Below are 55,085 nucleotides of genomic sequence, written 5' to 3' on the forward strand. Positions count from 1 at the left end.
CATCCCGAACAGGACCGTGAAACGACTCCACGCCGATGATAGTGCGGATTGCCCGTGTGAAAGTAGGTAATCGTCAGGCTCCTCCAAAGCCAGAAACCCCACCCCCAGCGGTGGGGTTTTTGCGTTTGCGGAAGCCTGATAGTCAATCACCATATAAGTGAGAACGTTGGGTTCGGAACGGTCAAGCAGGCCTTGACATAAAGATGTTGTTCCCCCATAATCGTCAGTTCTCTGCGGAGGGGTGCCCGAGTGGCTAAAGGGGGCAGACTGTAAATCTGTTGGCTTACGCCTACGTTGGTTCGAATCCAACCTCCTCCACCAGAATGCAAGCTGTAGCAGTTGTTGGGAATCCATGATCCTTGCGGGTGTAGCTCAATGGTAGAGCAGAAGCCTTCCAAGCTTACGACGAGGGTTCGATTCCCTTCACCCGCTCCAGCAACATAGAAGTAGCGCCCATGTGGCTCAGTGGTAGAGCACTCCCTTGGTAAGGGAGAGGTCGGCAGTTCGATCCTGCCCATGGGCACCAGAAGTACTCGGTGATTGTTTGCGCCCGGCGCAACGTACGGAAAATCCTCTTAGGAGTCGAAAATGGCCAAGGGTAAGTTTGAGCGGACCAAGCCGCACGTGAACGTGGGCACGATCGGTCACGTTGACCACGGCAAGACCACGCTGACGGCAGCGATCACGACGGTTCTGACGCAGAAGTTCGGCGGCGAAGCGAAGGCATACGACCAGATCGACGCAGCGCCGGAAGAGAAGGCGCGCGGCATTACCATCAACACCGCGCACGTCGAGTACGAAACGGCTAACCGCCACTACGCACACGTCGACTGCCCGGGCCACGCTGACTACGTGAAGAACATGATCACGGGCGCGGCACAGATGGACGGCGCAATCCTGGTGTGCTCGGCAGCTGACGGCCCGATGCCGCAAACGCGTGAGCACATCCTGCTGGCGCGTCAGGTTGGCGTTCCGTACATCATCGTGTTCCTGAACAAGTGCGACATGGTGGACGACGCCGAGCTGCTGGAGCTCGTCGAGATGGAAGTTCGCGAACTTCTGTCGAAGTACGACTTCCCGGGCGACGACACGCCGATCATCAAGGGTTCGGCCAAGCTGGCGCTGGAAGGCGACAAGGGCGAACTGGGCGAAGTGGCGATCATGAACCTGGCCGACGCGCTGGACACGTACATCCCGACGCCGGAGCGCGCGGTTGACGGCGCGTTCCTGATGCCGGTGGAAGACGTGTTCTCGATCTCGGGTCGCGGCACGGTGGTGACGGGCCGCGTCGAGCGTGGCGTGATCAAGGTCGGTGAGGAAATCGAGATCGTCGGTATCCGCGCGACGGCCAAGACGACCTGCACGGGCGTGGAAATGTTCCGCAAGCTGCTCGACCAGGGTCAGGCAGGCGACAACGTTGGTATCCTGCTGCGCGGCACGAAGCGTGAAGACGTGGAGCGTGGTCAGGTGCTGGCCAAGCCGGGTTCGATCAACCCGCACACGCACTTCACGGCTGAAGTGTACGTGCTGAGCAAGGACGAAGGCGGCCGTCACACGCCGTTCTTCAACAACTACCGTCCGCAGTTCTACTTCCGTACGACGGACGTGACGGGCTCGATCGAGCTGCCGAAGGACAAGGAAATGGTGATGCCGGGCGACAACGTGTCGATCACGGTGAAGCTGATCAACCCGATCGCAATGGAAGAAGGCCTGCGTTTCGCAATTCGCGAAGGCGGCCGTACGGTCGGCGCTGGTGTCGTCGCCAAGATCATCGAGTAACGCCAGAAAGTTCTCGATAATCGGTTGTATCGGGGTTGGCGGTTGCGTCAACCCCAAATGGTTTAGGGGTATAGCTCAACTGGCAGAGCGTCGGTCTCCAAAACCGAAGGTTGGGGGTTCGATTCCCTCTGCCCCTGCCAACTATCGCGCCGTAGTGGCGCTTCGTTAAGGTGTTATGGCGAATCCTTCCGTCGAAACTGTAAATACATCCGGCGATAAGTTGATGTTGATCGCAGGTGTGTTGCTGGTCTTGGCCGGGTTCGTGGGGTTCTTCTGGCTCAACGGCCAGGAATGGTACATCCGCGGAGCCGCCTTGGCTGTTGGTGCGATCGCGGGTGTCGCAGTCGGTCTTCTCTCAGCGCCTGGCAAGGGTTTCATCGCTTTCGCCAAAGACTCGTACAAAGAAGTCCGTAAGGTTGTTTGGCCGACTCGCAAAGAGGCGACACAAACAACACTCGTGGTGTTCGGCTTCGTAGTCGTGATGGCCATCTTCCTCTGGGTTTGCGATAAATCCATCGAATGGGCGATTTTCTCGGCGATTCTGGGTTGGAAATGATATGAGTGATTCTCCGGCATCCCCGAGTGGCAAACGTTGGTACGTAGTGCACGCTTATTCCGGTATGGAGAAGAGCGTGCAGCGAGCGCTTCAAGAGCGCATCGAGCGGGCCGGCATGCAGGATCAGTTTGGCCAGATCCTCGTTCCGACAGAAGAAGTTGTCGAGGTGAAGGGCGGTCACAAATCAGTGACTGAACGTCGTTTCTTTCCCGGCTACGTGTTAGTCGAAATGGAAATGACAGACGAAACATGGCATCTCGTCAAGAACACGGCGAAGGTCACCGGTTTTGTCGGCGGGGCGCGTAATCGGCCGAGCCCGATTTCCCCGCGGGAAGTTGAAAAAATCATGTCGCAGATGCAGGAGGGCGTGGAGAAGCCGCGTCCAAAGACCCTGTTCGAGGTAGGCGAGATGGTGCGGGTGAAGGAAGGCCCGTTCACAGATTTCAACGGCAGCGTCGAAGAAGTGAACTACGAAAAGTCGCGAGTCCGTGTTTCCGTTACGATCTTCGGCCGCGCAACGCCGGTCGAGTTGGAATTCGGTCAGGTCGAAAAGTTGTAAACCAGAGTTTACGGAACGCACCGCTGGGTGCGTTCCGTATTTCGCGCTTACGGTCCGCATCAATGGCCGTTGAGGAGCGTAACTAGCCAGCTGTGCCGGCGAACACGCGCTACTACTCACTGAACGTCCGGAAGTAAGCCGGCGTTCCAAAGAGGTTCTCGAAATGGCAAAGAAAATCATCGGCTTTATCAAGCTGCAGATTCCTGCAGGTAAAGCCAACCCGTCGCCGCCGGTCGGTCCGGCACTGGGCCAACGCGGCCTGAACATCATGGAGTTCTGCAAGGCGTTCAACGCGCAGACTCAAGCAATGGAACCGGGTCTGCCGATTCCTGTTGTGATCACGGCATTCGCGGACAAAAGCTTTACGTTCGTTCTGAAGACGCCGCCGGCAACGGTTCTGATCAAGAAGGCAGCGAAGCTCGACAAGGGTTCGAGCAAGCCGCATACCGACAAGGTCGGCAAGATCACCCGCGCTCAAGCTGAAGATATCGCCAAGACCAAGATGCCCGATCTGACGGCTGCTGATCTGGATGCAGCGGTTCGTACGATCGCTGGTAGCGCCCGCTCGATGGGCATCACCGTGGAGGGCGTGTAAATGGCTAAGCTTTCGAAGCGTCTGCAAGCATTTGCAGCAAAAGTTGATCGTCAGAAACTGTATCCGATCGAAGACGCTCTGTCGCTCGTGAAGGAGTGCGCAAGCGCGAAGTTCGACGAATCGATCGACGTCGCCGTGCAACTCGGCATCGACGCAAAGAAATCGGATCAAGTGGTTCGCGGCTCTGTCGTGCTCCCGGCCGGTACCGGTAAATCGGTCCGCGTCGCTGTGTTCGCACAGGGCGAAAAGGCTGAGCAGGCTCGCGCGGCTGGCGCCGAAGTTGTCGGTATGGAAGACCTGGCCGAACAGGTCAAGGCAGGCAACCTGAACTTCGACATCGTGATCGCTTCGCCGGACACGATGCGTGTCGTCGGTACGCTCGGTCAGATCCTCGGCCCGCGCGGCTTGATGCCGAACCCGAAGGTTGGTACGGTCACGCCGGACGTCGCGACCGCGGTCAAGAATGCCAAGGCGGGCCAGGTGCAATTCCGTGTCGACAAGGCGGGTATCATCCACGCAACGATCGGCCGCGCTTCGTTCGAACCGGCAGCGCTACGCACCAACCTGAACGCGCTGATCGAAGCGCTGCAGAAGGCGAAGCCGGCAACGAGCAAGGGCGTGTATCTGCGCAAAGTGGCTCTGTCGAGCACGATGGGTGTTGGCGTTCGCGTCGACCAGACGTCGATCGCTGCACAGTAATGAATTTGGCCGCGCCGGCGCGAGTCGGAGCGGCTTTTAAGGGCTTTGGGCGGTTGCGAGGTGGCAGTCTGCATCGCGCGACCGGTTGTCAAAGACCGTTGGTGGGCACGCAGCAGGCAGGCGGGTCCTTAATGTAAAGCCAACGCAGATGGCGAACCCGAAAAGGTTTTGTAGTGATGAAGCCGTTGGAACTCCGTAGCGATATGGATTTTTGATGGTCGAAATACTCCTGACTGGTCGGACGCCGTTATTGAACGCGGTGCACAAGGCGCACGCTGCGTGTATCGAATCTGGAGGTTAACCGTGCCACTCAACAAAGAAAGCAAGCAGGCCGTCGTCGCTGAGGTTGCCGCGCAAGTCGCGAAAGCTCAGACCGTGGTTCTGGCTGAGTATCGTGGAATCGCGGTTGGCGATCTGACCAAGCTGCGCGCGAAAGCGCGTGAGCAACAGGTTTACCTTCGTGTGTTGAAGAACACCTTGGCGCGTCGCGCCGTCGAAGGTACCCCGTTTGCTCCGCTGGCAGAGCAGATGACTGGCCCCCTGATCTACGGCATCTCGGAAGATGCAATTGCTGCTGCTAAGGTCGTTAATGACTTCAGCAAGAGCAATGACAAGTTGGTCATCAAGGCTGGTTCCTACGAAGGCAAGGTGATGGACAAGGCTGGCGTGCAAGCGCTGGCGACCATCCCGAGCCGCGAAGAACTGCTCTCCAAGCTGTTGTACGTTATGCAGGCACCTGTTTCTGGCTTCGCGCGCGCTCTGGCCGCGCTGGCAGAAAAGAAACAAGGCGAAGAAACCGCTGCGTAATGCACTTCAGTCGAGCGTGATTGATCGCTGGCTGTATCCGAATTCAATTTAGGAGTATTTCAAATGGCAATCGCAAAAGAAGACATCCTCGAAGCCGTAGGCTCGATGTCGGTTCTGGAACTGAACGAGCTGGTTAAGGCGTTCGAAGAAAAGTTTGGTGTGTCGGCAGCTGCTGTTGCAGTGGCAGGCCCGGCAGGTGCAGGCGGCGGCGCTGCTGCTGCTGAAGAGCAGACCGAATTCACGGTCATCCTGGCTGAAGTCGGCGCAAACAAGGTTTCCGTCATTAAGGCTGTTCGCGAACTGACGGGTCTCGGCCTGAAGGAAGCGAAGGATCTGGTCGACGGTGCACCGAAGCCCGTTAAGGAAGCTGTGCCCAAGGCTGCTGCTGAAGAAGCCAAGAAGAAGCTGGAAGAAGCCGGCGCGAAGGCTGAAATCAAGTAAGCTTCAACGCGCTGTGCGAAGGCTGGCGGTTTTTCACCGCCGGCCTTTTTGTGCTTTGTGGAGTACGCATTTTTGCGGGTGTATGCCGGCAGGAATGTGATTCCGAGAAGCCAAAGAAAAATGCCTTCGGTAATATTGACCGGCGTTTCTCTTTGTCTTCTGAAGCGACTGCAGAAGGCAAGTTTGGTCGGGTAGCGGGCAACACAGGCATCCGCTGCCGTCAGCCAGCGGTTGGTAGCGGCCAACCACCAAGCTTCTAGGCTCGTTCAAGCCATCGGACGGCCATCGGGTCTCAGTCGGTGAACACTCGGGTTGTCTCATCAAGGTATCCTGCCTCGACAACTATGCCCGCCGTGATTCGGAGATCGTATGCAATATTCCTTCACCGAGAAGAAGCGTATTCGCAAGAGTTTTGCGAAGCGCCCCATCGTTCACCAAGTACCTTTCCTGCTGGCTACCCAGCTTGAATCATTCAGCACGTTTCTGCAAGCAGATACGTCGTCTACGCAACGCAAGCCGGAAGGCCTGCAGGCAGCGTTTACTTCTGTTTTCCCTATCGTTTCGCACAACGGATTCGCGCGTCTCGAGTTCGTCAGCTACATGCTGTCGCCGCCGGCATTCAACATCAAGGAATGCCAACAGCGCGGTCTGACGTACTGCTCGGCGCTGCGCGCCAAGGTCCGTCTGGTGTTGCTCGACAAGGAATCGCCGAGCAAGCCTGTCGTGAAGGAAGTGAAGGAGCAGGAAGTGTACATGGGCGAAATTCCGCTCATGACGCCGACCGGTTCGTTCGTTATCAACGGCACGGAACGTGTGATCGTTTCGCAGCTACACCGTTCGCCGGGTGTGTTCTTCGAACACGACAAGGGCAAGACGCACAGCTCGGGCAAGCTGCTGTTTTCGGCACGTATCATTCCTTACCGTGGCTCGTGGCTCGACTTCGAGTTCGACCCGAAGGACGTGCTGTACTTCCGCGTCGACCGTCGCCGTAAGATGCCGGTTACGATCCTGCTGAAGGCAATCGGCCTGACGCCGGAGCAGATCCTCGCAAACTTCTTTGTGTTCGACAATTTCACGCTGATGCCGGAAGGCGCGCAGATGGAATTCGTGCCGGAGCGTCTGCGTGGTGAAGTTGCGCGCTTCGATATCACGGACCGCGACGGCAACGTGATCGTCCAGAAGGACAAGCGGATCAACGCCAAGCACATTCGCGACCTCGATAACGCGAAGACCAAGTTCATCTCGGTGCCGGAAGACTATCTGCTCGGCCGTGTGCTCGCGAAGAACGTGATCGACGGCGATACGGGTGAAGTCATCGCGAACGCGAACGACGAAATCACCGAATCCGTGCTCGAGAAGCTGCGCGAAGCGAAGATCAAGGACATCCAGACGCTCTACACGAACGATCTGGACCAGGGGCCGTATATCTCGTCGACGCTGCGGATCGACGAAACGGCGGACAAGATGGCCGCGCGTATCGCGATCTACCGCATGATGCGTCCTGGCGAGCCGCCGACCGAAGAAGCGGTCGAGGCTCTGTTCAACCGCCTGTTCTACAGCGAAGAAGCGTACGACCTGTCGAAGGTGGGTCGTATGAAGTTCAACCGCCGCGTCGGTCGTGACGAAATCATCGGCCCGATGACGCTGCAGGACGACGACATCCTCGCGACGATCAAGATCCTGGTCGAGCTGCGCAACGGCAAGGGCGAAGTGGACGACATCGACCACCTCGGCAACCGTCGTGTGCGTTGCGTCGGCGAACTCGCGGAGAATCAGTTCCGCGCGGGCCTCGTGCGTGTTGAACGCGCTGTGAAGGAACGCCTCGGCCAGGCCGAAAGCGAAAACCTGATGCCGCACGACCTGATCAACTCGAAGCCGATCTCGTCGGCGATCCGCGAGTTCTTCGGTTCGTCGCAGCTGTCGCAGTTCATGGACCAGACCAACCCGCTGTCGGAAATCACGCACAAGCGTCGTGTTTCCGCACTGGGCCCGGGCGGTCTGACGCGCGAGCGTGCAGGCTTCGAAGTTCGCGACGTGCACCCGACCCACTACGGCCGTGTGTGCCCGATTGAAACGCCGGAAGGTCCGAACATCGGTCTGATCAACTCGCTCGCTCTGTACGCGCACCTGAACGAATACGGCTTCCTCGAAACGCCGTATCGCAAGGTGGCGGACGGCAAGGTGACCGACCAGATCGACTACCTGTCGGCGATCGAAGAAGGCCGTTACGTGATCGCTCAGGCGAACGCCGCGGTGGCCGACGACGGCACGCTGACCGACGAACTCGTGTCGTCGCGTGAAGCGGGCGAAACGCTGATGGTTACGCCGGACCGCATCCAGTACATGGACGTGGCGCCGTCGCAGATCGTGTCGGTCGCAGCTTCGCTGATTCCGTTCCTCGAGCACGACGACGCGAACCGCGCATTGATGGGCTCGAACATGCAGCGTCAGGCTGTGCCGTGTCTGCGTCCGGAAAAGCCGGTCGTCGGTACGGGCATCGAGCGCACCGTGGCGGTCGACTCGGGCACGACGGTTCAGGCACTGCGTGGCGGTGTGGTCGACTATGTCGATGCAGGCCGTATCGTGATTCGCGTGAACGACGACGAAGCGGTCGCGGGTGAAGTTGGTGTCGACATCTACAACCTGATCAAGTACACGCGTTCGAACCAGAACACGAACATCAACCAGCGTCCGATCGTGAAGATGGGCGACAAGGTTGCGCGCGGCGACGTGCTGGCTGACGGCGCATCGACCGATCTGGGTGAGCTCGCGCTCGGCCAGAACATGCTGATCGCGTTCATGCCGTGGAACGGCTACAACTTCGAAGACTCGATCCTGATCTCGGAGAAGGTGGTTGCGGACGACCGTTACACGTCGATCCACATCGAAGAACTGAACGTCGTTGCACGCGACACGAAGCTCGGACCGGAAGAAATCACGCGCGACATCTCGAACCTCGCGGAAGTGCAGCTTGGCCGTCTCGACGAGTCCGGCATCGTGTACATCGGCGCGGAAGTCGAAGCGGGCGACGTGTTGGTCGGCAAGGTCACGCCGAAGGGCGAAACCCAGCTGACGCCGGAAGAAAAGCTGCTGCGCGCGATCTTCGGCGAGAAGGCTTCTGACGTGAAGGACACGTCGCTGCGCGTGCCGTCGGGCATGAGCGGTACCGTGATCGACGTGCAGGTGTTCACGCGTGAAGGCATCCAGCGCGACAAGCGCGCGCAACAGATCATCGACGATGAACTGAAGCGCTATCGCCTCGACCTGAACGACCAGCTGCGCATCGTGGAAGGCGATGCGTTCCAGCGTCTCGCGCGTATGCTCGAAGGCAAGGTCGCGAACGGCGGTCCGAAGAAGCTCGCGAAGGGCACGAAGATCGAACAGGCGTACCTGAGCGATCTCGACCACTATCACTGGTTCGACATTCGCCTCGCGGATGAAGAAGCAGCGGCCCAGCTCGAAGCGATCAAGAACTCGATCGAAGAGAAGCGCCACCAGTTCGACCTCGCGTTCGAAGAGAAGCGCAAGAAGCTCACCCAAGGCGACGAACTGCCGCCGGGCGTGCTGAAGATGGTCAAGGTGTATCTGGCGGTGAAGCGCCGTCTGCAGCCTGGTGACAAGATGGCCGGCCGTCACGGTAACAAGGGTGTCGTGTCGAAGATCGTGCCGATCGAAGACATGCCGTACATGGCCGACGGCCGTCCGGCTGACGTCGTTCTGAACCCGCTCGGCGTGCCGTCGCGGATGAACGTGGGTCAGGTTCTCGAAGTGCATCTGGGTTGGGCCGCGAAGGGTCTCGGCTGGCGTATCGGCGAAATGCTGCAACGTCAGGCGAAGATCGCTGAACTGCGCGAATTCCTGATCAAGATCTACAACGAATCGGGCCGCGCCGAAGAGCTGGACACTTTCAGCGACGACGAAATCCTCGAGCTGGCGAAGAACCTGCGCGAAGGCGTGCCGTTCGCAACGCCGGTGTTCGATGGTGCGACGGAAGAAGAAATGTCGCGCGCGCTGGATCTGGCATTCCCGGACGACATCGCTGAAAACCTCGGCATGACGCCGTCGAAGAACCAGGTGCGTCTGTACGACGGCCGTACGGGCGAGATGTTCGAACGTACGGTGACGGTCGGCTACATGCACTACCTGAAGCTGCACCACCTGGTCGACGACAAGATGCACGCGCGTTCCACGGGCCCGTACTCGCTCGTAACGCAGCAGCCGTTGGGCGGTAAGGCGCAGTTCGGTGGCCAGCGTTTCGGTGAAATGGAAGTGTGGGCGCTCGAAGCGTACGGCGCATCGTACGTGCTGCAGGAAATGCTGACGGTGAAGTCGGACGACGTGACGGGCCGGACCAAGGTTTACGAGAACCTGGTCAAGGGCGATCACGTGATCGATGCCGGCATGCCTGAGTCGTTCAACGTGTTGGTGAAGGAAATCCGGTCGCTGGGTATCGACATCGACCTGGACCGGAACTAATCGGACTACTGGAGAGAAGCGATGAAAGCTTTGCTCGATCTATTCAAGCAAGTCCAACAACCTGAAGTTTTTGACGCGATCAAGATCGGTCTGGCCTCGCCGGACAAGATCCGTTCGTGGTCGTTCGGTGAAGTCAAGAAGCCGGAAACCATCAACTACCGCACGTTCAAGCCGGAGCGCGATGGTCTGTTCTGCGCGAAGATCTTCGGTCCGATCAAGGACTACGAATGCCTTTGCGGTAAGTACAAGCGCCTGAAGCACCGTGGCGTGATCTGCGAGAAGTGCGGTGTCGAAGTGACGCTCGCGAAGGTGCGTCGTGAGCGGATGGGCCACATTGAGCTGGCCTCGCCGGTCGCGCACATCTGGTTCCTGAAGTCGCTGCCGTCGCGCCTGGGCATGGTGCTCGACATGACGCTGCGCGACATCGAGCGCGTGCTGTACTTCGAAGCATACGTGGTGATCGATCCGGGCATGACGCCGCTCAAAGCGCGGCAGATCATGACCGAAGAGGATTACTACAACAAGGTCGAAGAATACGGCGACGAATTCCGTGCCGAAATGGGCGCGGAAGGCATTCGCGAACTGCTGCGCGCGATCAACATCGACGAACAGGTCGAACTGCTGCGCACGGAGCTCAAGAACACCGGCTCGGAAGCGAAGATCAAGAAGTACGCGAAGCGCCTGAAGGTGCTCGAGGCGTTCCAGCGTTCGGGCATCAAGCCGGACTGGATGGTCCTCGAAGTGCTGCCGGTGCTGCCGCCGGAATTGCGTCCGTTGGTGCCGCTCGACGGCGGCCGTTTCGCGACGTCGGACCTGAACGACCTGTATCGCCGCGTGATCAACCGTAACAACCGGTTGAAGCGTCTGCTCGAGCTGAAGGCGCCTGAAATCATCGTCCGCAACGAAAAGCGGATGCTGCAGGAAGCCGTCGACTCGCTGCTCGACAACGGCCGTCGCGGCAAGGCGATGACCGGCGCGAACAAGCGTCCGCTGAAGTCGCTCGCCGACATGATCAAGGGTAAGGGCGGTCGTTTCCGTCAGAACCTGCTCGGTAAGCGTGTCGACTATTCGGGCCGTTCGGTGATCGTGGTCGGCCCGACGCTGAAGCTGCATCAGTGCGGTCTGCCGAAGCTGATGGCGCTCGAACTGTTCAAGCCGTTCATCTTCAACAAGCTCGAAGTGATGGGTGTCGCTACCACCATCAAGGCTGCGAAGAAGGAAGTCGAGAACCAGACGCCGGTCGTATGGGACATCCTCGAAGAGGTGATCCGCGAACATCCGGTCATGCTGAACCGTGCGCCGACGCTGCACCGCCTCGGCATTCAGGCTTTCGAGCCGGTGCTGATCGAAGGTAAGGCAATCCAGCTGCATCCGCTCGTTTGCGCGGCGTTCAACGCTGACTTCGACGGTGACCAGATGGCCGTTCACGTGCCGCTGTCGCTCGAAGCGCAGATGGAAGCGCGCACGCTGATGCTTGCGTCGAACAACGTGCTGTTCCCGGCCAACGGCGATCCGTCGATCGTGCCGTCGCAGGATATCGTGCTCGGCCTGTACTACGCGACGCGCGAAGCGGTGAACGGCAAGGGCGAAGGCCTGACGTTCACGGGCGTCTCGGAAGTGCTGCGCGCGTACGAAAACAAGGAAGTCGAGCTGGCCTCGCGAGTCAACGTGCGGATCACCGAAATGGTCCACAACGAAGACAAGTCGGAAGGCGCGCCGGCGTTCGTGCCGAAGATCACGCTGTACGCAACCACGGTTGGCCGGTCGATCCTGTCGGAAATCCTGCCGCCGGGCCTGCCGTTCTCGGTGCTGAACAAGCCGCTGAAGAAGAAGGAAATCTCGCGTCTGATCAACACCGCGTTCCGCAAGTGCGGTCTGCGTGAGACGGTGATTTTCGCTGACCAGCTGATGCAGTCGGGCTTCCGTCTGGCAACGCGCGCCGGTATTTCGATCTGCGTCGACGACATGCTCGTACCGCCGCAGAAGGAAACCATCGTTGGCGATGCCGCGAAGAAGGTGAAGGAATACGACCGTCAGTACATGTCGGGTCTCGTCACCGCGCAGGAACGCTACAACAACGTGGTCGACATCTGGTCGGCGACGTCGGAAGCGGTCGGCAAGGCGATGATGGAACAGCTGTCGACGGAACCGGTCACGGACCGCGACGGCAAGGAAACGCGTCAGGAGTCGTTCAACTCCATCTACATGATGGCGGACTCGGGTGCTCGTGGTTCCGCGGTTCAGATCCGTCAGCTGGCCGGTATGCGCGGCCTGATGGCGAAGCCGGACGGCTCGATCATCGAGACGCCGATTACGGCGAACTTCCGCGAAGGCCTGAACGTGTTGCAGTACTTCATCTCGACCCACGGCGCACGTAAGGGTCTGGCTGATACGGCACTGAAGACCGCGAACTCGGGTTACCTGACGCGTCGTCTGGTCGACGTGACGCAGGATCTGGTCGTCGTCGAGGACGATTGCGGCACGTCGAACGGCGTGGCGATGAAGGCGCTCGTGGAAGGCGGTGAAGTGGTCGAAGCACTGCGTGACCGAATTCTCGGTCGCGTGGCCGTGGCTGACATCGTCAACCCGGAATCGCAGGAAACGCTGTTCGAATCGGGCACGCTGCTCGACGAAGACGCGGTCGAAGACATCGAACGCCTCGGCATCGACGAAGTGCGCGTGCGCACGCCGCTCACCTGCGAAACGCGCTACGGTCTGTGCGCGGCCTGTTATGGTCGCGACCTCGGCCGCGGCTCGCTCGTGAACGTCGGCGAAGCGGTCGGCGTGATCGCGGCGCAGTCGATCGGCGAACCGGGCACGCAGCTGACGATGCGTACGTTCCACATCGGTGGTGCGGCGTCGCGTGCGGCGGTGGCATCGTCGGTCGAAGCGAAGTCGAACGGTACGGTGCGTTTCACGTCGACGATGCGTTACGTCACGAATGCGAAGGGCGAGCAGATCGTCATCTCGCGTTCGGGCGAAGCGATGATCACCGACGATCACGGCCGCGAGCGCGAGCGTCACAAGGTGCCGTACGGCGCCACGTTGCTGCAGCTCGACGGTGCGCAGATCAAGGCCGGCTCGCAACTGGCTACGTGGGATCCGATGACGCGTCCGATCATCACCGAGTACGGTGGTACGGTGAAGTTCGAGAACGTCGAGGAAGGCGTGACGGTCGCGAAGCAGATCGACGACGTGACGGGTCTGTCCACGCTCGTCGTGATCGACGTGAAGCGTCGTGGTTCGCAGGCTTCGAAGACGGTGCGTCCGCAGGTCAAGCTGCTCGATGCGAACGGCGAGGAAGTCAAGATCCCGAACACCGAGCACTCGGTGCAGATCGGCTTCCAGGTCGGCGCGCTGATCACCGTGAAGGACGGTCAGCAGGTGCAGGTCGGCGAAGTGCTCGCACGTATTCCGACCGAATCGCAGAAGACGCGTGACATTACCGGCGGTCTGCCGCGTGTGGCGGAACTGTTCGAAGCACGTTCGCCGAAGGACGCGGGTATCCTGGCGGAAGTCACGGGTACGACGTCGTTCGGTAAGGACACGAAGGGCAAGCAGCGTCTCGTTATCACGGACCTCGAGGGCAATCAGCACGAGTTCCTGATCGCGAAGGAAAAGCAGGTTCTGGTGCACGATGGTCAGGTCGTCAACAAGGGTGAAATGATCGTCGACGGGCCGGCGGATCCGCACGACATCCTGCGTCTGCAGGGCGTCGAGGCGCTGTCGCGTTACATCGTGGACGAAGTGCAGGACGTGTACCGTCTGCAGGGCGTGAAGATCAACGACAAGCACATCGAAGTGATCGTGCGTCAGATGCTCCGCCGCGTGCAGATTTCGGACAACGGCGATACGCGTTTCATCCCGGGCGAACAGGTCGAGCGGTCGGACATGCTCGACGAGAACGACCGTATGATCGCGGAAGACAAGCGTCCGGCAACGTACGAAAACGTGCTGCTCGGTATCACGAAGGCGTCGCTGTCGACCGATTCGTTCATCTCCGCGGCGTCGTTCCAGGAAACGACTCGCGTGCTGACCGAAGCGGCGATCATGGGCAAGCGCGACGACCTGCGTGGCCTGAAGGAAAACGTGATCGTCGGCCGTCTGATCCCGGCCGGTACGGGTCTCGCGTTCCACAAGGCGCGCAAGAGCAAGGAACTGGCCGACCGCGAGCGTTTCGATCAGATCGCAGCGGAAGAGTCGTTCGAATTCGGTACGCCGGAAGCCCCGGCCGCCGAACAGCAGCACTCGGGGGAGTAAGTGCGGGCGGCGTAAGCCGCCTAACCTCACGAGCCACGAAAGCCGCTCAGTTTCGACTGAGCGGCTTTTTTTATGCTCTATTTTTACGCGAGCTTCGGCGCCGTGCACCGGCGCAGTCCTAGGCTCGATGGCTAACGTCGTCGCAAAGCGCGAGCGCGACCCGAATGCGTTGGTAAAATTCGTCTCATCGCCTGCGCGCCGTTCCCTTCGCCGTCTCTGTCAAATACATGTCCCGTCCGCTCGAAATCCTCAACGAAGTCTTTGGTTATCCCGCGTTCAGAGGGCAGCAGGGCGAAATTGTCGAGCACGTCGCCGACGGTGGTGATTGCCTCGTGCTGATGCCGACGGGTGGCGGCAAATCGCTGTGCTATCAGATTCCGTCGCTAGTGCGGCGCGAACGTGGCTTCGGTGCGGGCATCGTGGTGTCGCCACTGATCGCGCTAATGCAGGATCAGGTGGCTGCGCTGACCGAAGTGGGCGTGCGCGCCGCGTACCTGAACTCGACGCTCTCGAGCGCCGAGGCGATTGCCACCGAGCGCGCGCTGCGCGACGGCGACATCGATCTGCTCTACGTCGCGCCGGAACGGCTGATGACACCGCGCTTCCAGGAACTGCTCGAGCGCACGCGCATCGGCCTTTTCGCGATCGACGAAGCGCATTGCGTGTCGCAATGGGGGCACGATTTCCGGCCTGAATATATTCAGCTGTCGGTGCTGCACGAGCGCTTTCCGAATGTGCCGCGCATCGCGCTGACGGCCACCGCCGACGCGATCACGCGCGACGAAATCATCCACCGTCTCGCGCTCGAGGATGCGCGCGTGTTCGTGTCGAGTTTCGACCGGCCGAACATCCGCTATCGCATCGCCGAAAAGGACAATGCGCGCACGCAGCTGCTCGACTTCATCCGTGCCGAGCATACGAAACCCGACGGGACGACCGACGCGGGCGTCGTCTATTGCCTGTCCCGCCGCAAGGTCGAAGAAACCGCGGAGTGGCTGAAGGAAAAGGGCATGCGAGCGCTGCCCTACCACGCCGGCATGGAGTTCGAGGTGCGCCAGAAGCATCAGGAGATGTTCCAGCGCGAGGAGGGCGTGGTGATGTGCGCGACGATCGCGTTCGGCATGGGCATCGACAAACCCGACGTGCGGTTCGTCGCGCATCTGGATTTGCCGAAGAGCGTCGAAGGATACTACCAGGAGACCGGCCGCGCGGGCCGGGACGGGCTGCCGTCGAACGCATGGATGGCGTACGGGCTCGGCGATGTCGTGCAGCAGCGCAAGATGATCGACGAATCGGAGGCCGACGACGCGCACAAGCGGGTCCAGACCGGCAAGCTCGACGCTCTGCTCGGTTTGTGCGAGACGGCGACATGCCGGCGGGTGCGCCTGCTCGCGTACTTCGGCGAAACGAGCCAGCCGTGCGGCAACTGCGACAACTGCCTCGAGCCGCCGCCGACCTGGGATGCGACGCGCGAGGCTCAAATGGCGCTGTCGTGCGTGTTTCGCGCGCAGCGGGCGAGCGGCTTTCATTTCGGCGCCGGACACCTGATCGATATTTTGCGCGGCAACCGCAGCGAGAAAATCATGCAGCGCGGCCACGAGAAGCTGACTACGTTCGGTATCGGCGCGGCACTCGGTGAGCCGGAGTGGCGTGCGGTGTTCCGCCAACTCGTCGCATTCGGCTACCTCACGGTCGATCACGAAGGCTTCGGCTCGCTCGTGCTGACGGAGGCGAGCAAGCCGGTGCTCAAGGGCGAGCAGAAAGTGACGATGCGCCGCTATGTCAAGCCGACCCGCACGCGCCAATCGTCGGGGCGTACGAGCGAGCGCGCAGATCCGACGATCGGCATGGGTCCGCGAGAACGCGCCCGCTGGGAGCGTCTGCGCATGTGGCGCACCGAAACCGCGAAGAGCGACGGTGTACCGGCTTACGTGATTTTCCATGACGCGACGCTCGCGGAAATCGCCCGTCTCGGGCCCGGTTCTATCGACGATCTGCGCAGTATTCCGGGCATGGGAGCGCGTAAACTGGACCGTTTCGGCTACGAATTGCTGAATGTCGTGGCGGCAGACTGACGTCATCTGGCTGTTTTGCGGGATCGACAGGGGTGCGAAACATCGCAACCTGTTGACTCCCTTAGTATTTTCGGAATATTATGCTAGGTTCCGGTTCTTGGAATGCTTGCGCGCGACTTCAGTTCGTGCGCGAGTAAGCCGGCCGGAAGTTCGATGCGCAGGCGTTTTCGCTTTGCCCGGAAACAGATGCGTCGATTTTGTTCAATTTCAGGAATAAACAATGCCAACCATCAATCAACTGGTTCGCAAAGGCCGCACGTCGGAAACGACGAAGAGCAAGAGCCCGGCTTTGCAGGACTGCCCCCAGCGTCGCGGCGTGTGCACCCGTGTGTACACCACGACGCCGAAGAAGCCGAACTCGGCACTCCGTAAGGTCGCCAAGGTTCGTCTGACGAACGGCTTCGAAGTCATTTCGTACATCGGTGGTGAAGGCCACAACCTGCAGGAACACTCGGTGGTGCTGATTCGCGGCGGCCGTGTGAAGGACTTGCCGGGTGTGCGTTACCACATGGTTCGCGGCTCGCTGGATACCCAGGGCGTCAAGGATCGTAAGCAGGCTCGCTCGAAGTACGGTGCGAAGCGTGCCAAGGCTGGCAAGTAATTAGCCGGTCAAGCGTAGTTTCAGGTCGCCTGCAAAGGCGGTAATAGCGATGGTGCCGGAATTGCCGGTGCTATCGAGTAAGTGGTCACCCGACCAGGCTGGTTAGTCTTACGGATGAATCGGGTTAGTTGGTGGCCGCGGGGCTGCAAACAGCTCCAACTGAAAAGGTAAAGGAAGAAACATGCCGCGTCGTCGCGAAGTCCCCAAGCGGGAAGTGTTGCCGGATCCGAAGTTCGGCAACGTTGATGTAGCAAAATTCATGAACGTGCTGATGCTCTCCGGCAAGAAGTCGGTTGCCGAGCGTATCGTGTACGGCGCTTTCGAACAGATCCAGACCAAGGGTGGCAAGGACCCGCTGGAAGTGTTCACGGTGGCGCTCAACAACGTCAAGCCGGTGGTCGAAGTTAAGAGCCGCCGCGTTGGTGGTGCGAACTATCAGGTTCCGGTCGAAGTGCGCCCGTCGCGTCGTATGGCATTGGCGATGCGTTGGCTGCGTGAAGCCGCGAAGAAGCGTAGCGAGAAGTCGATGGCCCTGCGTCTGGCAGGTGAACTCTCCGAAGCGGCCGAAGGTCGTGGCGGCGCGATGAAGAAGCGCGACGAAGTTCACCGGATGGCAGAAGCCAACAAGGCGTTCTCGCACTTCCGTTTCTAAGCTTCCCGGCCTCGGGTTTAGCGGAAAAACGGAAAGAAATTCCGGGCGGGTGCGCTTTAAAGGCGCCTCGCCCGTTTGTGTTACAGCGCGATGGGTATCTCTCGCATCGCGTCATCCCAATAGAGGATCAAAGTGGCTCGCAAGACTCCTATCGAGCGCTACCGTAACATCGGTATTAGCGCTCACATCGACGCCGGCAAAACGACGACGACCGAGCGCATTCTGTTCTACACGGGCGTGAACCACAAGATTGGTGAGGTTCACGACGGCGCTGCCACCATGGACTGGATGGAGCAGGAACAGGAGCGCGGCATCACGATTACTTCCGCTGCTACCACGGCATTCTGGAAGGGTATGGCGGGTGACCGCGCCGAGCACCGCATCAACATCATCGACACCCCGGGCCACGTCGACTTCACGATTGAAGTCGAGCGCTCGATGCGCGTGCTCGACGGCGCGTGCATGGTGTACTGCGCTGTGGGCGGCGTGCAGCCCCAGTCGGAAACCGTGTGGCGTCAAGCTAACAAGTACAAGGTTCCCCGTCTCGCGTTCATCAACAAGATGGACCGTACCGGCGCGAACTTCTTCAAGGTCTACGATCAGCTCAAGCTGCGTCTGAAGGCGAACCCGGTTCCGGTCGTCGTGCCTATCGGCGCGGAAGAGAACTTCACGGGCGTCGTCGATCTGATGAAGATGAAGGCGATCATTTGGGACGACGCGTCCCAGGGCACCAAGTTCTCGTACGAAGAAATCCCGGCAGAACTCGTCGACACGTGCAACGAATGGCGTGAAAAGATGGTCGAGGCCGCGGCTGAAGCCAACGAAGACATGATGAACAAGTATCTCGAGTCGGGTGAGCTGACCGAAGAGGAAATCATCAAGGGTCTGCGCGACCGTACGATCGCTTGTGAAATCCAGCCGATGCTGTGCGGCACCGCGTTCAAGAACAAGGGTGTACAGCGCATGCTCGACGCTGTGCTCGACTTCCTGCCGTCGCCGATCGACATTCCGCCGGTTACCGGAGAGCTGGAAAACGGTGAAAAGGGTGAGCGCCGCGCTGCTGACGACGAAAAGTTCTCGGCACTGGCATTCAAGATCATGACCGACCCGTTCGTCGGCCAACTGATCTTCTTCCGTGTGTACTCTGGCGTCGTGAATTCGGGTGACACGCTACTGAACGCGACCAAGGACAAGAAGGAGCGTCTCGGCCGTATTCTGCAAATGCACGCGAACCAGCGCGAAGAAATCAAGGAAGTGCGCGCAGGCGACATCGCCGCTGCGGTCGGCCTGAAGGACGCGACCACGGGCGATACGCTGTGCGATCCGACGAGCCCGATCGTGCTTGAGCGCATGGTTTTCCCGGAACCCGTGATTTCGCAGGCCGTTGAGCCGAAGACGAAGCCGGACCAGGAAAAGATGGGTCTGGCACTGAACCGACTGGCGCAGGAAGATCCGTCGTTCCGCGTCCAAACGGACGAAGAATCGGGTCAAACCATTATTTCAGGCATGGGCGAACTCCACCTGGAAATTCTGGTTGACCGGATGAAGCGTGAATTCGGCGTTGAAGCAACGGTTGGCAAGCCGCAAGTGGCTTACCGCGAAACCATTCGCGGTAAGGCGGAAGACGTTGACGGCAAGTTCGTCAAGCAGTCGGGCGGTCGCGGCCAGTACGGTCACGCGGTCATCACGCTCGAGCCGAACGAGCAGGGCAAGGGCTACGAGTTCCTGGATGAGATCAAGGGCGGCGTGATTCCGCGTGAATACATCCCGGCAGTCGACAAGGGTATCCAGGAAACGCTGAAGGCTGGCGTGCTGGCGGGCTTCCCGGTCGTTGACGTGAAGGTTCACCTGACGTTCGGTTCGTACCACGACGTCGACTCGAACGAAAATGCGTTCCGCATGGCCGGTTCGATGGCGTTCAAGGAAGCGATGCGCAAGGCTCAGCCGGTCATTCTCGAGCCGATGATGGCTGTCGAGGTCGAAACGCCGGAAGACTACATGGGCAACGTGATGGGCGACCTGTCTGGCCGTCGCGGTATCGTTCAGGGCATGGATGACATGGTTGGCGGCGGCAAGATCGTTCGCGCCGAAGTGCCGCTGTCGGAAATGTTCGGCTATTCGACGTCGCTGCGTTCGCTGACGCAAGGTCGTGCAACGTACACGATGGAGTTCAAGCACTACGCTGAAGCTCCGCGTAACGTGTCGGAAGCGATCATCAACGCGAAGTCGAAGTAATCGCGCGGCAAAGTCATTCAACGATTAACTTTCTGAAAGAAGAGAAACATGGCTAAAGGTAAATTCGAACGGACCAAGCCGCACGTGAACGTGGGCACGATCGGTCACGTTGACCACGGCAAGACCACGCTGACGGCAGCGATCACGACGGTTCTGACGCAGAAGTTCGGCGGCGAAGCGAAGGCATACGACCAGATCGACGCAGCGCCGGAAGAGAAGGCGCGCGGCATTACCATCAACACCGCGCACGTCGAGTACGAAACGGCTAACCGCCACTACGCACACGTCGACTGCCCGGGCCACGCTGACTACGTGAAGAACATGATCACGGGCGCGGCACAGATGGACGGCGCAATCCTGGTGTGCTCGGCAGCTGACGGCCCGATGCCGCAAACGCGTGAGCACATCCTGCTGGCGCGTCAGGTTGGCGTTCCGTACATCATCGTGTTCCTGAACAAGTGCGACATGGTGGACGACGCCGAGCTGCTGGAGCTCGTCGAGATGGAAGTTCGCGAACTTCTGTCGAAGTACGACTTCCCGGGCGACGACACGCCGATCATCAAGGGTTCGGCCAAGCTGGCGCTGGAAGGCGACAAGGGCGAACTGGGCGAAGTGGCGATCATGAACCTGGCCGACGCGCTGGACACGTACATCCCGACGCCGGAGCGCGCGGTTGACGGTGCGTTCCTGATGCCGGTGGAAGACGTGTTCTCGATCTCGGGTCGCGGCACGGTGGTGACGGGCCGCGTCGAGCGTGGCGTGATCAAGGTCGGTGAGGAAATCGAGATCGTCGGTATCCGCGCGACGGCCAAGACGACCTGCACGGGCGTGGAAATGTTCCGCAAGCTGCTCGACCAGGGTCAGGCAGGCGACAACGTTGGTATCCTGCTGCGCGGCACGAAGCGTGAAGACGTGGAGCGTGGTCAGGTGCTGGCCAAGCCGGGTTCGATCAACCCGCACACGCACTTCACGGCTGAAGTGTACGTGCTGAGCAAGGACGAAGGCGGCCGTCACACGCCGTTCTTCAACAACTACCGTCCGCAGTTCTACTTCCGTACGACGGACGTGACGGGCTCGATCGAGCTGCCGAAGGACAAGGAAATGGTGATGCCGGGCGACAACGTGTCGATCACGGTGAAGCTGATCAACCCGATCGCAATGGAAGAAGGCCTGCGTTTCGCAATTCGCGAAGGCGGCCGTACGGTCGGCGCTGGTGTCGTCGCCAAGATCATCGAGTAAAATCGGGGATTGCTGTAGCAGCATGCAGTGCCCGGGTCCGGGCACTCGCTCTCCGCGAGCGCCCGGGCCTACGTTCTTTTACCAATCGGCGATGCAAGATCGCCTCGCTCTTTTCAAGGAATTTGTCATGCAGAACCAGAAAATCCGCATTCGCCTGAAGGCTTTCGACTATCGCCTGATCGACCAATCGGCAGCTGAAATCGTCGACACCGCAAAGCGGACTGGCGCAATTGTTCGTGGTCCGGTGCCCCTGCCGACCCGCATTCAACGTTTCGACATCCTGCGTTCGCCGCACGTCAACAAGACGTCGCGTGACCAGCTCGAAATCCGCACACACCAGCGTCTGATGGACATCGTCGACCCGACGGACAAGACCGTTGACGCATTGATGAAGCTGGATCTGCCGGCTGGCGTGGACGTTGAAATCAAGCTGCAGTAAGGCTCCAGCCCTTGTCCGGTAAGCCGGACAGCGCTAAGTCATTGATTGCTTGCGAAAAACGAAAAGGCTCGCTATAATAGTGGGCTTTTCGCGCATTTGCGCAAAAAAGTCGGTGTGCTGCAGCATGGTTTCATGCCCGAAACGGCGCCGGCATTTTGTAAATTAGCCCCGACCAATCGCAGTCGGGAATGGAGAAAACGATGAGCCTTGGACTCGTAGGTCGCAAGGTTGGCATGACCCGTATCTTCACGGCTGAAGGGGATTCGATTCCCGTCACCGTGCTGGACGTGTCCGACAACCGCGTGACGCAGATCAAGACTGTTGAAACCGACGGCTACACGGCCGTGCAGGTTACCTTCGGTACGCGCCGCGCATCGCGCGTGACGAAGCCGTTGGCAGGTCATCTCGCCAAAGCTGGCGTTCAAGCCGGTGAAATCCTCAAAGAATTCCAGATCGATGCCGCTAAGGCTGCCGAGCTGTCGAACGGCACCGTGGTTGGTCCCGAGTTGTTCGAAGTGGGCCAGAAGGTCGACGTGCAAGGCGTGTCGATCGGTAAGGGCTACGCCGGTACCATCAAGCGTTACAACTTCTCGTCGGGCCGTGCATCGCACGGTAACTCGCGCTCGCACAACGTGCCGGGCTCGATCGGTATGGCGCAGGATCCGGGTCGAGTTTTCCCGGGTAAGCGCATGACCGGTCACATGGGTGACGAGAAGGTAACGGTGCAAAACCTCGAAATCGCTCGTATCGACGCTGACCGCAAGCTGCTGCTGGTCAAGGGCGCCGTTCCGGGTGCGAAGGGTGGCAAGGTATTCGTTACGCCGGCCGTGAAGACGCGTGCTGTGAAAGGAGCGAAATAATGGAACTTAAGCTCCTGAATGCCAATGGTCAGGAAGGTGCAGGCGTTAGCGCGTCGGACGTCGTGTTCGGCCGCGATTACAACGAAGCCCTGATTCACCAGGTGGTGGTTGCGTACCAGGCAAATGCCCGTAGCGGCAACCGCGCTCAGAAGGATCGTGAGCAGGTCAAGCACACGACCAAGAAGCCGTGGCGCCAGAAGGGTACGGGTCGCGCCCGTGCCGGTATGTCGTCGAGCCCGCTGTGGCGCGGCGGTGGTCGTATCTTCCCGAATTCGCCGGAAGAAAACTTTTCGCACAAGGTCAACAAGAAGATGCATCGCGCAGGTCTCTGCTCGATCTTCTCGCAGCTGGCCCGCGAAGGCCGCATCTCGGTGGTCGACGAGCTGACGCTCGAAGCACCGAAGACGAAGCTGCTGGCCGAAAAATTCAAGGCGATGGGTCTCGACTCCGTGCTGGTGATTACCGACACCGTTGACGAAAACCTGTACCTCGCGTCGCGCAACCTCGCCCACGTGGCGGTTGTCGAGCCGCGTTACGCCGACCCGCTGTCGCTGATCTACTTCAAGAAGATCCTGATCACGAAGGCTGCGGTCGCCCAGATCGAGGAGTTGCTGTCATGAGCGAGATTCGCAAGAACGATCATCGTTTGATGCAGGTCCTGCTCGCGCCGGTGGTCTCCGAAAAGGCGACGCTGGTTGCCGACAAGAACGAGCAGGTTGTGTTCGAAGTCGCGCCGGATGCCACGAAGCAGGAAGTGAAGGCTGCAGTCGAGCTGCTGTTCAAGGTGGAAGTCGATTCCGTCAACGTGCTGGTCGCGAAGGGCAAAGCCAAGCGCTTTGGTCGCTTCATGGGCAAGCGCAAGGACGTGAAGAAGGCGTACGTCTGCCTGAAGCCCGGCCAGGAAATCAACTTTGAAGCGGAGGCCAAGTAATCATGGCAATCGTGAAAGTTAAGCCGACTTCGCCGGGCCGCCGCGCGATGGTCAAGGTGGTCAACAAGGAATTGCACAAGGGCAAGCCGTTCGCGGCACTGCTCGACACGCAGTCGTCGACCGCCGGCCGTAACAACAACGGTCACATCACCACGCGTCACAAGGGTGGTGGTCACAAGCATCACTATCGTGTCGTCGATTTCCGTCGCACGAAGGACGGTATTCCAGCAAAGGTCGAGCGTCTCGAGTACGACCCGAACCGTAGCGCAAACATTGCGCTGGTCCTGTACGCAGACGGCGAGCGCCGCTACATCATTGCTCCGAAGGGTGTCACCGTCGGTCAGCAACTGATGTCGGGTTCGGAAGCGCCGATCCGCGCAGGTAACACGCTGCCGATCCGCAACATTCCGGTCGGTACGACGATTCACTGCATCGAAATGCTGCCGGGCAAGGGCGCGCAAATGGCGCGTTCGGCTGGTACGTCGGCGATGCTGCTGGCGCGCGAAGGCGTCTACGCGCAGGTTCGTCTGCGTTCGGGCGAAATCCGCCGCGTGCACGTTGAATGCCGCGCAACGATCGGTGAAGTGGGCAACGAAGAGCATAGCCTCCGTCAAATCGGTAAGGCTGGCGCAAACCGCTGGCGCGGTATCCGCCCGACGGTGCGTGGCGTTGCAATGAACCCGGTCGACCACCCGCACGGTGGTGGCGAAGGCAAGACTGCGGCAGGCCGCGATCCGGTGAGCCCGTGGGGCACGCCGACGAAGGGCTATCGCACCCGCAGCAACAAGCGCACGACGAGCATGATCGTCCAGCGCCGTCACAAGCGTTAAGGAGTAGGCAATGGCACGTTCTATTAAGAAAGGTCCGTTCTGCGACGCCCATTTGCTGAAGAAGGTTGAGGCGGCTGCAGCTACGCGCGATAAGAAACCGATCAAGACCTGGTCGCGTCGTTCGACGATCCTGCCGGACTTCATCGGTCTGACGATCGCCGTTCACAACGGCCGTCAACACGTTCCGGTGTATGTCACGGAAAACATGGTCGGCCACAAGCTTGGCGAGTTCGCACTGACCCGTACGTTCAAGGGTCACGCGGCCGACAAGAAGGCCAAGAAATAAGGGGCAATCAAGATGGAAGTGAAAGCAATTCATCGCGGTGCCCGCATCTCGGCGCAGAAAACGCGCCTTGTGGCTGACCAGATCCGCGGTTTGCCGGTCGACAAGGCGCTGAACGTTCTGACGTTCTCGCCGAAGAAGGCTGCGGGAATCGTGAAAAAGGTCGTGCTGTCGGCGATCGCGAATGCGGAGCACAACGAAGGTGCCGATATCGACGAGCTCAAAATCACGAGCATCTACATCGACAAGGCAGCGTCGCTGAAGCGTTTCACCGCGCGTGCTAAAGGCCGCGGTAACCGCATCGAGAAGCAATCCTGTCACATCACTGTGACGGTCGGGAATTAAGGGGTCATACGATGGGACAGAAAATTCATCCGACTGGCTTCCGTTTGGCCGTCAGCCGCAATTGGGCGTCGCGTTGGTACGCGAACAACAACAATTTCGCGGCGATGTTGCAGGAAGACATCGGTGTTCGTGAATACCTGAAGAAGAAGCTGAAGAACGCGTCCGTCGGCCGCGTTGTGATCGAGCGTCCTGCAAAGAACGCACGTATCACGATTTTCAGTTCGCGTCCGGGTGTCGTGATCGGCAAGAAGGGTGAAGACATCGAACTGCTGAAGTCCGAGCTGCAAAAGCGCATGGGCGTTCCGGTTCACGTCAACATCGAAGAAATCCGCAAGCCGGAAACCGACGCGCAACTGATCGCTGATTCGATCACGCAACAGCTCGAGCGCCGGATCATGTTCCGCCGCGCGATGAAACGTGCGATGCAGAACGCGATGCGTCTGGGTGCTCAAGGCATCAAGATCATGAGCGCTGGCCGTCTGAACGGTATCGAAATCGCCCGTACGGAATGGTACCGCGAAGGTCGCGTGCCGCTTCACACGCTGCGTGCAGATATCGACTACGCAACGTCGGAAGCAAAGACGACGTACGGCATCATCGGCGTGAAGGTGTGGGTCTACAAGGGCGACACGCTCGGCCGCAATGACGCACCGGTGGTCGAAGAAGTCGCCGAAGAAAAGCGTCCGCGCCGCAACGCACGTCCGGGTGGCGATCGCCGTCCGCGTCGTGATGGTGAAGGTGGTGGCCCGGCAGGTGCACGCCGTGGCGCTCCTCGTCGTGCTGGCGGTGCCGGCGGCGACGGGAAGACTGGAGAATAACGATGCTGCAACCGAAACGCAGAAAGTATCGCAAAGAGCAGAAAGGTCGTAACACCGGCGTTGCTACCCGCGGCAACGCGGTGTCGTTCGGTGAGTTCGGCCTGAAGGCTGTCGGTCGTGGCCGTCTGACCGCGCGCCAGATTGAGGCGGCGCGTCGTGCAATGACGCGTCACATCAAGCGCGGTGGCCGCATCTGGATCCGGATCTTCCCGGACAAGCCGATCTCGACCAAGCCGGCTGAAGTGCGTATGGGTAACGGTAAGGGTAACCCGGAGTACTACGTCGCTGAGATTCAACCGGGCAAGATGCTGTACGAAATGGACGGCGTAACCGAAGAACTGGCGCGCGAAGCGTTCCGTCTGGCTGCAGCGAAGCTGCCGCTGAAGACGACGTTTATCGTGCGTCAGCTCGGCGCCTAAGGAGCAAATGATGAAGGCTTCCGAGCTTCACCAGAAAGATCAGGCCGCGCTCAACAAGGAGCTGTCGGACCTGTTGAAGGCGCAATTCGGCCTGCGCATGCAACTCGCGACCCAGCAACTCACGAACACGAGTCAGCTGAAGAAGGTTCGTCGCGACATCGCACGTGTGCGGACCGTCCTGACTGAGAAGGCGAACCAGAAATGAACGATAGCGTAAAAACCTCGCTCAAGCGGACGCTGGTCGGCAAGGTCGTCAGCAACAAGATGGACAAGACGGTTACCGTGCTGGTCGAGCACCGCGTGAAGCACCCGATCTACGGCAAGTACGTGGTGCGTTCGAAGAAGTACCACGCGCATGACGACGCGAACACGTACAACGAGGGCGACCTCGTTGAAATCCAGGAAACTCGTCCGATTTCGAAGACGAAGGCTTGGGTTGTTGCTCGCTTGGTCGAGGCTGCTCGCGTCATCTAATGTCGCAAAGCTGTAGAAGTAGTTGAAATCGCAGTAAGTTTCGCTTGCAAGGCCGGGATTATTTGATATAATCTCGGTCTTCCCTCTTTATGGGACCCCGTCGCGGGCGAAGTTGGTGGGGGAAGCGGTTCGGGCGCCAGCCTGTACCGAAGGATTCACCGGATTGCGATGGCGGGTTTCGTTTGCCGTCGCTGCTGTTCTAACCCAAGCAGCCGATCGGCTGACGGGACCAAGACTGACCGGGAAGCACCATGGTGGTGTGACCGGATTAAGTTGGGAAAGATAAACCATGATCCAGACCGAAACTCGGCTTGAAGTGGCCGACAACACGGGTGCACGTGAAGTCATGTGCATCAAGGTGCTCGGCGGCTCGAAGCGTCGTTATGCCAGCATTGGCGACATCATCAAGGTGACTGTCAAAGAGGCAACGCCGCGCGGGCGCGTGAAGAAAGGCGAAATCTACAACGCCGTGGTGGTTCGTACCGCCAAGGGCGTGCGCCGTCAAGACGGCTCGCTGATCAAGTTCGACGGCAACGCAGCTGTGTTGCTCAACACCAAGCTCGAACCGATCGGTACCCGTATTTTCGGGCCTGTCACGCGCGAGTTGCGTAGCGAACGATTCATGAAGATCGTTTCGCTGGCGCCTGAAGTGCTGTAAGGAGTCGCGATGAACAAGATTCGCAAGGGTGACGAAGTAATCGTCATCACCGGCAAAGATAAGGGCAAGCGTGGCGTTGTGCTGGCCGTTCACGGCGAGACCGTGACTGTCGAGGGCATCAACCTCGTCAAGAAGCACGTCAAGCCGAACCCGATGAAGGGTACGACGGGCGGTGTGGAAGCCAAGACGATGCCGCTGCAAATTTCGAACGTCGCATTGGTCGACGCGAATGGCAAGCCATCGCGTGTAGGCATCAAGGTCGAAGGAGACAAGAAGGTCCGTTTCCTGAAGACGACCGGTGCCGTGCTGAGCGCCTGACGCTGCGGAGTAAAAAATGGCTCGTTTGCAAGAGTTTTACAAAGAAAAGGTTGTACCCGGCCTCATCGAGAAGTTCGGTTACAAGTCCGTGATGGAAGTGCCGCGCATCACCAAGATCACCCTGAACATGGGTCTTGGCGAAGCCGTCGCTGACAAGAAGATCATCGAAAACGCGGTTGGCGATCTGACGAAGATTGCGGGCCAGAAGCCGGTGATCACGAAGGCACGCAAGGCAATCGCTGGCTTCAAGATCCGTCAGGGCTATCCGATCGGTGCGATGGTCACGCTGCGTGGCCAGGCAATGTACGAATTCCTGGACCGTTTCGTGACGGTTGCGCTCCCCCGCGTGCGCGACTTCCGTGGCGTGTCGGGCAAGGCGTTCGATGGTCGCGGCAACTACAACATCGGTGTGAAAGAGCAGATCATTTTCCCCGAAATCGACTACGACAAGATCGACGCACTGCGTGGGCTGAACATCAGCATCACGACGACTGCGAAGACTGACGACGAAGCAAAGGCTCTGCTCGCCAGCTTCAAGTTCCCGTTCAGAAACTGAGGTTACCGTGGCTAAACTGGCACTGATCGAACGTGAAAAGAAGCGTGCTCGCCTCGCCGCCAAGTACGCTCCCAAGCGTGCTGCACTGAAGGCAATCATTGGCGACATGAGCAAGTCGGAAGAAGAGCATTACGCAGCCCGTCTGGAACTGCAGCAACTGCCGCGTAACTCTAACCCGACCCGTAAGCGCAATCGCTGCGCAATTACCGGTCGTCCGCGTGGCACGTTCCGTAAATTCGGGCTGGCGCGTAACAAGATTCGTGAAATCGCGTTCCGCGGCGAGATCCCTGGCCTGACCAAGGCGAGCTGGTAATAGGAGAAACATAAATGAGCATGAGTGATCCTATCGCCGATATGCTGACTCGCATCCGCAATGCGCAGATGGTCGAGAAGGTTTCGGTGACTATGCCCTCGTCGAAAGTCAAGATTGCGATTGCGCAGGTCCTGAAGGACGAAGGTTATATCGACGATTTCGCAGTGAAGTCCGAAGGTGCGAAGTCGGAATTGAACATCGTGTTGAAGTATTACGCTGGCCGTCCGGTCATCGAGCGCATCGAACGCGTCTCGAAGCCTGGTCTGCGTGTGTACCGTGGCCGTAACGACATTCCTGTGGTCATGAATGGCTTGGGCGTGGCAATCGTATCGACGCCGAAGGGCGTGATGACGGACCGCAAGGCACGTGCAACGGGCGTTGGCGGCGAAGTCATCTGCTACGTCGCTTAAGGCCGAAAGGAGAGAAACATGTCTCGAGTAGGTAAGAGCCCGATCGCGCTGCAGGGTGCGGAAGTGGCCCTGAGCGCCGACAGCATTACTGTCAAGGGTCCGCTGGGTACGATTTCGCAGGCTGGCAACAGCCTCGTGAAGGTGGTGAACGACAACGGCACGCTGAAGTTCGAGCCGGTCGATGAAAGCCGCGAAGCGAATGCGATGTCGGGCACGATGCGCGCACTGGTTGCGAACATGGTGCACGGCGTGACGAAGGGTTTCGAGCGCAAGCTGACGCTGGTTGGCGTCGGTTATCGCGCACAAGCGCAAGGCGACAAGCTGAACCTGTCGCTGGGTTTCTCGCACCCGGTGGTGCACCAGATGCCGGCTGGCGTCAAGGCAGAAACCCCGTCGCAAACCGAAATCGTGATCAAGGGGATCAACAAGCAACAAGTCGGTCAGGTCGCGGCAGAAGTGCGCGGCTACCGTCCGCCGGAGCCCTATAAGGGCAAGGGCGTGCGTTACGCCGATGAGGTTGTGATCCTCAAAGAAACGAAGAAGAAGTAAGGGTGCGCAATCATGGATAAGACTCAATCTCGCCTGCGCCGCGCTCGTCAGACGCGTATCAAGATCGCTGAGCTGCAGGTCGCGCGTCTCGCCGTGCATCGCACGAACACGCACATCTATGCGCAAGTGTTCTCGCCGTGCGGCACCAAGGTGCTCGCCAGCGCGTCGACGCTCGAAGCCGAAGTGCGTGCGCAACTGGCCGATCAATCGGGCAAGGGCGGCAACGTTGCTGCTGCGACCCTGATCGGCAAGCGCATTGCAGAAAAGGCTAAGGCTGCCGGCATCGAATCCGTCGCCTTCGACCGTTCGGGTTTCCGTTACCACGGCCGCGTGAAAGCGCTGGCTGATGCGGCGCGCGAAGCCGGACTCAAGTTCTAAGGGAAGAATTCGTCATGGCAAAGATGCAAGCTAAAGTTCAGGCTGACGAACGCGACGACGGCCTTCGTGAAAAGATGATCTCGGTCAACCGCGTGACCAAGGTCGTGAAGGGTGGCCGTATTCTCGGCTTCGCTGCACTGACCGTGGTTGGCGACGGTGATGGCCGCGTCGGTATGGGCAAGGGCAAGGCGAAGGAGGTGCCGGTCGCTGTCCAGAAGGCGATGGAACAGGCTCGCCGCAACATGTTCAAGGTGCCGCTGAAGAACGGTACCCTGCAACACGAAGTGCACGGTAAGCACGGCGCATCGACGGTCCTCCTCGCTCCGGCGAAGGACGGTACCGGCGTGATCGCTGGCGGCCCGATGCGCGCAGTGTTCGACGTGATGGGCGTGCAGAACGTCGTGGCCAAGAGCCACGGTTCGACGAACCCGTACAACCTCGTTCGTGCGACGCTCGACGGCCTGCGCAAGCAGTCCACGCCGGCCGACATCGCTGCGAAGCGTGGCAAGTCCGTCGAAGACATTCTGGGCTAAAGGTGGACACCATGTCTGATAAAACTGTCAAGGTCCAGCTCGTCAAGAGCCTGATCGGCACCCGTGAATCGCACCGTGCAACGGTGCGTGGTCTGGGTCTGCGCCGACTCAACTCGGTTAGCGAGTTGCAGGACACGCCGGCCGTGCGCGGCATGATCAACAAGGTTTCGTACCTCGTTAAGGTCATCAGCTAAGCGGCTGACCAGGACTCAAGGAGTTGATAATGGAATTGAATAACCTGAAGCCGGCTGAAGGCGCGAAGCACGCAAAGCGTCGCGTTGGTCGCGGCATCGGCTCCGGCCTCGGCAAGACCGCTGGCCGTGGTCACAAGGGTCAGAAGTCGCGTTCGGGCGGCTTTCACAAGGTTGGCTTCGAAGGCGGTCAAATGCCGCTGCAACGTCGCCTGCCGAAGCGTGGCTTCACCTCGCTGACGAAGGAATTCGTCGGTGAGGTGCGTCTCTCGGATATCGAGAAGCTGCCGGTCGACGAAGTCGATCTGCTGGCTCTCAAGCAAGCCGGCCTGGTCGGCGAGCTGATCCGTAGCGCCAAGATCATTGCAACGGGCGAGCTCAAGCGCAAGGTCGTTGTGAAGGGTCTGGGTGCGACGAAGAGCGCACGCGCTGCTATCGAAGCAGCCGGTGGCTCGTTTGCCGAGTAACGCGCAAGTTATTTGCCGTCACTAGCATTTGCATCGGAGAAGGTACTTGGCTAACAGCCCGAGTCTCGCAAAACCCGGTCGCAGCGCGGCGAAGTTTGGCGATCTGCGTCGGCGAGCAGTGTTCCTGCTGCTGGCGCTGGTCGTCTACCGTATCGGCGCGCATATTCCGGTGCCGGGTATCGACCCGGACCAACTGGCGAAGTTGTTCCAAAGCCAGTCGGGCGGCATCCTTGGCATGTTCAACATGTTCTCGGGTGGCGCGCTTTCGCGGTTCACGATTTTCGCGCTGGGGATCATGCCGTACATTTCGGCGTCGATCATCATGCAGTTGCTGGCGATTGTCTCGCCGCAGCTCGAAGCGCTGAAAAAGGAAGGGCAGGCAGGTCAGCGGAAGATTACGCAGTACACGCGGGTCTTCACGGTTGTGCTGGCGACGTTCCAGGCGTTTGGTATCGCCGTCGCGCTGGAAAATCAGCCTGGCCTCGTGATCGATCCGGGGATGGTGTTCCGGTTGACGACGGTCGTGACGCTGGTGACCGGCACGATGTTCCTGATGTGGCTGGGTGAGCAGATCACGGAGCGTGGGCTTGGTAATGGTATCTCGATCATCATTTTCGGCGGTATTGCGGCGGGTTTCCCGAACGCAATCGGTGGTCTCTTTGAACTGGTTCGAACTGGCTCGATGAGTATCATCTCGGCGATCATCGTCGTCGCGCTGATTGCTGCTGTGACGTATCTGGTGGTGTTCATCGAACGCGGCCAGCGCAAGATTCTTGTGAACTACGCGAAGCGGCAGGTTGGTAACAAGATTTACGGCGGCCAGTCTTCACATTTGCCGCTGAAGCTGAACATGTCGGGTGTGATTCCGCCGATCTTCGCATCGTCGATCATTCTCTTCCCGGCAACTATCCTGAACTGGTTCAGTTCGGGTTCGCGTACCAGCTGGTTCGCAGACACGTTGCACAACGTGGCCGAAGCCCTGAAGCCCGGTCAACCGGTGTACGTGTTGCTGTACGCGTTGGCGATCGTCTTCTTCTGCTTTTTTTACACCGCACTGGTGTTCAACAGCAGGGAAACGGCCGACAACCTGAAAAAGAGTGGCGCTTTCGTCCCAGGCATCCGCCCGGGCGATCAGACGGCGCGATATATCGACCGCATCCTCACGCGTCTGACGCTGGCCGGTGCGATCTACATCGTGTTCGTTTGCCTGCTGCCCGAATTTCTGGTGCTGCGCTGGAACGTGCCGTTTTATTTTGGTGGAACGTCGCTGCTGATCATTGTCGTCGTCACAATGGATTTCATGGCGCAGGTGCAGTCGTACGTTATGTCGCAACAGTATGAATCGCTGCTGAAGAAAGCTAATTTCAAAGGCGGCGGCGTCCCGATGCGTTGAAAGGACTTATGGCCAAAGACGATGTTATCCAGATGCAGGGCGAAGTAATCGAGAACCTGCCTAACGCTACCTTCAGGGTGAAGCTGGAAAACGGCCATGTCGTTTTGGGACACATATCCGGCAAGATGCGGATGCACTACATCCGAATTTTGCCGGGCGACAAGGTGACAGTTGAATTGACGCCTTACGATCTGTCGCGTGCGCGGATCGTGTTCCGGGCGAAGTGATTTGAAAAAAGGGTAATATCATGAAAGTGATGGCATCGGTTAAGCGCATTTGCCGCAATTGCAAGATCATCAAGCGCAAAGGCGTTGTGCGCGTGATTTGCAGCTCTGATCCGCGCCACAAACAGCGTCAAGGCTGAACGCCGCGCTTTTGCTTGCGCTTTTTGTTTGAGGAAAAACAATGGCTCGTATCGCAGGGGTTAACATCCCGAATCACCAGCACACTGAAATCGGCCTGACGGCTATATACGGTGTCGGTCGCACGCGCTCGCGCGACATTTGCGTCGCTGCTGGTGTGGCATTTTCGAAGAAGGTCAAAGACCTGACTGACGCAGACCTCGAAAAGCTGCGTGAAGAAGTCGGCAAGTTCATCGTTGAAGGCGATCTCCGCCGTGAAACGACGATGAACATTAAGCGCCTGATGGATCTCGGCTGCTATCGTGGCGTGCGGCATCGTAAGGGTCTCCCCCTGCGCGGCCAGCGTACGCGTACGAATGCCCGTACGCGCAAGGGTCCGCGTCGTGCAGCGCAATCGCTGAAGAAGTAAGCGGAACTGACAGTTACAGGAAAACGTAATGGCTAAGGCTTCGAACAACTCCGCGGCGCAACGCGTTCGCAAGAAGGTCAAGAAGAACGTCGCCGAGGGCGTGGTTCACGTTCACGCGTCGTTCAACAACACCATCATCACGATCACCGACCGTCAAGGCAACGCGCTTGCCTGGGCAACGTCGGGTGGCCAGGGCTTCAAGGGTTCGCGTAAGTCGACCCCGTTTGCAGCTCAGGTTGCAGCCGAATCGGCTGGCCGCGTGGCGATGGAATACGGCGTGAAGAACCTCGAAGTGCGGATCAAGGGCCCCGGCCCTGGCCGTGAATCGGCGGTGCGCGCGCTGCATGGTCTTGGCATCAAGATCACCGCGATCTCCGACGTGACGCCGGTCCCGCATAACGGCTGCCGTCCGCCGAAGCGTCGTCGTATCTAAGACGCTGGTTTTGCGAGCGCCTGTTGCCGCTTTCCGCGGCGGCGGGCTGCGTGCATTATTGAATTGACTAAGCCCACCGTTCGACCCAAAGGGTTCGAACTAGCGCGAGTGGAAGCATTCGCGTGACAAATTACAGAAGGAATCAACGTGGCACGTTATATCGGCCCTAAGGCCAAGCTGTCCCGCCGTGAAGGCACCGACCTCTTCCTGAAGAGCGCGCGCCGTTCGCTCGCTGACAAGTGCAAACTTGACAGCAAGCCCGGCCAGCACGGCCGCACGTCGGGAGCACGTACGTCCGACTATGGCACGCAGCTGCGCGAAAAGCAAAAAGTAAAGCGTATCTACGGCGTCCTTGAGCGCCAGTTCCGTCGCTACTTCGCTGAAGCAGATCGTCTGAAGGGCAACACGGGTGAAAACCTGCTGCAACTGCTCGAGTCGCGTCTGGACAACGTCGTGTATCGCATGGGCTTCGGCTCGACGCGTGCTGAAGCGCGTCAGCTCGTGGGCCACAAGGCAATCACGGTGAACGGCGTCGTGACGAACATTCCGTCGATGCAAGTGAAGGCTGGCGACGTCGTCGCCGTGCGCGAACAGAAGCGCAAGCAGGCTCGTATCATCGAAGCCCTGTCGCTCGCTGAACAAGGCGGCATGCCGAGCTGGGTCGCGGTCGACGCGAAGAAGTTCGAAGGTACCTTCAAGCAGAAGCCGGAACGCAGCGACATCGCTGGCGACATCAACGAAAGCCTGATCGTCGAATTGTATTCGCGGTAATCGGATTGACGGCCGGGGCGCCCTGATTGCGTTGCGCAAGGGGGCGTCTCGGCTGTTTATTTTCAGGTTGTTACCGGTCAGCCTTATCGGTGTAACGAGCCGAGGGTATTGAAAAGGAAAACCTATGCAAACCAGTTTGTTGAAGCCCAAGATCATCGCAGTTGAATCGCTTGGCGAGAGCCATGCGAAAGTGGTCATGGAACCGTTTGAACGCGGTTATGGCCACACCTTGGGTAACGCGCTTCGGCGCGTTCTGTTGTCGTCGATGGTGGGCTATGCGCCGACCGAAGTGACGATCGCAGGCGTCGTGCATGAGTATTCGACGCTCGACGGTGTGCAAGAGGACGTGGTCAACCTGTTGTTGAACCTGAAGGGTGTCGTCTTCAAGCTGCATAACCGCGACGAAGTGACGGTTACGCTGCGCAAGGAAGGCGAAGGCGTGGTCACCGCCGGCGATATCGAACTCGCACACGATTGCGAAATCATCAACCCGGATCACGTGATTGCGCATCTGTCGAAGGGCGGCAAGCTCGACGTGCAGATCAAGGTCGAAAAGGGCCGCGGCTATGTGCCGGGCAACGTGCGTCGTTACGGCGAAGAGTCCGCCAAGATCATCGGCCGTATCGTGCTGGACGCGTCGTTCTCGCCGGTTCGTCGCGTGAGCTACGCAGTCGAAAGCGCTCGTGTCGAGCAGCGCACCGACCTCGACAAGCTCGTGATGAACATCGAAACCAACGGTGTGATTTCACCGGAAGAAGCGATCCGTCAATCGGCGCGCATTCTGGTTGATCAGCTGTCGGTGTTCGCGGCGCTGGAAGGTACTGAAGCAGCGGCGGAAGCGCCGTCGCGCGCACCGCAGATCGATCCGATCCTGCTGCGCCCGGTCGACGATCTCGAACTGACGGTTCGTTCGGCGAACTGCCTGAAGGCTGAGAACATTTACTACATCGGCGACCTTATCCAGCGTACCGAAAACGAGCTGCTCAAGACGCCGAATCTGGGTCGCAAGTCGCTGAACGAGATCAAGGAAGTTCTGGCGTCGCGCGGTCTGACGCTCGGCATGAAGCTCGAAAACTGGCCGCCGGCTGGTCTCGACAAGTAAGCCGACGAGTCGTTCGGGTGTAACCCCGCGAGTTGCACCGCTGTACCGTACTGGCAAAGACGCGGATTTTCCTTTAAAATCCGCGTCTTGTCTTTTTTCAATACCGGCCCGTGCGCTCACTGTTCGCTGTCGATGAGGCAGAATGAGTGCGATAGAAGAGCTGGACCAAAACTTTGAACCGAAGGAATTAACATGCGTCACCGTCATGGTCTGCGGAAACTGAACCGCACGAGCAGCCACCGTCTGGCAATGCTCCGTAACATGTCCAACTCGCTGATCGAGCACGAAGTCATCAAGACCACGCTGCCGAAGGCCAAGGAACTCCGTAAAGTCGTCGAGCCGCTGATCACGCTCGGCAAGAAGCCTTCGCTGGCAAACCGTCGTCTGGCGTTCAACCGCCTGCGCGATCGTGACTCGGTCACCAAGCTGTTCGAAGTGCTCGGTCCGCGCTATGCAACGCGTCCGGGCGGCTACCTGCGCGTGCTGAAGTTCGGCTTCCGTGTTGGCGACAACGCGCCGATGGCTCTGGTCGAATTGCTCGACCGTCCGGAAGTTGAAGAAACGGAAGTGCAAGAAGCCGAGTAAGTTATTTAGCTTCGACAAAGAGCCAGGCACATCGCCTGGCTTTTTTTTGGGCGGCAGATTTTTCATCGATGTCGAAAGCTGTGTCGCGGTGACCAAATGCCGCGGCCGCGCCGTATGGCGTTCTGCGGGGCCATAGGGCTAGGTGATACGATATTGGGATCGAAATCCTGCGCCGGCGGAGCTTGGTGTGTGTATGAATGTGACCTTGGTGCTGACAACGGTGCCGGATGCGGCAGTCGCTCAAAAGCTCGCCGGCGACGCGCTCGTCGCGCGCCTTTGCGCGTGCGTTACGCAGCTAGGTAGCGTGCAGTCGAGCTATCACTGGCAGGGCACGATCGAATCCGCGCAGGAGTTCCAGCTGCGGTTCAAGACCAGCGCCGCTCGCGCGCTCGAACTGGAGCAATACATTCAGGCTCACCATCCCTACGACACGCCGGAAATCCTTTCATGGCAAGCGACGGCCTCCGCCGCCTATGGCCAGTGGATCACTGCTGAAACCCAACGCCCTCTTCATGTTTAACGGTCTCGACCGGCGCGCGCGCGCTGCGCTGCGCACCGTATTCTTTCTGCTCGGCTTCGTGTTCCTCGCGCAAGTCGTCACTTTCGCGCGCGCCGCGGATGACTTCCTCGACCCGTCCGTCGCATTCCGGTTCAGCGCGACCGAGCAGCCCGGCGAAGTGGTCGTCACGTACAAGATTGCGGACGGGTACTACATGTACCGGGAGCGCTTCGCGTTCGCGACCCGCAACGGCACGGCGACGCTTGGTGAGCCTCAACTGCCGGCCGGTCACGTGAAGTTTGATCAGACGTTCAACAAGAATGTCGAGACGTATCGCAACGAGCTGACGATTCGTGTTCCGGTCAAGCAGGCTGCCGGACCGTTCGATGTTGCGGTGACGTCGCAGGGCTGTGCCGACGCAGGCATCTGCTATCCCCCGATGGAACGCGTGTACCACGTGAGCGGAGCGGCGCTGCAGCCGGCGGGCAGCGGTGCAGCGCCCCCAACCGCGCAACAATCGGCCGTCGCTGACGACGAACCTTGGTACGAACGCGCGACCAGTGCCAACTACGCGCAGTCGCTGCTGCAGCGTGGCGGCTTCTTTGCGATCGTTGGGCTTTATTTCGTTGCGGGCGCGATTCTGAGCCTGCTGCCGTGCTCGTATCCGATGATTCCGATTCTGTCGGCGATCATCATCGGAGAGGGGGCGCGCGTCACGCGTGGGCGTGGTTTCGCGCTGTCGCTCGCGTATGTAATCGGCATGGCGCTGGTGTACACGGCGCTGGGGGTTGCGGCGGCCCTCGTCGGACAGAGTCTCGGCGCATGGCTGCAAAATCCGTGGGTGCTCGGCGCGTTCGGTGTGCTTCTGACGATTTTCGCGCTGCTGCTGATCGCCGGTGTGGATCTCGAACTGCCGCCGCGTTGGCGCGACCGCATGTCGAGCGCTTCGGTGGGGCGCTCGGGCGGTAAATTTACCGCGGTCGCCGCGATGGGCGCGCTGTCGGCGCTGGTCGTCGGCGCCTGCATGACGGCGCCGCTTTTTGCGGTGCTCGCGTTCATTGCGCATACCGGCAATGCCGTGCTCGGCGGCGCGGCGTTGTTCTCAATGGGCATCGGGCTCGGGGTGCCGCTGCTGATCATTGGCCTCGGCGCGGGGACGCTGCTGCCGCGCGCGGGCAAGTGGATGGACAGCGTAAAAGTGTTCTTCGGCGTCGTTCTACTCGCCGCGGCCCTGTGGATCGTTTGGCCCGTGCTCGGCGGGGCTGCGTCGATGCTGTTGAGCGCGCTCTGGCTGCTGATCGCCGCGGTTGCGCTCGGCCTGTTCGCCAAGTCGGTTGCGGGCGGCTCGATATGGCACCGGCTTGGCCGGGCGGTCGGTGTCGTGATGGCGATCTGGGCGGCCGCGCTTCTAGTCGGCCTCGCGGCGGGATCGTCGGATCCGCTGCGACCGCTGGCGGTGCTCGCGGCTCGCGCCGGCAATCAGTCGAGCGTCGCGAAAAATGGCTCCAGCGCGGCAGCGACGGCGTCGCAAAGCGATTTGACGTTCGCGCCGGTACGTTCATCGGACCAACTCGACCACGCCGTCAAAACGGCCGCACAGCCTGCCATGCTGGATTTTTACGCGGACTGGTGCGTGAGCTGCAGGGAGATGGAGAAATTCACTTTCAGCGACCCGCGCGTTCAGGCGAAGCTGAAGCAGATGAATCTGCTGCGCGCCGACGTCACCGCGAACAATACCGACGACCAGGCGCTGCTCAAGCGCTTCAACCTGTTCGGGCCGCCGGGGATTATTTTCTTCGATCAGGGTGGCAAGGAAGTGCTGCGGGTGGTCGGCTACGAATCGGCGGATAAATTCCTGCGCACGCTGGATCGAGCCAGGGCATCGGGGGTGTAATCGAACGCCGTGACGCATTGCCTGGCCGCCTGGCCAAGACGGTGTAAGCGAGCAGCATGAAAAAACGGAGGCGAACCCCTAAGGTTCGCCTCCGTTTTTTTCTCGACCGCCGCGCGCTAAACCGCGCCCGACTTACTTCTGCGAACGCAGGATCTTTGCGGCATCCAGCGCGAAATACGTCAGCACGCCGTCCGCACCGGCACGTTTGAACGCGAGCAGCGATTCCATCATGACCTTGTCGTGATCGAGCCAGCCGTTCTGCGCGGCGGCCTTCAGCATCGCGTATTCGCCGCTCACCTGGTACACGTACGTCGGAAACTGGAACTCGTCTTTCACGCGGCGCACGATGTCCAGATACGGCATGCCCGGCTTGACCATCACCATGTCCGCGCCTTCGTTAATGTCGGCCTGCACCTCGCGCAACGCCTCGTAAGAATTGGCGGGGTCCATCTGGTAGGTCATCTTGTTGCTCTTGCCGAGATTCGTCGCGGAACCGACGGCATCGCGGAACGGGCCGTAGAACGCCGAAGCGTACTTCGCCGCGTACGCCATGATGCGCGTATGGATATGGTCCTCACTTTCGAGCATTTCGCGGATCGCGCCGATGCGGCCGTCCATCATGTCCGACGGCGCAACGATATCGACGCCGGCTTCTGCCTGCACACGCGCCTGCTCGACGAGGATCTCGACGGTTTCGTCGTTGATCACGTAACCGGTTTCGTCGAGCACGCCATCCTGACCGTGACTCGTGTAGGGATCGAGTGCGACGTCGGTGAGCACGCCAAGCTCCGGGAAATTCTTCTTCAATTCACGCACCGCGCGCGGGATCAGGCCTGCCGGGTTGGCCGCTTCGCGGCCGTCGGGCGTTTTCAGCGAGGGCTCGATCGCGGGAAACAGTGACAAAACCGGAACGCCCAGTTCGACGCACTGCTCGGCGACGCCCATCAGCAGATCGACCGACACGCGCTCGACGCCCGGCATCGACGGCACGGCCTGCCGCACGTTGGTGCCTTCGACGATGAATACGGGGTACATCAGATCGTTGGTGGTGAGGATGTTTTCGCGCATCATGCGACGCGAGAAGTCGTCACGGCGCATGCGGCGCGGACGGTAGTGCGGGTAGAAGCTCATATCGAATCGAAGATCGTGGATAGGTGGAGTGGACAAATCGCGCCTGGCTCCGCTCCCGGAAACTTTTCGAGACAATGGTATATCATACCGATCGAGCAAGGCGCCTAGCGCTGACCTCCCCGCTTCTCCTCCCTGAGCGGGTGCCTGTCGTTTTTCGATTAGGCTGTTTGACCCGCCGTTCAAGCGGCGGGTTTTTTTATGTGCGACCGCAAACGTGCTCTGATGCGGGATCTCCAGCCATGTCACGCGCTGCGGAATTCCAGCATCGAAATGCGTTCAGCCTGCGGCCGGCGTTTCGCCTGTTTCGCCCGCTGCATCCGGGATCAGCCAGCTCTCGATCAGTTCATGCGCTTCATCGAGCCCCGTTCGCTTGAGCGCCGAAAAGAGCTGCGCGGTCAATTCGCCGCGATAGCCCGCGGCCCGATATTCGGCCAGTCCCTTCTGCGCGGTGCGCAACGCATTCGTGCTTTCCTGACGTGTCAATTTGTCGCATTTGGTGAGCAGCGTGTGGATCGGCTTGCCGGTCGGCGCGAACCACTCGATCATGCGTCGATCGAGCTCCGTCAGCGGACGGCGCGAATCCATCATCAGGATCATGCCGCGCAGTTGTGAGCGCGATTGCAGATACGTGGACAGCAGCGCTTCCCAGTGCGCCTTTGCCGCGCCCGGCACTTCCGCATAGCCGTAGCCCGGCAGGTCGACCAGATAGGCGGCCGGCTCATCCGCCTTGCCGACCGAAAAATAATTGATGTGCTGCGTGCGGCCGGGGGTCTTACTCGCGAACGCAAGTCGCTTCTGATTGCAGAGCACGTTGATCGCGGTCGACTTGCCCGCGTTCGAGCGTCCCGCGAAAGCGATCTCGGGCTGCGCGGTGGCCGGCAGGTCTCGCAGATGATTGACGGTGGTATAGAAGCGGGATTCGTGGAGCAGGAAGTGCATGATGGAAGCCAGATAGGAGACGCCGCGGAGCCCGCAGGGGGAACGGGGTCAAGCCCGACTGGCGTCTAAGCGATTAGCGAGTTATTGTACAATACGATGGTTTACTGAAAACCTTGGGAGGCCGCCCCACGTGCCTTGGCGGCTCCTGGCGGTCACTCGGTCGCCGTCGTCGTACTTTGCAGAACCTCTAAAATCCCACAAGACGAGACAGGGTGTGCGAATGAATCGACTGTGCAAGACTCTGATGGTGCTTCATGTAACGGCAGGTCTTTCAGGTTTGGCAATTCAGGCACGAGCAGCAGATCCGGCAAAGCCGGACATCAATCGGGGACAGGCAATCGCGGTACAGGTATGTGCGTCATGTCACGGCGCAGACGGCAACAGTGCCGGTGGCGCATACCCGAAGCTGGCGGGCCAGCATCCTGAGTATCTCGTCAAGCAGCTTAGAGATTTCAAGACTCAGCCGGGCGCCAAACAGGCCGCGCGCAACAATGCGATCATGGCGGGCATGGCTGCCGCACTTTCCGATCAGGACATGATCAACGTCGCGGCTTACTTTTCGACGCAGACGCCCAAGCCAGGCTATGCACATAACAAGAACACCGTCGCGCAGGGTCAGCAGATCTATCGCGGTGGGATTGCCGACCGCGGCGTGCCGGCCTGTGCCGCCTGCCACGGGCCCACGGGGCAGGGCATTCCGATTCAGTATCCGCGCCTGTCGGGGCAGTGGGCCGAGTACTCGGTGACGCAGTTGGCCGCGTTCACGCAAGGTCCGGGCGCTCGTAATAACAACGACGCGATGCATGCGATAGCATCGCGTCTGTCGGACAACGAGATCAAGGCGGTTGCCGACTACATCGCGGGCCTGCATTAAGCGGCTCGCCCGCGCGAATCCAACCGGCCCGGCGAGGCCGGTGAAAAACAAGAAAAGGGTGAGGGTGTCGTAGCTACGACAGCCCTTCACCCTTTTTTGCTGTTCAGTCGGAGTTTGAATGAGCGTCACCACGTCGGGTCTGCAGTCGAAGTCGGGCAATCGCGTCATGCGCAGCACCATCGAGCTCCTGAGCTCGATGCGTTTCGCCATCGCGCTGCTCGTGATTCTGTCGATCGCCAGCATCATCGGTACCGTCCTCACGCAGGACGATCCGTATCCCAACTACGTCAACCAGTTCGGTCCGTTCTGGGCGGACATCTTCCGCGCGCTGAGCCTCTACACGGTGTACAGCTCGTGGTGGTTCATGCTGATCCTCGGCTTCCTGATGGTGTCGGTGTCGCTGTGCGTGATCCGCAATGCGCCGAAGATGGTCGCCGACGCGAAGAGCTGGAAGGACAAGGTTCGCGAAGGCAGCCTGCGCGCGTTCCATCACAAGGGCGAGTTCGCGGTGCACGGCTCGCGCGCGCAGTCGGCCGCAGTGCTCGCCAAACTGTCGGCAAAGCTCGGCTACAAGTTCGTCACGCGCGAGTCGGACGGCGCGACGCTGATCGCCGCGAAGCGCGGTGCGCTGACGAAGTTCGGCTACATCTCCGCGCATATCGCGATTGTCGTGATCTGTCTCGGCGGCCTGCTCGACAGCAATCTGCCGATCAAGCTGCAAATGTGGCTGTTCGACAAGTCGCCGATCAACTCGAACACGGTGATCAACGAGATTCCGCCCGAGCATCGGCTGTCGCAATCGAACCCGACGTTTCGCGGCTACGCGTGGGTGCCCGAAGGGCAGCACGTGTCGACCGCGATCCTGAATCAGCCCAGCGGCTCGCTGATCCAGGATCTGCCGTTTTCCATCGAGCTCAACAAGTTCATCGTCGATTACTACTCGACCGGCATGCCGAAGCTGTTCGCGAGCGACATCGTCGTGATCGATCACAAGACCGGCGCGCGTGTGCCGGCGCGCGTCGAGGTCAACAAGCCGTTCGAATACGACGGCGTGTCGATTTACCAGTCGAGCTTCCAGGACGGCGGCTCGCAGATGCAGATGACCGCCTATCCGATGACCGGCCCGAGCGCGAAGACCTCGCCCTTCGGTGGCACGATCGGCGGCAACGCGCCATTGAGTTCCGCGACGCCGCTCGCCGACGGTCAGACCGTCGAGTTCACCGACTTCCGCGCGATCAACGTCGAAAATATTTCCAACGGCAGCGGCCAGAACGACGCGCGCGGGGTTGCCGCGCAACACTCGCTGAAGGAAGCGTTCGACGAGCGCCTCGGCTCGGGCGCGAAGACCTCGAAGCCGCTCGATCTGCACAATGTCGGCCCGTCGGTGCAGTACAAGATTCGCGGCAAGGACGGCCAGGCGCGCGAATACAACAACTACATGCTGCCCGTCGACGTGAACGGCGAGAAGATGTTCCTCGCCGGCATGCGCCTGAATCCCGACGATCCGTTCCGCTACCTGCGCATTCCCGCCGACAGCGGCGGCACGCTCAAGGAATGGATGAATCTGCGCGCCACGCTCGAAGACCCGAACCAACGCGCCATCGCCGCGCATCAGTTCGCGCAGCGCTCGGTGCCGGGCTCGAATGCGGAATTGCAGCAGCATCTGGAGGAAAGCGCGTTGCGGGTGCTGACCCTTTTTGCAGGCGCCGACGGCAACATGAAGATGCCGAATGGCGAAACGCTCGGCGGCTTCCAGGCGATCGCTGCATTCATCGACCGGTCGGTACCGAAGGGCGAGCAGGAAAAAGCCGCGAGTCTGCTGCTGCGCATGCTCGAAGGCGTGACGTGGGACTTGTGGCAACTGTCGCGCCAGCAGCTCGGCGAGCCCGCCGCGCCGGCCAACGCGGACACGAACCGCTTCATCCAGAGTTCGCTTAATGCGATATCCGACAGCTTTTTGTATGGATCGCCGGTCTATTTGCAGCTTGACTCATTCAAGCAGGTGCAAGCTTCGGTATTTCAGTTGACGCGCGCGCCGGGCAAAAAAGTCGTGTATCTTGGCAGCCTGCTTCTCGTATTGGGCATCTTTTCGATGTTCTACGTCCGCGAACGGCGTCTGTGGTTCTGGCTCAAGGATACGGACCATGGCACGAGCGTCGTGATGGCGATGTCGAGCGCGCGTAAGACGCTAGACTTCGAGAAGGAGTTCGTCCAGACGCGTGATGCCGTGAGCGCCGCACTGGGCGCAAAACTCATCGAAGCAGCCGAAGCCACCCCGGCCGCTAAGGCCGCCGCAGCGTCGGCAAGCTCACAGGATTCGACCCGGTAAGATCATGGACTTGACTCAGGTTTCCTCCTCCTCTTCTGCTTCGCGCGCCGACAAGGCGTTTGCGAGCAGCACGCCCGAACTCTCGCACTTCGACGAACGGCCGTTCCTGAAACGGCTCGGTATGCTCGATTGGCTGTTCGCACTCGCGCTCGTCGGGGGCGCCGGGTTCGCGCTGTCGCGCTACTACCCGTTCATGAATTACTACGACAAGCTGGTGCTGGTGTGCTCAGTGCCGGCTTTCGTGGTGCTCGGCTGGCGCTGGAAGCCGGTTCGTCCGCTGATGGTGGGTATTGCTGCGCTGTCGGTGCTTGCGATCCAGATCTACCACGGTGATCTGAGCCGCGCCGACAACGCGTTCTTCCTCAAGTATTTTCTGTCGAGCCAGTCCGCGATCCTGTGGATGAGCGCGTTGTTCGTGTTCGCGACCGTGTTCTACTGGATCGCGCTGCTGTCGCGCTCGCCGACCGGCGCCGCGATCGGCTCGAAGATGACCTGGGCGGCGGTGCTGATGGGCTTCGTCGGCATGATGGTGCGCTGGTACGAGTCGTACCTGATCGGCTCGGACGTCGGCCATATTCCGATTTCGAATCTGTATGAAGTGTTCGTGCTGTTCAGCCTGATCACTGCGCTGTTTTACCTGTATTACGAGCAGCACTACAACACGCGTGCGCTCGGCGCGTTCGTCCTGCTCGTGATCAGCGCGGCCGTCGGCTTCCTGATGTGGTACTCGGTCTCGCGCGACGCGCAGCAGATCCAGCCGCTCGTGCCGGCGCTGCAAAGCTGGTGGATGAAGATTCACGTGCCGGCGAATTTCATCGGCTACGGCAGCTTCGCGCTGTCGGCGATGGTCGGCGTCGCGTATCTGGCCAAGGAACGCGGCGTGCTCGCGGATCGTCTGCCGGCGCTCGACGTGCTCGACGACCTGATGTACAAGTCGATCGCGGTCGGCTTCGCGTTCTTCACGATCGCGACGATTCTCGGCGCGCTGTGGGCCGCCGAAGCGTGGGGCGGCTACTGGAGCTGGGACCCGAAGGAGACGTGGGCGCTGATCGTGTGGCTGAACTACGCGGCGTGGCTGCACATGCGTCTGATGAAGGGCCTGCGCGGTGCGGTCGCCGCATGGTGGGCGCTGACCGGCCTGCTGGTCACGAGCTTCGCGTTCCTCGGCGTGAACATGTTCCTGTCGGGCTTGCATAGCTACGGCAAGCTGTAAGATCCGCCTCGCTGAACCGACTAAGAACCGCCGCGTGCTTTCGCACCGGCGGTTTTTTTATGGCCGATGGAATATTCGTGGCGCCCCGGTGTTCTCCAGTCAAGCACCTGAGCAAGTACCCGTGGATGACAGACGCCCGCAAACGGGCGATCATCAATATGGCTCCGCAACGCGCGCGACGCGGCGGGCCGGCAAGGAGCAGCACGATGTGGATCAAGCGAAGCGACAGAATTCAACTGACCGGCGATGACATCGCGCGCAGCGAAATCACGCCGCGGCACGTGTTCGAGAACCGTCGACGCATCCTGCAGGCAGCGGGCGCGATGGCGCTCGGCAGCCTGATCGGCGTGAGCGGCGAGGCGCTCGCGACCTACTCGTCGCCCGATCCGAAGGCGCAGAAGCTGGCGGCGAAAACCAACACCAGGTTCGTCGCGCTCGACAAGCTCACGCCGTACAAGGACATCACCACCTACAACAATTTCTACGAGTTCGGCACCGACAAATCCGACCCCGCGCAGCACGCGGGCACGTTGCGGCCGCATCCGTGGAAGGTGAGCGTCGAGGGCGAGATCAAGAATCCGAAGGTGTATGACATCGACGACCTGCTGAAGCTCGCGCCGCTCGAGGAACGTGTGTACCGGCATCGCTGCGTCGAAGGGTGGTCGATCGTGGTGCCGTGGATCGGCGTGTCGCTGTCCGAGTTGATCAAGCGCGTCGAGCCGACCAGCAACGCGAAGTACGTGCAGTTCATCACGCTCGCCGATCCGTCGCAGATGCCCGGACTGTCGGAGCCCATACTCGACTGGCCTTACTCCGAAGGCCTGCGTATGGACGAAGCGATGCATCCGCTGACGCTGCTGACGATGGGCCTCTATGGCCAGGTGCTGCCGAATCAGAACGGCGCGCCGATTCGCGTCGTGGTGCCGTGGAAGTACGGCTTCAAGAGCGCGAAGTCGCTCGTGAAAATCCGCTTCATCGACAAGCAGCCGCCGACCAGTTGGAACACGTACGCGTCGAACGAATATGGGTTTTATTCGAACGTGAATCCGAATGTCGACCATCCGCGCTGGAGCCAGGCCACCGAACGGCGCATCGGCGAAGACGGCTTTTTCACACCGAAACGCAAGACCCTGATGTTCAACGGCTACGGCGATCAGGTCGCATCGCTCTATCAGGGCATGGATCTGAAGAAGAACTTCTAGGGCGAGCGCGATGGCTTCCGATACGCAAACTGTTACCCGCAACGAGCCTGCGACACGGCGCACGGCGCCGCTGTCGGCTGCGAAGCCACGTCCCGCGGGCGGCGCAAGCTGGGTCGTACCGGCGAAGGTGGCGGTCTTCATCGCGGCGCTGTACCCACTCGCGCGCCTTGTGCTGTTCGGCCTGACCGACCGGCTCGGCGCGAACCCGATCGAATTCATCACGCGCTCGACCGGCCTGTGGACGCTCGTGTTCCTGTGCATCACGCTTACGGTGACGCCGCTGCGCCGTCTGACCGGCGTCGCCGCGTTCGTGCGTTTCCGGCGCATGCTCGGGCTGTACACGTTCTTCTACGCGACGCTGCATTTCACCACGTACCTGTGGTTCGACAAGTGGTTCGACGTCGCGGAGATTCTGAAGGACATCGGCAAGCGGCCGTTCATTACGGTGGGATTCGCCGCGTTCGTAATGCTGATTGCGCTGGCGGTGACGTCTCCGCGCGCGATGGTGCGCAAGCTTGGACGTCGCTGGCAGACGCTGCATCGCGCGATCTACGTGATCGGCGCGCTGGCGATCCTGCATTTCTGGTGGATGAAGGCGGGCAAGCACGATCTGCTGCTGCCGAAGATTTACGGCGCAGTGATGATCGCGTTGCTGGGGTGGCGGCTGGTGGTGTGGATACGTGAGCGAAGTATCAAAACGCGCCGACGGTGACGGCGAGCAGATAACGCGTCACACACGCAGATGCAAAGAAAAATGGCGATGCCAGTCGGCATCGCCATTTTCGTTGCTGCGCTTTACCGTTGGCTCTGCAGCCGGTTCCGATGTTTACACCGGCAGAATCGTTTCGCCCGCAAACAGCTGCTTGACCTCTTCGCGCGCACGAACCACATGCGCCTGTGTACCATCCACCATCACCTCGGCGGCGCGCGCACGGGTGTTGTAGTTCGAGCTCATCACGAAGCCGTAAGCGCCGGCCGAGCGGATCGCGAGCAGATCGCCGGGTTCGACCGCGAGCAGCCGTTCGCGGCCGAGCCAGTCGCCGCTTTCGCAGACGGGGCCGACCACGTCATAGATGTGCGAGGGGACTTTGCGCTTCACGACCGGCTCGATTGCGTGATACGCGTCGTACATCGCCGGGCGCGCGAGATCGGTCATCGCCGCGTCGACGATCGCGAAGTTCTTGTCCTCGCCCGGCTTCAGAAACTCGAGCCGCGTGAGCAGTATTCCCGCATTGCCGACCAGCGAACGCCCCGGCTCGAAATAGACTTCGCGATGACCATGGCCGCGCGCCTCGATGCGATCGAGCACCGTGCGCACGAACTCGCCGATTTCCGGCGGCGTTTCGTCGTCGTAGGTAATGCCGAGGCCGCCGCCGACGTCGATATGGCGAATCTTCACGCCGTCCTGCTCGATCCGCTCGACGAGTTCCAGCACCTTGTCGATCGCGTCGAGATAGGGCGCGACTTCGGTGATTTGCGAGCCGATATGGCAGTCGATGCCGACCAGCTCGAGATTCGCCATTGCCGCGGCTGCCTGATAAGTGGCACGCGCATCGTCGAACGCAACCCCGAACTTGTTCGTCTTCAGGCCGGTGGAAATGTACGGGTGCGTTTTCGCGTCGACGTCGGGATTCACGCGCAGCGACACCGGCGCCTTCTTGCCCATCTCGCCCGCCACCGCGTTCAGGCGATCGAGTTCGGGAATCGATTCGACGTTGAAGCATTTGACGCCTGCCGCGAGCGCATCGCGCATTTCGCTCGCCTGCTTGCCGACGCCCGAAAACACGGTGTTTTCCGCTTTGCCGCCGGCCGCGAGCACGCGCGCGAGTTCGCCGCCCGACACGATGTCGAAGCCCGCGCCGAGGCGTGCGAACACGTTCAGCACCGCGAGATTGCTGTTGGCTTTGACGGCCACGTGCACGCTCGCTCGACGCCCGGCGCAGGCGCCCGCATAGGCGTTCCACGCGGCGGTCAGCGCGGCGCGCGAATAAACGTAGAGCGGCGTGCCGAACTGCTCGGCGAGGGAAACGGCGGACACGCCTTCGGCGTGCAGTACGCCGTCGACGTAGTCAAATGCGGATCGAGTCATGCGAAAGTCTTATTGAGCGGAAGGGACGGCAGAGGCGGGCCGCGGCACTGCCGGAGCCGATGCCGCGGATGCGGGCGGCGTCGTGAGTTGGTCTTCGGGAGCAAGCGTGAGCGGCGTGCCCGAGGTGTCCGGGATCGAGCCCATGTCGGCTGCGCTGCCGCTAGCCGGTTGCGTTTGATCGGTCGACGGCGTTTGCGTGCGGTGAGCCGGCGGGGCGGGCAGCGGCGGTACGGTTGGCAGATAGAGCGAGCCGCGTTGGCCGCAGCCGGTGAGCGCACAACCTGCGAGAATGGCTAAAACCGCTACAATCGCGCGGCCGGGCGCTGCCGCGCGCATCCGAGTTTCAACTCGCATGACTGTCCCTGAATGAATAATCGATGGAGTTTAGCATGTCCGATAGTGATTACCTGACCCGTGCGGAAGCCGTGCTGACCGCCATCGAGAGCGCGCTCGACGACATCGACGCCGACATCGAACTCGAGCGCAGCGGCAACGTTCTGACGCTCGAATTCGAGAACCGCACGAAGATCATCGTCAACCTTCAGCCGCCGATGAGCGAGATCTGGATCGCGGCGAAGGCCGGCGGTTTTCACTTCCGTTTCGTCGACGGTGAATGGCGCGATACACGCAGCGGCTCGGAGTTTTTCGCCGCGCTGTCGCAGTATGCGACGCAGCAGGCCGGGGAGCCGGTGCATTTCGCCGCGCAATAAGCGTGGCGTGACGAGCGCAAAGCTCGAGGCACGCTCAAAACGAAACCGCCGCGTATCGAACGCGGCGGTTTTTCATTTCTAACCGGACATCGACGCGGCCTCAGTGACCGCGGAACAGGTTCATGATGTCCTGCTTTTCCTGCTCGCCGACCTGCTCCGGTGCTGCTGCGGCGGCGCTCGCCTCGGCATCGAGCGTTGCCTGACTGACGCCGACCGTCGCGATGAAGCCGTGCCCGGGCGTGAAGTCGTCGAAATAAAGCTCCGAGCCTATTTCGCTGACGTCGTCCGGGCGGCCCATCTTGTACTCGGGCACTCCCTTCAGCGCGCGTCCCATGTACTCGATCCACACCGGCAGCGCGAGGCCGCCGCCGGTTTCCTTGTCGCCGAGGCTGCGTGGGTTGTCGTAGCCAATCCATGCGATCGCCGTGAGCGTGTGCTGATAGCCGGCGAACCACGCGTCGCGTGAATCGTTGGTCGTGCCGGTCTTGCCGGCGAGATCGGTGCGCTTGAGCACGTTGCTCTTCGCGCCGGTGCCGCGCTGCGCGACGCTTTGCAGCAGGCTGTTCATCACGTAGGCGTTGCGCGGCTGGATCGCGAACGGTGCGTTTTGCCCGGCCACGAGCGGCTGCGCGCGCGAGACGACCATGCCGCGCTGATCGGTGACCTCGGCAATCAGATACGGATTGATCCGGTAGCCGCCGTTCGGGAACACCGAGAACGCGCCCGCCATCTGCAGCGGCGTCACGAGACCCGCGCCGAGCGCCATCGGCAGATAGGCGGGGTGGCGGTCCGCGTCGAAGCCGAAGCGCGTGATGTATTGCTGCGCGTACTTCGGGCCGATCTGGTTCAGGATGCGGATGGACACGAGGTTCTTCGACTTCTGCAGCGCGGTGCGCATCGTCATCGGACCGTCGAAGCCGCCGCCGTAGTTTTTCGGCTCCCACGCCTGGCCACCGGTCTCCGCGGCGCTGAAAAAGAGCGGTGCGTCGTTGATGATCGTGGCGGGCCCAAGGCCCTTTTCGAGCGACGCCGAGTAGATGAACGGCTTGAAGCTCGAGCCCGGCTGACGCCACGCCTGCGTCACATGATTGAACTTGTTCTTGTTGAAGTCGAAGCCGCCGACCAGCGAGCGGATCGCGCCGTCCTGCGGCACCACCGAGATGAACGCGCCTTCCACTTGCGGCAATTGCGTGATCGACCAGTCGCCGTCGTCGTTCTTCACGAGCCGCACGATCGCGCCGGGCCGGATGCGCTGATTCGGCTGCGCGCGCGGGCCGAGCGCGAACTGCGCATAGCGCAGGCCGTCACCCTGAATCGTTGCGACATTGCCGTCGATGAAGGCCGCCTGCACCTGTTTCGGGCTCGCCGCCGTGACGACTGCCGCGATGATTTCGCCGTTGTCGGGATGCTCGAGCAGCGCGTCGTCGATAGCCTGCTCGCGCTCATCGGCGTCGGCCGGCAGATCGATGAACGCCTCCGGGCCGCGATAGCCGTGACGGCGCTCGTAGTCCATCAGGCCTTTGCGCACCGCGCGATAGGCCACGTCCTGATCGGCCGAGTCGATCGTGGTCACGACGTTCAGGCCGCGCGTATAGGCTTCTTCGCGATACTGCGCGTACATCATCTGCCGCACCATTTCCGCGACGTATTCCGCGTGCACGCTGTACTCCTTACCCATGCCCTTCACGACGAGCCGCTGCCGGCTCGCCTCGTCGTACTGTTCCTGAGTGATGTAGTGCAATTCGTACATGCGCTGCAGGATGTATTCTTGGCGTACCTTCGCGCGCTTCGGATTGACGACCGGGTTATACGCCGACGGCGCCTTCGGCAGACCGGCGAGCATCGCCGATTCGGCGAGCGTCAGGTCCTTCAGATCCTTGCCGAAGTACACGCGCGCCGCGCTCGCGAAGCCGTATGCGCGCTGACCGAGATAGATCTGATTCATGTACACCTCGAGAATCTGATCCTTGCTCAGCTTCGATTCGATCTTGTACGCGAGCAGCATCTCGTAGATCTTGCGCGTGTAGGTCTTCTCGCTGGACAGAAAGAAGTTGCGCGCGACCTGCATCGTGATCGTGCTCGCGCCTTGCGTCGCATGGCCGTTGGTCAGCGCGACGATGCCGGCTCGCGCGATGCCGGTGAGGTCGACGCCACCGTGCTCGTAGAAGCGCGCGTCCTCGATCGCGAGGATCGCTCTCTTCAGGCTGTCGGGCACGTCCTGGATGTGCACGATGTCGCGCCGCTCCTCGCCGAATTCGCCGATCAGTACGTGGTCGGCCGTATAGATTCGCAGCGGCACTTTGGGCTGATAGTCGGTCAATGCATCGAGCGACGGCAGGTTCGGCGTCGCGACGACGAGCGCATAGCCGAGCACCAGCACCACGCACACGATGCCCGCCACGATCAACCCGAAGAAGCCGAGGATCAGCTTTTGCCATAACGGACGTTTGCGCTTTTTCGGCGCGGGCGGCGGGGACGTAGGAGACGTGGCTTGCATAGGAGTACCGGAAAAACAGTCCCGCGATTATAGCCGCCAGGGTTTTTCTGCTTTCGACAAGCTTACGAATGGCGTGCAATCAGCACACGCCGGGTGCCGCGCGAATGACTTCGCTGTAGTCCCAACTGTAGTCGCTTTGATGTCGCTCGGGGCGGCTTCGCATCCCCGTTAGCCATTCGGCTGAATGTCGTTAGGACGTGCATCTGCCGACAATGATCCCTCGTTACTCGCGTTCGAATGGTTCGTCGCGTGAGTCAAAGGGAGGGCGGTATGGCCTATAAGAATTCGTGGCTTCAGGCGGTGCGGGAGGGCCGGCAGCGTTTCGCCGCCGGCATCGACGTCGGTTCGCAAAACGTGCGTCTCGTCGTGGTGAGTCAACGCGCACGGGGCGCGCTGCATCTCGAACATATGAGCACGGTGCCGCTCGCGGCCGGCGCGATGGCGGGCGCCGAGATCGTTGACCGGCAGGCCGTCGCGCGGGCGTTGCGCGATGCGTTCGCCGGTCTGCCGCGCGTATGCGCGACGCACGCGCTGCGCTGCGCGATGGCCGTGCCCTCGTCGGCCACGCTGACGACCACGGTGCCGCTCGCGCGGCTCGCCGCGCAGAGCGACTGCGAGGCGGAGGACGGCGGCATTGCGCTCGCCGGACTCGCGCCCGCCGTGATGGGCGAGGCGGAGCGCATCGCCGGGCTCGAGCGTCATGCGCTCGCGGTCGACTGGTACGTCGACGAGATACCGTCGCCGGTGCGCTCGGTGAAGATCGCCGCGACCGCGCGTCAGCATCTCGAAGCGCGGATCGAATGCGCGGCAACAGCGGGAATATCGCTGTCCGCGATCGACGGCGAACCGCACGCGGCGTTGCGCGCACTGCGCCACGCAGCGAGTCGCGAACTCGACCCGAACGAGCCGTACGCGGCGGTGTGGGTCGGTACGGACGGCGTGTACGGCTGGAGCGTCGTCGATGGCGCGAACGTCGGCGAGATGCGCTATCCGGCGCCCGAGCATACCGATCTTGCCGACGCGTTGCGCGATCTGACGCAAGGGCCGGAGTTCGACTGCGCGTTGATCGGCGGTGAAATCGATCTGCTCGACGGCGTCGGCTTTTCACTCGCCGATATTGGCGATGTGCTCGGCTGCTCCGTGCTGCCGTTCGAGTGCGCGCTGCTCGGCAGCCAAGCGCGTGAGCTCGACGACGCGTTGTTGCACGAGCCCGCTGGCGCGGTCGCGTTCGGGCTCGCTTTGCGCGGGGTGCTGGAATGAGGGGCGTTCTGTCGTTTTCGTCTGGCGTGCCCGCGAGTCCCGATCGGTGTGATCAGCGCGTCGCCGTGCCATGGCTCGGCGGCTTCAATCTGCTGCCGTACCGCCAACGCAACGCGCGACTCGCGCGGCGCCGCTGTATGCGCGACTGGGCGGTGGCGGCTTGCGTCGGCGCCGCGGGGGTGTTGCTCGTCGCCGGTTGGCAGAGCTTCGCCGCGGCGCGGCTCGATGCGCGGCGCGCGGTGGCCGGGCAAGCGCTGACGCGGCTCGCAGCGCCGCTCGCGGAGCACGCGAAGCTGTCGCAGGTTGGGCAGCAGCAGCGCAACGCCGCGGCGCGCGCCGCGAGCCTCGCGGCCCCGCTCAAGCATCTGCGAGATCTGCTCGACGCGCTGAGCTTCGAGCCCGGCGATCGCGTCGTGTTGCGGCAGTTGCGCCAGCGCGAGTACGAGACCGAATTGCTGGCGACGTCGAGCGGCCATCTCGCGTCGGCCGAATGGCTCAAGCGGTTCGGCGCAATCCACGGTGTGCAGGGCGCGGAGATGCGCGATCTGCGTCGGCCGACGGGGAAGGGCGGCGCGTCGACGGAACCGGTGATGGGCGGACCGGTGCAGTTCGATGCGCGCCTGCGCTGGGGCGATCCGCCTCCGAAAGCGACGCGCGCCTCGCAGGTCGCACGAACGGGAGGTGCCCGATGAGCACGACTTTTTTCGAGCCGGGCGGTGCGGCGCACGGGGCCGCGATTTTTTCGCGCTGGGTCAAGCGGGCGCGTGTGCCGCTCGACGCGTGGAGCCGGCGCCGTCGCTGGCTCGTCGCGGCGACGCTTGCCGCGCTCGTGTTCGGCCTCGGCGCATACGGCTGGAACGCGGCCGATCTCGCCGGACTGGAGGCGAGCCGCGCGGCGCTCGCGGTCAGCACGCAGCGACTCGCGGATGCGCGGCACGCGCTCGCGCAGCTGCCGTCGTTGCGCCGGGCCGCCGCGGCGATGCCGGCCACGGCATCGAGCGCTGTGTCGTGGAATTCCGCCGACGACGTGCGCATCGTCTCCGAGCTGGCCACGCAAAGCGGCGTTGCGTTGCTCGCCATCGAACCCGGCGCGGCGAGCGGTGAGGGCGTCGAGCGGATGCGCGCGCTACAGCTCACCGCGCGCACGGAGTTCGTTCACCTGATGGCGTTTTTCCATGGGCTCGCGCAACTGCCGGTGCTGATCGTTCCCGTCGACGTGACCGTCAAGCAGGACGGCAAAGGGCTCGCGGTGGCCGCGACGCTGCAGGTGTACGACGCGCTGCGGCCTGCTCCCGAGACTGCGGCCGCAAGCGCCGAGGCGAGCCCTGACGCCGACGATGACGACGAAGATCTGGTGTTCTTCGATCCGTTTGCCAGGCCGCAGATCTCCGCGAGCGGCGAGCCGGGCGATGCCGCCGAATTGCGCCTCGTCGGTTTGCTGCGCGATCGCACCCGCGGGCTCGCCGTGCTCGACACGCCAGACGGCACGACGACGGTCGCGGCCGGGCAGCAACTCGGCGTCGAGCGGGTCACGCAGCTCGACGAGCTCGGCATCACGCTCGCGAACGGCGGCGCGACGCGCACACTGACGCTGCCGGAGGCGTCATGAAGCGCGCGCTCGAGCGATGGAGCGTGGCGATGTTGGGGGCCGGACGCGAGAGCCGCGTCGATATCGGATTGTGTTTCGGGTTCTACGTCGCTGCGATGCTGGGCGCCGGCGTTGCGCAGGCATCGGCGCCACCGCTGCTGCCGCCGTTGCCGACTTACGCGGCGCTCGGCGACCCGGCCGCGTCGGCCAATGCCGCCTACGAGCCAGCACCGCTTCCGGGCGGCGGCGTCGGCCAATTGTCGAATCCGTTTGGCGACGCTTCTGTGCCAAACGCGGGCGAGGACCGGGACGCCCTGCAGGCGACTTCGCGTTCCGCGATAACGCCCGACGCTTCTCCGGACGACGTCGTTAACGGCCCGGTCCAGCCGCCGTCGCCAAAACAACCTGCCACCCCGGCTCGCGACGACAGCGCCGGCACGCCCAGTCTCGAAGGTCCGCCGGTCCCGCTGCCGCCGCGGCTGCGCCTCGCAGACGCACCGGCCAATGCCGACTCGGACCTTGCCGGGGGCAACAAGCCGATCTCGCTGAACTTTCAGCGCGCGCAGCTCGGCGCGGTCCTGAAAGCGTTCGCCGAGTTCACCGGCTTGAACATCGTCGCCAGCGACAAAGTGCGCGGCGCCGTGTCGATACGGCTCGACAAAGTGCCGTGGCGCACCGCGTTCGATACGCTGCTCGACGTCAACAATCTGGCGATGGAGCGCCACGGCAACGTAATCTGGGTCGCGCCTGCCGCCGAACTCGCCGCGCGCGAACGTCAGCGCTTCGAAGCTCACGCGCACGCGGCGGACCTCGAGCCGCTCGCGAGCCGTACGTTCGAGCTGCACTACGCGCACGCCGAGGACGTGCGGCGTCTGCTGACCGGCTCCGGCACCCAGCGCGTGCTGTCCAAACGCGGTGCCGTCACCGCCGATCCGCGCACCAACCTGCTGTTCGTCACCGACCTCGCGGGGCGGCTCGAGCAGATCGCGGCGCTGATCGCTTCCGTCGACCGGCCGACTCGCCAGGTGCTGATCGAGGCGCAGATCGTCGAAGGCGACC

60 protein-coding genes and 4 tRNA genes (1 of these 64 running past the window's edge) are annotated in these 55,085 nt (G+C 61.1%); 59 read left to right on the forward strand and 5 right to left on the reverse strand.

Annotated elements, in window-relative coordinates:
* The first annotated feature begins 235 nt into the window (after positions 1-235).
* The 49 genes from EVC45_RS15730 (at position 236) to dsbD (ending at position 38,194) form a co-directional block, all read left to right on the forward strand.
* Positions 236-321, forward strand: a tRNA-Tyr gene (locus EVC45_RS15730).
* A 40-nt stretch (positions 322-361) separates the two neighbouring features.
* Positions 362-435: transfer RNA gene (locus EVC45_RS15735), tRNA-Gly, on the forward strand.
* Between the two features lie 16 nt (positions 436-451).
* Positions 452-526, forward strand: a tRNA-Thr gene (locus tag EVC45_RS15740).
* A 62-nt stretch (positions 527-588) separates the two neighbouring features.
* A complete protein-coding gene (tuf, locus tag EVC45_RS15745) occupies positions 589-1,779 on the forward strand; it encodes an elongation factor Tu (RefSeq protein ID WP_129958904.1) in 1,191 nt (396 codons plus the stop codon).
* A gap of 64 nt (positions 1,780-1,843) precedes the next feature.
* Positions 1,844-1,919, forward strand: a tRNA-Trp gene (locus EVC45_RS15750).
* Between the two features lie 35 nt (positions 1,920-1,954).
* Entirely contained in the window at positions 1,955-2,335 is a 381-nt protein-coding gene (secE, locus tag EVC45_RS15755) for a preprotein translocase subunit SecE (protein ID WP_129958905.1), read from the forward strand.
* A gap of 1 nt (position 2,336) precedes the next feature.
* Complete coding sequence (gene nusG, locus EVC45_RS15760) at positions 2,337-2,894, forward strand: transcription termination/antitermination protein NusG (RefSeq protein WP_129958906.1); 558 nt, start codon at positions 2,337-2,339, stop codon at positions 2,892-2,894.
* Positions 2,895-3,057: 163 nt separating this feature from the next.
* Entirely contained in the window at positions 3,058-3,489 is a 432-nt protein-coding gene (rplK, locus tag EVC45_RS15765) for a 50S ribosomal protein L11 (protein WP_008922976.1), read from the forward strand.
* The gene (gene rplA / locus EVC45_RS15770; RefSeq protein ID WP_129958907.1) at positions 3,490-4,188 is read left to right on the forward strand and encodes a 50S ribosomal protein L1; all 699 of its coding nucleotides are present in this window, start codon (positions 3,490-3,492) and stop codon (positions 4,186-4,188) included.
* 303 nt (positions 4,189-4,491) lie between these two features.
* A complete protein-coding gene (gene rplJ / locus EVC45_RS15775; RefSeq protein ID WP_129958908.1) occupies positions 4,492-4,995 on the forward strand; it encodes a 50S ribosomal protein L10 in 504 nt (167 codons plus the stop codon).
* Positions 4,996-5,058: 63 nt separating this feature from the next.
* The gene (gene rplL / locus EVC45_RS15780) at positions 5,059-5,436 is read left to right on the forward strand and encodes a 50S ribosomal protein L7/L12 (protein WP_008922979.1); all 378 of its coding nucleotides are present in this window, start codon (positions 5,059-5,061) and stop codon (positions 5,434-5,436) included.
* 369 nt (positions 5,437-5,805) lie between these two features.
* A complete protein-coding gene (gene rpoB / locus EVC45_RS15785) occupies positions 5,806-9,912 on the forward strand; it encodes a DNA-directed RNA polymerase subunit beta (protein ID WP_129958909.1) in 4,107 nt (1,368 codons plus the stop codon).
* Positions 9,913-9,933: 21 nt separating this feature from the next.
* Positions 9,934-14,172, forward strand: coding sequence for a DNA-directed RNA polymerase subunit beta' (gene rpoC, locus EVC45_RS15790; RefSeq protein ID WP_129958910.1), 4,239 nt, complete (start codon positions 9,934-9,936; stop codon positions 14,170-14,172).
* A gap of 227 nt (positions 14,173-14,399) precedes the next feature.
* Positions 14,400-16,247, forward strand: a complete 1,848-nt coding sequence (recQ, locus tag EVC45_RS15795; RefSeq protein ID WP_129958911.1) for a DNA helicase RecQ — start codon at positions 14,400-14,402, stop codon at positions 16,245-16,247.
* 220 nt (positions 16,248-16,467) lie between these two features.
* Entirely contained in the window at positions 16,468-16,848 is a 381-nt protein-coding gene (gene rpsL / locus EVC45_RS15800; RefSeq protein ID WP_006053290.1) for a 30S ribosomal protein S12, read from the forward strand.
* A gap of 181 nt (positions 16,849-17,029) precedes the next feature.
* Complete coding sequence (gene rpsG / locus EVC45_RS15805) at positions 17,030-17,500, forward strand: 30S ribosomal protein S7 (protein ID WP_006053291.1); 471 nt, start codon at positions 17,030-17,032, stop codon at positions 17,498-17,500.
* 132 nt (positions 17,501-17,632) lie between these two features.
* On the forward strand, positions 17,633-19,735 hold the full coding sequence (fusA, locus tag EVC45_RS15810) for an elongation factor G (protein WP_129958912.1): 2,103 nt from the start codon (positions 17,633-17,635) through the stop codon (positions 19,733-19,735).
* A gap of 48 nt (positions 19,736-19,783) precedes the next feature.
* Positions 19,784-20,974: an elongation factor Tu gene (tuf, locus tag EVC45_RS15815; protein WP_129958904.1), complete on the forward strand. Its 1,191-nt coding sequence runs from the start codon at positions 19,784-19,786 to the stop codon at positions 20,972-20,974.
* Positions 20,975-21,101: 127 nt separating this feature from the next.
* On the forward strand, positions 21,102-21,413 hold the full coding sequence (gene rpsJ, locus EVC45_RS15820; RefSeq protein ID WP_006998489.1) for a 30S ribosomal protein S10: 312 nt from the start codon (positions 21,102-21,104) through the stop codon (positions 21,411-21,413).
* A 200-nt stretch (positions 21,414-21,613) separates the two neighbouring features.
* A complete protein-coding gene (rplC, locus tag EVC45_RS15825) occupies positions 21,614-22,273 on the forward strand; it encodes a 50S ribosomal protein L3 (RefSeq protein WP_008923347.1) in 660 nt (219 codons plus the stop codon).
* Entirely contained in the window at positions 22,273-22,893 is a 621-nt protein-coding gene (rplD, locus tag EVC45_RS15830; protein ID WP_007180136.1) for a 50S ribosomal protein L4, read from the forward strand. Before rplC ends, rplD begins: the two co-directional genes overlap by 1 nt.
* Positions 22,890-23,204: a 50S ribosomal protein L23 gene (gene rplW, locus EVC45_RS15835; protein ID WP_008923345.1), complete on the forward strand. Its 315-nt coding sequence runs from the start codon at positions 22,890-22,892 to the stop codon at positions 23,202-23,204. The genes rplD and rplW overlap by 4 nt, the downstream gene beginning before the upstream one ends.
* 2 nt (positions 23,205-23,206) lie before the next feature.
* Positions 23,207-24,034, forward strand: coding sequence for a 50S ribosomal protein L2 (gene rplB / locus EVC45_RS15840; RefSeq protein WP_008923344.1), 828 nt, complete (start codon positions 23,207-23,209; stop codon positions 24,032-24,034).
* Positions 24,035-24,044: 10 nt separating this feature from the next.
* Positions 24,045-24,320 carry a 30S ribosomal protein S19 gene (rpsS, locus tag EVC45_RS15845; protein WP_027797286.1) on the forward strand — a complete coding sequence of 92 codons (276 nt, stop codon included), beginning with the start codon at positions 24,045-24,047 and terminating at the stop codon, positions 24,318-24,320.
* 12 nt (positions 24,321-24,332) lie between these two features.
* Positions 24,333-24,662, forward strand: a complete 330-nt coding sequence (gene rplV / locus EVC45_RS15850; protein ID WP_011490054.1) for a 50S ribosomal protein L22 — start codon at positions 24,333-24,335, stop codon at positions 24,660-24,662.
* A gap of 11 nt (positions 24,663-24,673) precedes the next feature.
* Positions 24,674-25,480 carry a 30S ribosomal protein S3 gene (rpsC, locus tag EVC45_RS15855; RefSeq protein WP_012434570.1) on the forward strand — a complete coding sequence of 269 codons (807 nt, stop codon included), beginning with the start codon at positions 24,674-24,676 and terminating at the stop codon, positions 25,478-25,480.
* Positions 25,481-25,482: 2 nt separating this feature from the next.
* Positions 25,483-25,899, forward strand: coding sequence for a 50S ribosomal protein L16 (gene rplP, locus EVC45_RS15860; protein ID WP_008923342.1), 417 nt, complete (start codon positions 25,483-25,485; stop codon positions 25,897-25,899).
* 10 nt (positions 25,900-25,909) lie between these two features.
* Positions 25,910-26,104, forward strand: a complete 195-nt coding sequence (gene rpmC, locus EVC45_RS15865) for a 50S ribosomal protein L29 (RefSeq protein ID WP_007180130.1) — start codon at positions 25,910-25,912, stop codon at positions 26,102-26,104.
* The gene (gene rpsQ, locus EVC45_RS15870) at positions 26,101-26,373 is read left to right on the forward strand and encodes a 30S ribosomal protein S17 (protein ID WP_007180129.1); all 273 of its coding nucleotides are present in this window, start codon (positions 26,101-26,103) and stop codon (positions 26,371-26,373) included. The genes rpmC and rpsQ overlap by 4 nt, the downstream gene beginning before the upstream one ends.
* 289 nt (positions 26,374-26,662) lie before the next feature.
* Positions 26,663-27,031 carry a 50S ribosomal protein L14 gene (rplN, locus tag EVC45_RS15875; RefSeq protein WP_006998478.1) on the forward strand — a complete coding sequence of 123 codons (369 nt, stop codon included), beginning with the start codon at positions 26,663-26,665 and terminating at the stop codon, positions 27,029-27,031.
* 9 nt (positions 27,032-27,040) lie between these two features.
* Entirely contained in the window at positions 27,041-27,349 is a 309-nt protein-coding gene (gene rplX, locus EVC45_RS15880; RefSeq protein ID WP_008923340.1) for a 50S ribosomal protein L24, read from the forward strand.
* A 16-nt stretch (positions 27,350-27,365) separates the two neighbouring features.
* Positions 27,366-27,905 carry a 50S ribosomal protein L5 gene (gene rplE, locus EVC45_RS15885; RefSeq protein WP_008923339.1) on the forward strand — a complete coding sequence of 180 codons (540 nt, stop codon included), beginning with the start codon at positions 27,366-27,368 and terminating at the stop codon, positions 27,903-27,905.
* A 7-nt stretch (positions 27,906-27,912) separates the two neighbouring features.
* Positions 27,913-28,218 (forward strand): 30S ribosomal protein S14, encoded by a 306-nt coding sequence (rpsN, locus tag EVC45_RS15890; protein ID WP_013090757.1) that lies wholly within the window; start codon positions 27,913-27,915, stop codon positions 28,216-28,218.
* Positions 28,219-28,232: 14 nt separating this feature from the next.
* Positions 28,233-28,628, forward strand: a complete 396-nt coding sequence (gene rpsH, locus EVC45_RS15895; RefSeq protein WP_027199076.1) for a 30S ribosomal protein S8 — start codon at positions 28,233-28,235, stop codon at positions 28,626-28,628.
* Positions 28,629-28,646: 18 nt separating this feature from the next.
* Positions 28,647-29,177, forward strand: coding sequence for a 50S ribosomal protein L6 (gene rplF / locus EVC45_RS15900; RefSeq protein WP_129958913.1), 531 nt, complete (start codon positions 28,647-28,649; stop codon positions 29,175-29,177).
* A 12-nt stretch (positions 29,178-29,189) separates the two neighbouring features.
* Positions 29,190-29,555 carry a 50S ribosomal protein L18 gene (rplR, locus tag EVC45_RS15905; protein WP_008923336.1) on the forward strand — a complete coding sequence of 122 codons (366 nt, stop codon included), beginning with the start codon at positions 29,190-29,192 and terminating at the stop codon, positions 29,553-29,555.
* Positions 29,556-29,569: 14 nt separating this feature from the next.
* On the forward strand, positions 29,570-30,088 hold the full coding sequence (rpsE, locus tag EVC45_RS15910) for a 30S ribosomal protein S5 (RefSeq protein WP_007730604.1): 519 nt from the start codon (positions 29,570-29,572) through the stop codon (positions 30,086-30,088).
* 11 nt (positions 30,089-30,099) lie between these two features.
* Positions 30,100-30,282 carry a 50S ribosomal protein L30 gene (rpmD, locus tag EVC45_RS15915; protein ID WP_008923335.1) on the forward strand — a complete coding sequence of 61 codons (183 nt, stop codon included), beginning with the start codon at positions 30,100-30,102 and terminating at the stop codon, positions 30,280-30,282.
* Between the two features lie 29 nt (positions 30,283-30,311).
* Positions 30,312-30,746: a 50S ribosomal protein L15 gene (gene rplO, locus EVC45_RS15920; RefSeq protein ID WP_129958914.1), complete on the forward strand. Its 435-nt coding sequence runs from the start codon at positions 30,312-30,314 to the stop codon at positions 30,744-30,746.
* A 46-nt stretch (positions 30,747-30,792) separates the two neighbouring features.
* Positions 30,793-32,139, forward strand: a complete 1,347-nt coding sequence (secY, locus tag EVC45_RS15925) for a preprotein translocase subunit SecY (protein WP_008923333.1) — start codon at positions 30,793-30,795, stop codon at positions 32,137-32,139.
* Positions 32,140-32,147: 8 nt separating this feature from the next.
* Positions 32,148-32,366 carry a translation initiation factor IF-1 gene (gene infA / locus EVC45_RS15930; protein ID WP_004521905.1) on the forward strand — a complete coding sequence of 73 codons (219 nt, stop codon included), beginning with the start codon at positions 32,148-32,150 and terminating at the stop codon, positions 32,364-32,366.
* Positions 32,367-32,386: 20 nt separating this feature from the next.
* Positions 32,387-32,503 carry a 50S ribosomal protein L36 gene (rpmJ, locus tag EVC45_RS15935; protein WP_004199844.1) on the forward strand — a complete coding sequence of 39 codons (117 nt, stop codon included), beginning with the start codon at positions 32,387-32,389 and terminating at the stop codon, positions 32,501-32,503.
* A gap of 41 nt (positions 32,504-32,544) precedes the next feature.
* On the forward strand, positions 32,545-32,910 hold the full coding sequence (gene rpsM, locus EVC45_RS15940) for a 30S ribosomal protein S13 (protein WP_013589830.1): 366 nt from the start codon (positions 32,545-32,547) through the stop codon (positions 32,908-32,910).
* 28 nt (positions 32,911-32,938) lie between these two features.
* On the forward strand, positions 32,939-33,343 hold the full coding sequence (gene rpsK, locus EVC45_RS15945; RefSeq protein WP_006052224.1) for a 30S ribosomal protein S11: 405 nt from the start codon (positions 32,939-32,941) through the stop codon (positions 33,341-33,343).
* A gap of 147 nt (positions 33,344-33,490) precedes the next feature.
* A complete protein-coding gene (rpsD, locus tag EVC45_RS15950; RefSeq protein ID WP_013090752.1) occupies positions 33,491-34,114 on the forward strand; it encodes a 30S ribosomal protein S4 in 624 nt (207 codons plus the stop codon).
* 124 nt (positions 34,115-34,238) lie between these two features.
* The gene (locus EVC45_RS15955; RefSeq protein WP_129958915.1) at positions 34,239-35,216 is read left to right on the forward strand and encodes a DNA-directed RNA polymerase subunit alpha; all 978 of its coding nucleotides are present in this window, start codon (positions 34,239-34,241) and stop codon (positions 35,214-35,216) included.
* A gap of 192 nt (positions 35,217-35,408) precedes the next feature.
* The gene (rplQ, locus tag EVC45_RS15960; protein ID WP_008923330.1) at positions 35,409-35,801 is read left to right on the forward strand and encodes a 50S ribosomal protein L17; all 393 of its coding nucleotides are present in this window, start codon (positions 35,409-35,411) and stop codon (positions 35,799-35,801) included.
* Positions 35,802-35,994: 193 nt separating this feature from the next.
* Positions 35,995-36,321: a divalent-cation tolerance protein CutA gene (gene cutA / locus EVC45_RS15965; RefSeq protein WP_211193424.1), complete on the forward strand. Its 327-nt coding sequence runs from the start codon at positions 35,995-35,997 to the stop codon at positions 36,319-36,321.
* Positions 36,314-38,194, forward strand: coding sequence for a protein-disulfide reductase DsbD (gene dsbD, locus EVC45_RS15970; protein ID WP_129958917.1), 1,881 nt, complete (start codon positions 36,314-36,316; stop codon positions 38,192-38,194). The genes cutA and dsbD overlap by 8 nt, the downstream gene beginning before the upstream one ends.
* A gap of 132 nt (positions 38,195-38,326) precedes the next feature.
* Here the strand turns inward: dsbD and hemB are convergent, their stop codons facing one another.
* Both hemB and yihA read right to left on the reverse strand, forming a co-directional pair.
* Positions 38,327-39,325: a porphobilinogen synthase gene (hemB, locus tag EVC45_RS15975; RefSeq protein WP_129958918.1), complete on the reverse strand. Its 999-nt coding sequence runs from the start codon at positions 39,323-39,325 to the stop codon at positions 38,327-38,329.
* 276 nt (positions 39,326-39,601) lie between these two features.
* Positions 39,602-40,264, reverse strand: coding sequence for a ribosome biogenesis GTP-binding protein YihA/YsxC (gene yihA, locus EVC45_RS15980; RefSeq protein WP_129958919.1), 663 nt, complete (start codon positions 40,262-40,264; stop codon positions 39,602-39,604).
* Positions 40,265-40,484: 220 nt separating this feature from the next.
* Here yihA and EVC45_RS15985 point away from each other — a divergent pair, with 220 nt between their 5' ends.
* The 5 genes from EVC45_RS15985 to msrQ all read left to right on the forward strand — a co-directional run bounded on the left by EVC45_RS15985 (position 40,485) and on the right by msrQ (position 46,594).
* The gene (locus EVC45_RS15985) at positions 40,485-41,138 is read left to right on the forward strand and encodes a cytochrome c (protein WP_129959031.1); all 654 of its coding nucleotides are present in this window, start codon (positions 40,485-40,487) and stop codon (positions 41,136-41,138) included.
* A 118-nt stretch (positions 41,139-41,256) separates the two neighbouring features.
* Entirely contained in the window at positions 41,257-43,467 is a 2,211-nt protein-coding gene (locus EVC45_RS15990) for a cytochrome c biogenesis protein ResB (RefSeq protein ID WP_129958920.1), read from the forward strand.
* 4 nt (positions 43,468-43,471) lie between these two features.
* The gene (gene ccsB, locus EVC45_RS15995) at positions 43,472-44,680 is read left to right on the forward strand and encodes a c-type cytochrome biogenesis protein CcsB (RefSeq protein ID WP_129958921.1); all 1,209 of its coding nucleotides are present in this window, start codon (positions 43,472-43,474) and stop codon (positions 44,678-44,680) included.
* A gap of 206 nt (positions 44,681-44,886) precedes the next feature.
* Complete coding sequence (gene msrP, locus EVC45_RS16000) at positions 44,887-45,882, forward strand: protein-methionine-sulfoxide reductase catalytic subunit MsrP (RefSeq protein WP_129958922.1); 996 nt, start codon at positions 44,887-44,889, stop codon at positions 45,880-45,882.
* 10 nt (positions 45,883-45,892) lie between these two features.
* Positions 45,893-46,594, forward strand: coding sequence for a protein-methionine-sulfoxide reductase heme-binding subunit MsrQ (msrQ, locus tag EVC45_RS16005; RefSeq protein WP_129958923.1), 702 nt, complete (start codon positions 45,893-45,895; stop codon positions 46,592-46,594).
* 114 nt (positions 46,595-46,708) lie between these two features.
* Here msrQ and lysA read toward each other — a convergent pair whose 3' ends face one another.
* Complete coding sequence (gene lysA, locus EVC45_RS16010) at positions 46,709-47,971, reverse strand: diaminopimelate decarboxylase (protein ID WP_129958924.1); 1,263 nt, start codon at positions 47,969-47,971, stop codon at positions 46,709-46,711.
* 9 nt (positions 47,972-47,980) lie between these two features.
* Positions 47,981-48,325 carry a lipoprotein gene (locus tag EVC45_RS16015; RefSeq protein WP_129958925.1) on the reverse strand — a complete coding sequence of 115 codons (345 nt, stop codon included), beginning with the start codon at positions 48,323-48,325 and terminating at the stop codon, positions 47,981-47,983.
* 35 nt (positions 48,326-48,360) lie between these two features.
* Here EVC45_RS16015 and cyaY point away from each other — a divergent pair, with 35 nt between their 5' ends.
* The gene (cyaY, locus tag EVC45_RS16020; protein WP_129958926.1) at positions 48,361-48,681 is read left to right on the forward strand and encodes an iron donor protein CyaY; all 321 of its coding nucleotides are present in this window, start codon (positions 48,361-48,363) and stop codon (positions 48,679-48,681) included.
* A 100-nt stretch (positions 48,682-48,781) separates the two neighbouring features.
* Here cyaY and EVC45_RS16025 read toward each other — a convergent pair whose 3' ends face one another.
* The gene (locus EVC45_RS16025) at positions 48,782-51,178 is read right to left on the reverse strand and encodes a penicillin-binding protein 1A (RefSeq protein ID WP_129958927.1); all 2,397 of its coding nucleotides are present in this window, start codon (positions 51,176-51,178) and stop codon (positions 48,782-48,784) included.
* 270 nt (positions 51,179-51,448) lie between these two features.
* Here EVC45_RS16025 and pilM point away from each other — a divergent pair, with 270 nt between their 5' ends.
* The 4 genes in view from pilM to pilQ are tightly spaced (each overlapping or abutting the next) and all read left to right on the forward strand, a layout consistent with a single transcriptional unit that may run on beyond the window.
* Positions 51,449-52,438, forward strand: a complete 990-nt coding sequence (gene pilM / locus EVC45_RS16030; protein ID WP_129958928.1) for a pilus assembly protein PilM — start codon at positions 51,449-51,451, stop codon at positions 52,436-52,438.
* Positions 52,435-53,130, forward strand: a complete 696-nt coding sequence (locus EVC45_RS16035) for a fimbrial assembly protein (protein ID WP_129958929.1) — start codon at positions 52,435-52,437, stop codon at positions 53,128-53,130. The genes pilM and EVC45_RS16035 overlap by 4 nt, the downstream gene beginning before the upstream one ends.
* Entirely contained in the window at positions 53,127-54,047 is a 921-nt protein-coding gene (locus EVC45_RS16040) for a hypothetical protein (RefSeq protein WP_129958930.1), read from the forward strand. The genes EVC45_RS16035 and EVC45_RS16040 overlap by 4 nt, the downstream gene beginning before the upstream one ends.
* Positions 54,044-55,085, forward strand: the 5' portion of a protein-coding gene (pilQ, locus tag EVC45_RS16045; RefSeq protein WP_129958931.1) for a type IV pilus secretin PilQ. The gene runs 677 nt beyond the window's last position; only the first 1,042 of its 1,719 coding nucleotides appear in the window; its start codon is at positions 54,044-54,046; the stop codon falls past the right edge of the window. Before EVC45_RS16040 ends, pilQ begins: the two co-directional genes overlap by 4 nt.

The sequence above is a fragment of the Paraburkholderia sp. UYCP14C genome, assembly GCF_004197395.1.
In the GTDB taxonomy this organism is placed as follows: Bacteria; Pseudomonadota; Gammaproteobacteria; order Burkholderiales; family Burkholderiaceae; genus Paraburkholderia.

Bases quoted from the DNA above. Each gene is read 5' to 3' on its own strand.
- dsbD (WP_129958917.1), top strand. From the start codon at position 36,314: ATGTTTAACGGTCTCGACCGGCGCGCGCGCGCTGCGCTGCGCACCGTA.
- rplN (WP_006998478.1), top strand. From the start codon at position 26,663: ATGATCCAGACCGAAACTCGGCTTGAAGTGGCCGACAACACGGGTGCA.
- EVC45_RS15985 (WP_129959031.1), top strand. From the start codon at position 40,485: ATGAATCGACTGTGCAAGACTCTGATGGTGCTTCATGTAACGGCAGGT.
- rpmC (WP_007180130.1), top strand. From the start codon at position 25,910: ATGAAGGCTTCCGAGCTTCACCAGAAAGATCAGGCCGCGCTCAACAAG.
- rplC (WP_008923347.1), top strand. From the start codon at position 21,614: ATGAGCCTTGGACTCGTAGGTCGCAAGGTTGGCATGACCCGTATCTTC.
- rplK (WP_008922976.1), top strand. From the start codon at position 3,058: ATGGCAAAGAAAATCATCGGCTTTATCAAGCTGCAGATTCCTGCAGGT.
- EVC45_RS16025 (WP_129958927.1), bottom strand. From the start codon at position 51,178: ATGCAAGCCACGTCTCCTACGTCCCCGCCGCCCGCGCCGAAAAAGCGC.
- rpsJ (WP_006998489.1), top strand. From the start codon at position 21,102: ATGCAGAACCAGAAAATCCGCATTCGCCTGAAGGCTTTCGACTATCGC.
- rplD (WP_007180136.1), top strand. From the start codon at position 22,273: ATGGAACTTAAGCTCCTGAATGCCAATGGTCAGGAAGGTGCAGGCGTT.
- rpsQ (WP_007180129.1), top strand. From the start codon at position 26,101: ATGAACGATAGCGTAAAAACCTCGCTCAAGCGGACGCTGGTCGGCAAG.
- rpsH (WP_027199076.1), top strand. From the start codon at position 28,233: ATGAGCATGAGTGATCCTATCGCCGATATGCTGACTCGCATCCGCAAT.
- tuf (WP_129958904.1), top strand. From the start codon at position 19,784: ATGGCTAAAGGTAAATTCGAACGGACCAAGCCGCACGTGAACGTGGGC.
- yihA (WP_129958919.1), bottom strand. From the start codon at position 40,264: ATGCACTTCCTGCTCCACGAATCCCGCTTCTATACCACCGTCAATCAT.
- rpsS (WP_027797286.1), top strand. From the start codon at position 24,045: ATGGCACGTTCTATTAAGAAAGGTCCGTTCTGCGACGCCCATTTGCTG.
- hemB (WP_129958918.1), bottom strand. From the start codon at position 39,325: ATGAGCTTCTACCCGCACTACCGTCCGCGCCGCATGCGCCGTGACGAC.
- rpsM (WP_013589830.1), top strand. From the start codon at position 32,545: ATGGCTCGTATCGCAGGGGTTAACATCCCGAATCACCAGCACACTGAA.
- EVC45_RS16040 (WP_129958930.1), top strand. From the start codon at position 53,127: ATGAGCACGACTTTTTTCGAGCCGGGCGGTGCGGCGCACGGGGCCGCG.
- msrP (WP_129958922.1), top strand. From the start codon at position 44,887: ATGTGGATCAAGCGAAGCGACAGAATTCAACTGACCGGCGATGACATC.
- msrQ (WP_129958923.1), top strand. From the start codon at position 45,893: ATGGCTTCCGATACGCAAACTGTTACCCGCAACGAGCCTGCGACACGG.
- rpsG (WP_006053291.1), top strand. From the start codon at position 17,030: ATGCCGCGTCGTCGCGAAGTCCCCAAGCGGGAAGTGTTGCCGGATCCG.
- nusG (WP_129958906.1), top strand. From the start codon at position 2,337: ATGAGTGATTCTCCGGCATCCCCGAGTGGCAAACGTTGGTACGTAGTG.
- EVC45_RS15955 (WP_129958915.1), top strand. From the start codon at position 34,239: ATGCAAACCAGTTTGTTGAAGCCCAAGATCATCGCAGTTGAATCGCTT.
- rplV (WP_011490054.1), top strand. From the start codon at position 24,333: ATGGAAGTGAAAGCAATTCATCGCGGTGCCCGCATCTCGGCGCAGAAA.
- EVC45_RS15990 (WP_129958920.1), top strand. From the start codon at position 41,257: ATGAGCGTCACCACGTCGGGTCTGCAGTCGAAGTCGGGCAATCGCGTC.
- EVC45_RS16035 (WP_129958929.1), top strand. From the start codon at position 52,435: ATGAGGGGCGTTCTGTCGTTTTCGTCTGGCGTGCCCGCGAGTCCCGAT.
- recQ (WP_129958911.1), top strand. From the start codon at position 14,400: ATGTCCCGTCCGCTCGAAATCCTCAACGAAGTCTTTGGTTATCCCGCG.
- rplA (WP_129958907.1), top strand. From the start codon at position 3,490: ATGGCTAAGCTTTCGAAGCGTCTGCAAGCATTTGCAGCAAAAGTTGAT.
- rplL (WP_008922979.1), top strand. From the start codon at position 5,059: ATGGCAATCGCAAAAGAAGACATCCTCGAAGCCGTAGGCTCGATGTCG.
- EVC45_RS16015 (WP_129958925.1), bottom strand. From the start codon at position 48,325: ATGCGAGTTGAAACTCGGATGCGCGCGGCAGCGCCCGGCCGCGCGATT.
- rplW (WP_008923345.1), top strand. From the start codon at position 22,890: ATGAGCGAGATTCGCAAGAACGATCATCGTTTGATGCAGGTCCTGCTC.
- rpoC (WP_129958910.1), top strand. From the start codon at position 9,934: ATGAAAGCTTTGCTCGATCTATTCAAGCAAGTCCAACAACCTGAAGTT.
- rplO (WP_129958914.1), top strand. From the start codon at position 30,312: ATGGAATTGAATAACCTGAAGCCGGCTGAAGGCGCGAAGCACGCAAAG.
- lysA (WP_129958924.1), bottom strand. From the start codon at position 47,971: ATGACTCGATCCGCATTTGACTACGTCGACGGCGTACTGCACGCCGAA.
- cyaY (WP_129958926.1), top strand. From the start codon at position 48,361: ATGTCCGATAGTGATTACCTGACCCGTGCGGAAGCCGTGCTGACCGCC.
- ccsB (WP_129958921.1), top strand. From the start codon at position 43,472: ATGGACTTGACTCAGGTTTCCTCCTCCTCTTCTGCTTCGCGCGCCGAC.
- rpmD (WP_008923335.1), top strand. From the start codon at position 30,100: ATGTCTGATAAAACTGTCAAGGTCCAGCTCGTCAAGAGCCTGATCGGC.
- rplB (WP_008923344.1), top strand. From the start codon at position 23,207: ATGGCAATCGTGAAAGTTAAGCCGACTTCGCCGGGCCGCCGCGCGATG.
- rpmJ (WP_004199844.1), top strand. From the start codon at position 32,387: ATGAAAGTGATGGCATCGGTTAAGCGCATTTGCCGCAATTGCAAGATC.
- rpsK (WP_006052224.1), top strand. From the start codon at position 32,939: ATGGCTAAGGCTTCGAACAACTCCGCGGCGCAACGCGTTCGCAAGAAG.
- rpsC (WP_012434570.1), top strand. From the start codon at position 24,674: ATGGGACAGAAAATTCATCCGACTGGCTTCCGTTTGGCCGTCAGCCGC.
- secE (WP_129958905.1), top strand. From the start codon at position 1,955: ATGGCGAATCCTTCCGTCGAAACTGTAAATACATCCGGCGATAAGTTG.
- rplE (WP_008923339.1), top strand. From the start codon at position 27,366: ATGGCTCGTTTGCAAGAGTTTTACAAAGAAAAGGTTGTACCCGGCCTC.
- rpsL (WP_006053290.1), top strand. From the start codon at position 16,468: ATGCCAACCATCAATCAACTGGTTCGCAAAGGCCGCACGTCGGAAACG.
- tuf (WP_129958904.1), top strand. From the start codon at position 589: ATGGCCAAGGGTAAGTTTGAGCGGACCAAGCCGCACGTGAACGTGGGC.
- rplQ (WP_008923330.1), top strand. From the start codon at position 35,409: ATGCGTCACCGTCATGGTCTGCGGAAACTGAACCGCACGAGCAGCCAC.
- cutA (WP_211193424.1), top strand. From the start codon at position 35,995: ATGAATGTGACCTTGGTGCTGACAACGGTGCCGGATGCGGCAGTCGCT.
- rpoB (WP_129958909.1), top strand. From the start codon at position 5,806: ATGCAATATTCCTTCACCGAGAAGAAGCGTATTCGCAAGAGTTTTGCG.
- rpsE (WP_007730604.1), top strand. From the start codon at position 29,570: ATGGCAAAGATGCAAGCTAAAGTTCAGGCTGACGAACGCGACGACGGC.
- rplP (WP_008923342.1), top strand. From the start codon at position 25,483: ATGCTGCAACCGAAACGCAGAAAGTATCGCAAAGAGCAGAAAGGTCGT.
- rplR (WP_008923336.1), top strand. From the start codon at position 29,190: ATGGATAAGACTCAATCTCGCCTGCGCCGCGCTCGTCAGACGCGTATC.
- rplX (WP_008923340.1), top strand. From the start codon at position 27,041: ATGAACAAGATTCGCAAGGGTGACGAAGTAATCGTCATCACCGGCAAA.
- pilM (WP_129958928.1), top strand. From the start codon at position 51,449: ATGGCCTATAAGAATTCGTGGCTTCAGGCGGTGCGGGAGGGCCGGCAG.
- rplF (WP_129958913.1), top strand. From the start codon at position 28,647: ATGTCTCGAGTAGGTAAGAGCCCGATCGCGCTGCAGGGTGCGGAAGTG.
- infA (WP_004521905.1), top strand. From the start codon at position 32,148: ATGGCCAAAGACGATGTTATCCAGATGCAGGGCGAAGTAATCGAGAAC.